Source organism: Pseudoalteromonas sp. OOF1S-7 (assembly GCF_022347765.1).
Lineage (GTDB): Bacteria > Pseudomonadota > Gammaproteobacteria > Enterobacterales > Alteromonadaceae > Pseudoalteromonas.
The window spans coordinates 115,343-161,200 of the sequence record NZ_JAKRFZ010000012.1; the positions used below are offsets into that span (position 1 = coordinate 115,343).

The 45,858-nt window shown below is 48.9% G+C and carries 36 protein-coding genes, 1 tRNA gene and 1 CRISPR repeat array (1 of these 38 running past the window's edge); of the genes, 28 read left to right on the forward strand and 9 right to left on the reverse strand.

Features of this window, described 5'->3' with window-relative positions; translation table 11 throughout:
* Positions 1-581: a CRISPR direct-repeat array (repeat unit 29 nt); it begins 4,097 nt to the left of the window's first position.
* A 529-nt stretch (positions 582-1,110) separates the two neighbouring features.
* Positions 1,111-1,410 carry a hypothetical protein gene (locus tag MHN33_RS16860; RefSeq protein WP_239399576.1) on the reverse strand — a complete coding sequence of 100 codons (300 nt, stop codon included), beginning with the start codon at positions 1,408-1,410 and terminating at the stop codon, positions 1,111-1,113.
* A gap of 275 nt (positions 1,411-1,685) precedes the next feature.
* Between MHN33_RS16860 and MHN33_RS16865 the strand changes: the two genes are divergently transcribed.
* The gene (locus MHN33_RS16865) at positions 1,686-3,746 is read left to right on the forward strand and encodes a M13 family metallopeptidase (protein ID WP_239399578.1); all 2,061 of its coding nucleotides are present in this window, start codon (positions 1,686-1,688) and stop codon (positions 3,744-3,746) included.
* A gap of 74 nt (positions 3,747-3,820) precedes the next feature.
* Here MHN33_RS16865 and MHN33_RS16870 read toward each other — a convergent pair whose 3' ends face one another.
* Positions 3,821-5,284, reverse strand: coding sequence for a collagenase (locus tag MHN33_RS16870; RefSeq protein WP_239399580.1), 1,464 nt, complete (start codon positions 5,282-5,284; stop codon positions 3,821-3,823).
* 407 nt (positions 5,285-5,691) lie between these two features.
* Between MHN33_RS16870 and MHN33_RS16875 the strand changes: the two genes are divergently transcribed.
* From MHN33_RS16875 to MHN33_RS16905, 7 genes are all read left to right on the forward strand, one after another.
* Complete coding sequence (locus tag MHN33_RS16875) at positions 5,692-6,105, forward strand: VOC family protein (protein ID WP_239399582.1); 414 nt, start codon at positions 5,692-5,694, stop codon at positions 6,103-6,105.
* Between the two features lie 84 nt (positions 6,106-6,189).
* Entirely contained in the window at positions 6,190-7,563 is a 1,374-nt protein-coding gene (locus tag MHN33_RS16880) for a winged helix-turn-helix domain-containing protein (protein WP_239399584.1), read from the forward strand.
* A 158-nt stretch (positions 7,564-7,721) separates the two neighbouring features.
* Positions 7,722-9,152, forward strand: a complete 1,431-nt coding sequence (locus MHN33_RS16885) for a S41 family peptidase (RefSeq protein WP_239399586.1) — start codon at positions 7,722-7,724, stop codon at positions 9,150-9,152.
* 217 nt (positions 9,153-9,369) lie between these two features.
* Positions 9,370-10,599: an MFS transporter gene (locus MHN33_RS16890; RefSeq protein ID WP_239399588.1), complete on the forward strand. Its 1,230-nt coding sequence runs from the start codon at positions 9,370-9,372 to the stop codon at positions 10,597-10,599.
* Positions 10,600-11,000: 401 nt separating this feature from the next.
* Entirely contained in the window at positions 11,001-13,805 is a 2,805-nt protein-coding gene (locus MHN33_RS16895) for a TonB-dependent receptor (protein ID WP_239399590.1), read from the forward strand.
* A gap of 67 nt (positions 13,806-13,872) precedes the next feature.
* Positions 13,873-16,158, forward strand: coding sequence for a DPP IV N-terminal domain-containing protein (locus tag MHN33_RS16900; RefSeq protein WP_239399592.1), 2,286 nt, complete (start codon positions 13,873-13,875; stop codon positions 16,156-16,158).
* A gap of 80 nt (positions 16,159-16,238) precedes the next feature.
* Positions 16,239-16,433, forward strand: a complete 195-nt coding sequence (locus MHN33_RS16905) for a hypothetical protein (RefSeq protein WP_239399594.1) — start codon at positions 16,239-16,241, stop codon at positions 16,431-16,433.
* Positions 16,434-16,436: 3 nt separating this feature from the next.
* On the opposite strand, the gene MHN33_RS16910 is transcribed toward MHN33_RS16905, so the two are convergent.
* Positions 16,437-17,621 (reverse strand): cellulase family glycosylhydrolase, encoded by a 1,185-nt coding sequence (locus tag MHN33_RS16910; protein WP_239399596.1) that lies wholly within the window; start codon positions 17,619-17,621, stop codon positions 16,437-16,439.
* Between the two features lie 330 nt (positions 17,622-17,951).
* Here MHN33_RS16910 and MHN33_RS16915 point away from each other — a divergent pair, with 330 nt between their 5' ends.
* From MHN33_RS16915 to MHN33_RS16930, 4 genes are all read left to right on the forward strand, one after another.
* A complete protein-coding gene (locus MHN33_RS16915) occupies positions 17,952-18,593 on the forward strand; it encodes a glutathione S-transferase family protein (RefSeq protein WP_239399598.1) in 642 nt (213 codons plus the stop codon).
* A 39-nt stretch (positions 18,594-18,632) separates the two neighbouring features.
* Positions 18,633-19,034: a DUF2809 domain-containing protein gene (locus tag MHN33_RS16920; RefSeq protein ID WP_239399600.1), complete on the forward strand. Its 402-nt coding sequence runs from the start codon at positions 18,633-18,635 to the stop codon at positions 19,032-19,034.
* 271 nt (positions 19,035-19,305) lie between these two features.
* Positions 19,306-20,424, forward strand: a complete 1,119-nt coding sequence (gene glf, locus MHN33_RS16925; protein WP_239399602.1) for a UDP-galactopyranose mutase — start codon at positions 19,306-19,308, stop codon at positions 20,422-20,424.
* A 4-nt stretch (positions 20,425-20,428) separates the two neighbouring features.
* On the forward strand, positions 20,429-21,451 hold the full coding sequence (locus MHN33_RS16930; RefSeq protein WP_239399604.1) for a hypothetical protein: 1,023 nt from the start codon (positions 20,429-20,431) through the stop codon (positions 21,449-21,451).
* A 324-nt stretch (positions 21,452-21,775) separates the two neighbouring features.
* Here the strand turns inward: MHN33_RS16930 and MHN33_RS16935 are convergent, their stop codons facing one another.
* On the reverse strand, positions 21,776-22,183 hold the full coding sequence (locus MHN33_RS16935) for a hypothetical protein (protein ID WP_239399606.1): 408 nt from the start codon (positions 22,181-22,183) through the stop codon (positions 21,776-21,778).
* Positions 22,184-22,611: 428 nt separating this feature from the next.
* Between MHN33_RS16935 and MHN33_RS16940 the strand changes: the two genes are divergently transcribed.
* The 4 genes from MHN33_RS16940 to MHN33_RS16955 all read left to right on the forward strand — a co-directional run bounded on the left by MHN33_RS16940 (position 22,612) and on the right by MHN33_RS16955 (position 27,878).
* Positions 22,612-23,403 carry a transporter substrate-binding domain-containing protein gene (locus MHN33_RS16940; protein WP_239399608.1) on the forward strand — a complete coding sequence of 264 codons (792 nt, stop codon included), beginning with the start codon at positions 22,612-22,614 and terminating at the stop codon, positions 23,401-23,403.
* Positions 23,404-23,897: 494 nt separating this feature from the next.
* Complete coding sequence (locus tag MHN33_RS16945; protein ID WP_239399610.1) at positions 23,898-25,529, forward strand: trypsin-like serine protease; 1,632 nt, start codon at positions 23,898-23,900, stop codon at positions 25,527-25,529.
* A 58-nt stretch (positions 25,530-25,587) separates the two neighbouring features.
* Positions 25,588-26,802 carry a hypothetical protein gene (locus tag MHN33_RS16950; protein ID WP_239399612.1) on the forward strand — a complete coding sequence of 405 codons (1,215 nt, stop codon included), beginning with the start codon at positions 25,588-25,590 and terminating at the stop codon, positions 26,800-26,802.
* A gap of 65 nt (positions 26,803-26,867) precedes the next feature.
* On the forward strand, positions 26,868-27,878 hold the full coding sequence (locus MHN33_RS16955) for a tetratricopeptide repeat protein (protein WP_239399614.1): 1,011 nt from the start codon (positions 26,868-26,870) through the stop codon (positions 27,876-27,878).
* Between the two features lie 14 nt (positions 27,879-27,892).
* Here MHN33_RS16955 and MHN33_RS16960 read toward each other — a convergent pair whose 3' ends face one another.
* Together MHN33_RS16960 and MHN33_RS16965 are read right to left on the reverse strand one after the other, a co-directional pair.
* Positions 27,893-28,084 (reverse strand): helix-turn-helix domain-containing protein, encoded by a 192-nt coding sequence (locus tag MHN33_RS16960; RefSeq protein WP_239399616.1) that lies wholly within the window; start codon positions 28,082-28,084, stop codon positions 27,893-27,895.
* A gap of 326 nt (positions 28,085-28,410) precedes the next feature.
* Entirely contained in the window at positions 28,411-29,319 is a 909-nt protein-coding gene (locus MHN33_RS16965; protein WP_239399618.1) for a LysR family transcriptional regulator, read from the reverse strand.
* Positions 29,320-29,462: 143 nt separating this feature from the next.
* Between MHN33_RS16965 and MHN33_RS16970 the strand changes: the two genes are divergently transcribed.
* The 3 genes from MHN33_RS16970 to MHN33_RS16980 all read left to right on the forward strand — a co-directional run bounded on the left by MHN33_RS16970 (position 29,463) and on the right by MHN33_RS16980 (position 30,624).
* Positions 29,463-29,987, forward strand: a complete 525-nt coding sequence (locus tag MHN33_RS16970; RefSeq protein ID WP_239399620.1) for an NAD(P)H-dependent oxidoreductase — start codon at positions 29,463-29,465, stop codon at positions 29,985-29,987.
* 160 nt (positions 29,988-30,147) lie between these two features.
* A tRNA-Ala gene (locus MHN33_RS16975) sits at positions 30,148-30,223 on the forward strand.
* Positions 30,224-30,309: 86 nt separating this feature from the next.
* Entirely contained in the window at positions 30,310-30,624 is a 315-nt protein-coding gene (locus MHN33_RS16980; protein ID WP_239399622.1) for a cupin domain-containing protein, read from the forward strand.
* Here the strand turns inward: MHN33_RS16980 and MHN33_RS16985 are convergent.
* Positions 30,604-32,997 carry an ATP-binding protein gene (locus tag MHN33_RS16985; RefSeq protein ID WP_239399624.1) on the reverse strand — a complete coding sequence of 798 codons (2,394 nt, stop codon included), beginning with the start codon at positions 32,995-32,997 and terminating at the stop codon, positions 30,604-30,606. The genes MHN33_RS16980 and MHN33_RS16985 overlap by 21 nt on opposite strands.
* 228 nt (positions 32,998-33,225) lie before the next feature.
* Here MHN33_RS16985 and MHN33_RS16990 point away from each other — a divergent pair, with 228 nt between their 5' ends.
* Together MHN33_RS16990 and MHN33_RS16995 are read left to right on the forward strand one after the other, a co-directional pair.
* A complete protein-coding gene (locus MHN33_RS16990) occupies positions 33,226-34,161 on the forward strand; it encodes a cytochrome c peroxidase (RefSeq protein ID WP_239399626.1) in 936 nt (311 codons plus the stop codon).
* Positions 34,158-36,971 (forward strand): EAL domain-containing protein, encoded by a 2,814-nt coding sequence (locus MHN33_RS16995; protein WP_239399628.1) that lies wholly within the window; start codon positions 34,158-34,160, stop codon positions 36,969-36,971. The genes MHN33_RS16990 and MHN33_RS16995 overlap by 4 nt, the downstream gene beginning before the upstream one ends.
* Positions 36,972-36,979: 8 nt before the next feature.
* Here the strand turns inward: MHN33_RS16995 and MHN33_RS17000 are convergent, their stop codons facing one another.
* A complete protein-coding gene (locus MHN33_RS17000) occupies positions 36,980-37,432 on the reverse strand; it encodes a DUF3293 domain-containing protein (RefSeq protein ID WP_239399630.1) in 453 nt (150 codons plus the stop codon).
* Positions 37,433-37,509: 77 nt separating this feature from the next.
* Between MHN33_RS17000 and MHN33_RS17005 the strand changes: the two genes are divergently transcribed.
* The 7 genes from MHN33_RS17005 to MHN33_RS17035 all read left to right on the forward strand — a co-directional run bounded on the left by MHN33_RS17005 (position 37,510) and on the right by MHN33_RS17035 (position 44,943).
* A complete protein-coding gene (locus MHN33_RS17005; protein WP_239399632.1) occupies positions 37,510-38,631 on the forward strand; it encodes a type 1 glutamine amidotransferase domain-containing protein in 1,122 nt (373 codons plus the stop codon).
* A 470-nt stretch (positions 38,632-39,101) separates the two neighbouring features.
* Positions 39,102-39,410: a winged helix-turn-helix domain-containing protein gene (locus MHN33_RS17010; RefSeq protein WP_239399634.1), complete on the forward strand. Its 309-nt coding sequence runs from the start codon at positions 39,102-39,104 to the stop codon at positions 39,408-39,410.
* Between the two features lie 315 nt (positions 39,411-39,725).
* Entirely contained in the window at positions 39,726-40,202 is a 477-nt protein-coding gene (locus MHN33_RS17015; RefSeq protein ID WP_239399636.1) for a GNAT family N-acetyltransferase, read from the forward strand.
* A 39-nt stretch (positions 40,203-40,241) separates the two neighbouring features.
* A complete protein-coding gene (locus MHN33_RS17020) occupies positions 40,242-40,661 on the forward strand; it encodes a hypothetical protein (protein ID WP_239399638.1) in 420 nt (139 codons plus the stop codon).
* Between the two features lie 72 nt (positions 40,662-40,733).
* Complete coding sequence (locus MHN33_RS17025) at positions 40,734-41,429, forward strand: response regulator transcription factor (protein ID WP_239399640.1); 696 nt, start codon at positions 40,734-40,736, stop codon at positions 41,427-41,429.
* A 7-nt stretch (positions 41,430-41,436) separates the two neighbouring features.
* A complete protein-coding gene (locus MHN33_RS17030; RefSeq protein WP_239399642.1) occupies positions 41,437-42,708 on the forward strand; it encodes a HAMP domain-containing sensor histidine kinase in 1,272 nt (423 codons plus the stop codon).
* Between the two features lie 798 nt (positions 42,709-43,506).
* On the forward strand, positions 43,507-44,943 hold the full coding sequence (locus MHN33_RS17035) for a hypothetical protein (protein WP_239399644.1): 1,437 nt from the start codon (positions 43,507-43,509) through the stop codon (positions 44,941-44,943).
* A gap of 175 nt (positions 44,944-45,118) precedes the next feature.
* On the opposite strand, the gene MHN33_RS17040 is transcribed toward MHN33_RS17035, so the two are convergent.
* Positions 45,119-45,858: IS256 family transposase (locus MHN33_RS17040; protein WP_239399646.1), on the reverse strand; the 740-nt coding region annotated here is incomplete at its 5' end.

A 45,858-nucleotide genomic window follows, 5' to 3' on the forward strand; every position in this document is an offset into this window, starting at 1 on the left:
AGTGTTCCCCGCAGGTGCGGGGCTAAACCGCCCTTCTCCGTGTGTTGGAGCGGGCCAGTTGAGTGTTCCCCGCAGGTGCGGGGCTAAACCGCAGGTATTGAGCGACTGGGACAAGTATGGTCCGTGTTCCCCGCAGGTGCGGGGCTAAACCGACGGCGTGCAAGTATTGTTAGGGGTATTGGCGGTGTTCCCCGCAGGTGCGGGGCTAAACCGGAAATAGCAATGCGCACAAAAACAACTCAACTGTGTTCCCCGCAGGTGCGGGGCTAAACCGCCACGCATATTGACAGTAACGGCGAACGCCACCATGTTCCCCGCAAGTGCGGGGCTAAACCGCTAACTGGGTGAACCAGATAGCAGGGCAGACCGTGTTCCCCGCAGGTGCGGGGCTAAACCGTCAGAGACCTTGAAAACCAGCTGGAGAAAATGCGTGTTCCCCGCAGGTGCGGGGCTAAACCGCCATGCAAGTGGCGTAAAGGATCGATTATGGCGTGTTCCCCGCAGGTGCGGGGCTAAACCGCCATCCCCCGGACGTATGTTTGCGACACTCTCGTGTTCCCCGTATGCACGGGGCTAAACCTAATCGCAAAGGTTAAAAAAGAGCCGTAATTCATCCATGAAGCAGCGTCCTTCGCGCATCCATGCGCTCACCTCAGCAAGCTGAGAAACGATGTTTCGGTCTTGCTTCGCCCCCGTATGCACGGGGCTAAACCTAATCTAAAAGGTTAAAAAAAGCCGTAATTCATCCATGAAGCAGCGTCCTTCGCGCATCCATGCGCTCACCTCAGCAAGTTGTGAAGCGGTGTTTCGGTCTTGCTTCGCCCCCGCAGGCGCGGTGCTAAACCTAATCGCAAAGGTTAAAAAAGAGCCGTAATTCATCCATGAAGCAACGTCTTTCGCGCATTCATGCGCTCACCTCAGCAAGCTGCGAAACGATGTTTCGGTCTTGCTTCGCCCCCGCAGGCGCGGTGCTAAACCTAATCGCAAAGGTTAAAAAAGAGCCGTAATTCATCCATGAAGCAGCGTCCTTCGCGCATCCATGCGCTCACCTTAGCAAACTGCGAAACGATGTTTCGGTCTTGCTTCGCCCCCGCAGGCGCGGTGCTAAACCTAATCTAAAAGGTTAAAAAAGAGCCGTAATTCATCCATGAAGCAGCGTCCTTCGCGCATCCATGCGCTCACCTCAGCAAGCTGCGAAACGATGTTTCGGTCTTGCTTCGCCCCCGTATGCATGGGGTTAAACCTAATCGCAAAGGTTAAAATGAGCCGTAATTCATCCATGAAGCGGCGTCCTTCGCGCATCCATGCGCTCACCTCAGCAAGCTGCGAAACGATGTTTCGGTCTTGCTTCGCCCCCGCAGGTGCGGGGCTAAATCTAATCGCAAAGGTTAAAAATGAGCCGTGATTCATCCATGAAGCAGCGTCCTTCGCGCATCCATGCGCTCACCTCAGCAAGTTGTGAAGCGGTGTTTCGGTCTTGCTTCGCCCCCGCAGATGCGGGGCTGAAGCGATGAAAAGTTAGCAACGTGTGATGTGGTTGATGTTTTTAATGCTTTGATAGGTATAGAAAATTTGATTATAAAGTTGCGCTGCGGTAGGACTAACATCTGCTTGCAATGTTTTTTGCGATGCGACATAGTGCGGCCTTAAAAATATGAATAATAACAATATTAAGGATAGTAGGGATGAAAAAGTGCACGTTGGTGTTGGCTGTGTCGGCGGCGTTGGTTGTGTTGGGGGGTTGTACACAGCATGGGAGCTCAAGTGATAAAAGTGTGTACTCTCAGGCGCAGCAAAGCCTTAAGTCCGGGGTTGAGTTGCAAAACTTTGATATGAATGTCAGACCACAGGATGACTTTTATCAGCACGTCAATGGCAAATGGTTAAGCACAACGGCCATTCCGGCAGAACGCTCGTCGTGGGGCAGTTTTGACAGGCTGCGTTATGAGTCGGATGAAGCGGTAAAAGCCTTGATCCAGCAAGCGCAGCAACAGTCGGGGGCTCACGGCAGTAGTGAGCAAAAAATTGGTGACTTTTATGCCAGCTTTATGAATCAACAGCGCGTGGAGCAACTCGGGCTTAAACCGCTTAACCCCTTGTTGGCTGAAATTGATGCCGTACAGAGCTATGATCAGCTAAGCACGTTAATTGGGAAACTGACCACGCTTAAAGTAACAACGCCGCTGCGGCTGTTTGCGGTGCCGGATGGCAAAAACTCGTCTCTTACTGTGCTGTATCTTATGCAAAATGGCATCGGCATGCCTGCTATAGATTATTACCTTAATGAGGATGAGAAAACGGCCCGGACGCGTCATCAGTATCTGCAACTTGTCACAGCGCTGTTGCATCTCAGTGGAGAGCCTCAGCCGCAAGTGCGTGCTCAGGCGGTACTTGAGTTGGAGACCAAACTGGCCGCTGTGATGTTAAGTCGTTCTCAGTCGCGTCAGCTTAGCCTTGTTTATAATCCACGTACGCCCGATCAGTTACGTACTACGCTCGGAAAATTGAACTGGGAAAAAGCCGCGCAGGCGATGGCGTTACCAGCAATGGATAAGGTGATCCTGATGCAACCCGATTTCTTCGCCGGGCTGGGGAAGTTGTTTACCCAGGTGTCGGTGCAGGATTGGCAGACTTACCTCAGGTTTCACACGCTTAACCACTTTGCACCACAACTGAGTGAGCCATTTGTTGCCGCGCACTTCGATTTTTACAAGCGCACGCTGCGCGGTGTTAAAAAGATGGAGCCTCGCTGGCAGCGAGGGGTGGGTCTGATCAGCGACACTTTGGGTGAAGAGGTGGGCAAGCTGTATGTCGACGCGCATTTCTCACTCCAGGCGAAAGCAAAAATGGAGGAAATGGTCCGTAACCTCATAGCAGCCTATCGTGACAGCATTAATGAGCTGAGCTGGATGAGTGACGCAACCAAGGCCGCCGCGCAGGAAAAGCTGGCCAAGGTTCGCTATAAAATAGGTTACCCGGATGTCTGGCGCAGTTACGACTTTGAGATCCGCCAGGATGATCTGATCGGTAATGTCATGCGGGCTCATCAATACAATTTTAAATACGAAATGGCGCAAATCAATCAGCGAGTTGACGAGCACAAGTGGGAAATGACACCGCAAACGGTCAATGCCTATTACCATCCACTGAAAAATGAGATTGTATTTCCTGCCGCCAGGTTACAGCCTCCGTCGTTCGATTTATCGGCCGATGATGCCGTGAATTATGGGGCAATTGGCGCGGTGATTGGTCATGAGCTGGGTCATGGGTTTGATGATCAGGGGGCGCAGTTTGATGGTGACGGAAATATTCGTAACTGGTGGGCGGAGCCCGACCTGGCAGAATTTAAAGCCCGTGGCGATGCGCTGGTGGCACAGTTTAATCGTTATCGCCCTTTTGAAGATGTGGCTATTGATGGCCGATTGACGCTGGGCGAAAACATCGGAGATCTGGGGGGCGTCACATTGGCATACAAGGCTTATATGTTGTCTCTGGCGGGCAAAGAAAAAACCGTGCTGGATGGGTATACGCCCGAGCAACGCTTTTTTATTGGCTTTGCGCAAAACTGGCGGACTAAAAAGCACGAAGCGGCGTTACGTCAGCGCTTAGTCACGGATGTGCATGCCCCGGAAGCGTTCCGTGCCAATGGTCCGCTGTCTAACTTTACCCCTTTCTATGAGGCGTTTTCTGTAAAAGAGGGCGATAAGCTTTACCGGCCACCCACCGAGCGAGTTAAGATCTGGTAGCGTATGAGCACAATAAGATAGCAGGAAGGCCCTGCTATCTTGCTATCTGCTTACGGGTGTGAGCTGCGTTTAAATTACTTCAGCTCTACCTTCACCTCTATCCACGCATCGGGTGCACCAATCGTCCCGCCTTTGCGGACTGGCGTGATAGTAAACCCACCCCAGTGATCGGTATAGCTCTGGCCAATGACAAGCTCGGAGTCGGTCTGATCATCTCCCCACCAGCCAGGCGTTTTGGAACCGGGGGTCATATCCAGCAGATACGAGGTGGTTTTCCAGAATCGCTCATCGGTTTCATTCTCAAAGTAGCCTTGCAAATTGACCAGCACGCCACTTTGTGTACCGGTGTAGCGATCATGCGACGTGCGATATTCCAGCCAGTAGGTATATTTTCCGTTGCCGGATTTCAAACGCAGGCCTATGTAACCCTGGTTATTGGCACCCTGATCAAAGGCATAAATTCGGTAGGTACCCGAGGCGTTAATCACCGGGACCTCACTGTCGGTCAGCCAGCCAAAATAGCTTTTATACAACAGGTTATAGGCTTGTAAGGAGTGGGCGCCCATCCCCATCATGCTGTACACATTGCCATAGTTCAGACTTTCTTTATCATAGTCCCCGACACCGATGACCTTGCCTGGCCCGGCTTCCAGTGCCTTGGCATGACGCAGCCCCAGCGCGTGCCCGAGTTCATGGGCAACCACACCTGTGGTGTGGTGGTAAAGCGTAATGCTCGGTGGCGCAGCGCTGGAATTGTAGTTCCCTACCTGGGGAGCCACCATCATCACAACCTGGGCGTTACCTGGGGCATCCGGGTCAACACCCAGTGCTTTAATTTTGCTCTTCCACAGTGCCGTCCAGCCGTGAAAGTCGTTGTCGTAGGTACTTTTTGGCTGGTTGATATTAATGATCGGCGTGCGGGTGTCGTAGGTCACGTTAAACCGCCCATAAGACTGCTGATCGTAATAAGTGGTGACGCCTTGTAAGTCACTTTCCATGGTTGGCCATTGCAGTGGCGTATCGCTGAACTGAAAGCGATAGACCTGAATATTGACGTGATCATAGGGGTAACCGTCGTTGCCGCCCGGGGGCTCTGTTGGTGGCTCCGTGGTATCTGTGGTTCGACAAGTGGTGGCGCCGAGATCCACCACAATAGAGCTGCCACTGTGGTTGCCATCCAGCGTGATGTACCCCCAATACGAAGCGGGGCGACTCAGTACTATACACTCGGCATTGCCAGGTCTGCGGGAGCTGGGATCACTGCCATCCAGTTTTGGCCAGCCGCCACTTCGGGCATACAGGCTCAAATCGCCGGTGCCGTAGCCTGTGCTGATGGCAACGTTGTCATAATCGTCGATATTCGCCACGCTTAGATAAGTGCGCGAGCCTGCCGCCAGGCAAACTGTTTCGCCATTTTGCAATGTCCTGCCGGTAAATGGGGCTGAAGTAGCGCATTTATCCTCCAGCTGGGCCGCGAGGGCTGGCCCATTGAGTAAAACAAGCAGTGACATGCACCACGTATGTTTAACCAGATTCATTATTGTTTCCTTTACAGTTGTATGAGCCGCATTTTTTGCGGTGAGTGTTGATCCGGAAGTATTGTTCGCAAGTTAAAAGTGAAATAAAAACAAATGACTACTTCATTCTTGAGCTACGAGGTTAGCATCCGAATCACTGACTTCTGTATATAAAATAAGCAGAAGCAATTTCAATATATTATATTTTATACAATATTCAAGTGGTGGTTGAGAATTTATATGGGCCGGCTTGTTGCTAAAAAAATTAAAAAAACACTTTACCTCAACTTTACTTAAGGTTTTATCTTGGCTGCACATTAAAAAAGGAGTCAGATTATGCAAACGTTCACGCTTACCAGTCGATCTTTTTCCGCGCAGTTGCTGCGTATGTTTAATGCCACAATGCAGAATAAATAAGGAGGTGTTCTATGTATCTGGAACATGTAAATTTAGTCGTTGACGACATCGAACAGGTGCTTAATTTTTACCGCGCTGCTTTTCCACACTGGCGTGTGCGCAGTGAGGGGAGCGGAAGCTGGCACGGCAAGCCCAGAAGCTGGTTACATTTTGGTGATGATTTTCACTATATTGCCTTTAGTGATCATGGCGAGGGCAACAACCGTGAGCTCAAGGGTTTTTCGGTGGGGCTGGCGCACTTTGCCTACGTGGTACAGTCGGTTGATGCGGTCATTACGCGGCTAAATAAGGCTGGATATCCGGTCGATAAAGACGGCTCGCTGCATCCGCACCGGAAGAATGTTTACTTTGTTGACCCTGCCGGATTTGAAGTGGAATTTGTGGAATATCTGAGTGATATACCCGTCGAACGAAATAGCGATTAAATAAACAACAAATCGGTACGAGACTTTACAAAAAATTTACTTTATCATCGGTAGCCAGAAAGGGTTCTAACAGAGGCTGCCGGGATGGCGACGGTCAACATCATTCCCAAACCAGATTGGGTACTTAATCATCAGCATCAGCAGTTGCAAAGCAGTCAGCGGGTGATCTCGCTGGACGATAAACAGTATGCACTGCTGAAGCTGCTCATGACGCATACCAGCCAGGATGTGACAAAAGAACAGATCTTTACGACTTTGTGGCCGGGCAGGGTCGTGAGTGAAGACGCCATTTATGTCACCGTAAACGGCTTGCGCAAGTTATTGGGTGACAGTGTCAAGCAACCCAGATACATCAAAACGGTTTGTGGTGTTGGTTATCGCTGGGTGGGTCCGCATATCGGTGATGATAAGCCGGAGCTCTCGGGTTATTTGGTGTTCCTGGCGGCTGTATTTTTATTGGCAACGGTGCTGCTGGGCAGTCAGCTTAATGTGTCTTCGGCACCCGAACCGATGACGCCCTTGCAGGCCGAAAACTTCAAAAAAGCGCGCTACATACTTAATAACGACCCCAGTGCCATTGACCAGAGTATCACGCTGTTACAACAGCTGACGTTAACCCGCTCAGATCTGACAGAGCCACAAGTCTGGCTGGCTGACGCCTATTTACGTCAGCTACTGGACAATCCTCAGCGTAATGCCCGCAACCGCAACCGTGCTTACGCGCTGCTCACGTCGGTGTTAGCCAGAATACCGCAGCATGCCAAGGCAAATTTGCTGATGGCACACCTGATCATGCTCATCGACTTTGACCCAGTGGCTGCCGGGCGTTTCTTCAGGGCGGCGCTACCGAGTCCGCAGGGACATCATTGGTATGGTCAGTACTTGCTGGCGCGGGGCGATTTTCAGGGGGCGCTGGAACACATTGAGCAGTATCGCCTGTTAGAGCCAAGTGGTTATTCCAGCGAGAGTGTTGCCTGGATATATACCATGAGCCAGCGGCATGAGGCCGCGCTGGATGTTCTGCTCAAATTGCAGCCAGATAGCAGCAGTAACCGCTTTTATCATATTTGTTTGCGCACAGTGTACGAGCAGCTGGGCGAGTATGATAAGGCATTTGCCGAGATGAAGTGGGTAATGCAAGACGCCGGGTACAGTCCACAATTGATGGCGCAGGCTGAGTTTGCTTTTGCCCGTGATGGTTTATCCGGCGTCTATCGCTGGCTGCTGCATGAAGATCCGCTGCGGGCTGAGATTGGCCATTATACGCCGCCTATGTCACTGGCGCGGTATGCAGTGATGGCTGGTGAGCCCGAGGTTGCGGTAACCTATCTGGAGCAGGCCTTTGAGGCACGCCAGCATGCTGTACTGTGGGCAGCGGTGGACCCTGTTTTTACACCTTTGCATGGGTACCCGCCGTATCTGGCCTTGGTACAGAGACTAAATGTGTCCGGTCGGTAATATGCCCGGCTCCCGAGCGTCCGCGGACTGTCCGTTGTCCGTCCGGAATGGACTTGGATTTTGTTATCCTTATGATTTTTAATGGTTTATTTTTTGGCATGTAATCTGCAAATAATAAAGAGTGCAAAACGAAAACCATAAAGCAAAAGGATACCGATATGTTTAATGCCACCAAGATCATGGCTGCTCAGGCACCCAAACAGCAAAGTAAGCGCTTAACCGACTGGTTCAGCCGTCAGCTGCGTTATTCACTGACAGGGGCGTTGCTGCTTCTGACTGGTGCTCAGGCAGTACAGGCCCGGGACACCTTAGGTCACTTCTCTGAGCTGCACAGTGCAGAAGCAATTCAGGCTGACATCAATCAGTGGGTTCACTGGGTGCACGCCACACACCCGGATCTCACTCACAGCATAGAGAATGTCGATGCCTTCTATGCCCGGATTGACGCACTGCGTGACACACTGAATGAAGCGATGACTGGTGAGCAGGTGTGGCGTGAGTTTGCCAGCCTCAACGCCATCATGGCGGACGGACACCTGAGTATTGGCGATGGTACCAATGCGCAATGGCGACAATGGATAGCGCAGGGCGTTGAGCTATTTCCCTTTGAAGTGGCCTTGAGTGAGCAGGGGCTCCAGGTGGTGGGTGAGCTCGGTGGCGGGTCGTCGGAACATGATGGCAAATATATTACTCAGATCAATGGTGTGCCCACAGCAGAGGTTATCGCGGCCTTGTTGCAGCGAATTGAAGGTGATAATGATGCCTTTCGCAGCGCCTTGCTGGCCCGCCGCTTCGCTATGACCTATCGGCTGATGTACGGCGCTACAGACGCATTTACGGTGACGCTCGACAAGGGCCAGACGGTGCAGGTTGCAGCGCTTAACAAGGCACCCAAAAGTATCAAACAACGCACTTTCGATGAAAACTTTAACCTCAAACTGCTCGACAATCAGCAGGCTCTGTTAACTATCAAACAGTTTGGCTGGAATGAACCTGATGCGTATTTTCAGTTTATGGCTGAAACATTTGAGCGACTGAACAAAGCGCGAATTCAGCACCTGATGATAGATATTTCTGACAATACCGGTGGAGATGACGTTTACTGGAAGCGGGGAATCTTGAAATACATTGCGACTAAGCCTTATCGCCATGGCTCGACTTATCAGGTGCGAATTTTGGAAAAATATCGCGATCCAGGTGAGGTGATTGGTTCAGTGCTGTCAGGCGAACTGACCAAAGTAACTCAGCCCGACACTTCGCCTGGCTCGCTGTTTAAAGGCAAAGTGAGTGTCCTGACCGGTCCACTGACTTACTCATCGTCGGTGCTGTTTGCAAACACCATTCAGGACTATGGGCTTGCAACTCTGGTGGGCACGCCAACTGGTGGGCGTAGCTCACAAAGTGGCGGGATCCAGTTTCTCACCCTGAAGCACACTGGCATACGCGCCGTTGCACCCCGTTTTATTCTCGATCGCCCGTCTGGCACGCAGCAAATGACGCCAGTGCAGCCGGATATTGTGATCGCGCCGCAAGGCCTGAGTAAGGAGGCATTTATCGCCAAAGCGATGAGTGCATCCCGCTCGCTTTAAAATAGGGTTATCCCGCCATTAATGACTCCCTGCTTATGCGGCCAAAGCGCCGCATTTTTTGATCTCCGAGTCTGATACTCGATGCTTTAATTATTGATTGCACAATCTTGGCTGATGATATGATGGAAATAGTAAAAACGACTAAATAAAGTTTGACCTAAACTTAACTTGAGGAATTAGTCTGGTCACAATAAAAATAACGATACTAGGGAAAAATATGAATATCAGTAGTTTACCAATGCAGTTGTCGCGATTTACGCCCTTGGTCTGGGTGATGCTGATCGGCAATTTCTTTGTCCGCGCCAGTTACTACATGGTGTGGCCGTTTCTGGCTGTGATGCTGTATGAAAATTATGGTTTGAGTGCCACAGAGGTCGGGCTGTTGTTAACCGGCTCAGCCACACTGGCGGTGTTTCTGGGGTTTTATACTGGTAATCTGGCGGATCGATTCGGTCGTACAAAAATGCTCTATGTTGCAGTGCTGGTTGGAGTGGTGTCCTTTGCTTTGCTGGCGCTGGCCAATTCGTTGTGGCTGTTTGCCGTCGCTGTGTTTCTGGCGTGTATGCCACGTACGTTATGGGAGGCACCCAGTAAAGCTTTGCTGACAGAGGAGCTGGCTAACCCCAAAGACAGAGAGCTGGCGCTGCACCTATTGTATTTTCTGGTCAATGTGGGTGCCGCGTTGGGTCCGCTTTATGGCCTGTGGGCGGGCCTCAATGGCGAGCAATTCAGTTTTATCTACACTGCTGTGTCTTACCTGGGGTTGCTGGTGGCTTTGGTGTATTTCCGGCCTCAGGGTGGGATAGCGGCGCAGACTACTCAGTCTGCTCCTAAATTCTCTCAGTGGCTGAAAATACTCAATAAAGACAATACCTTCTTGGTGGTGTTAGTCGCAACGACGCTGGTGTACTTTGTTTATGCACAGTGTGATACCAGCCTGGTGCAATATCTGACCCGCGCTGACGTCCACGAGCTTGCCTGGTTGATCTCGGCGATGATCATTACCAATTCTTCCGTGATCATTGTCTGCCAGTTTCCGCTGTTGCACCTGATGCGCAACTGGCGCATCGAGCACAGGCTGTATCTGGGTGGCGCGATTCTGGTGGTTTCGCAAGTGATGATGGCCTTGAATGATGTGCACAATACCTGGGGCTGGATAACGGCGATGATTGTGCTGAGCCTGAGCGAAGCCATTATGTTCAGCAATATTAATGTGTATGTTGACCGACTGGCGCCTGATAACCTGAAGGCCAGCTACTTTGGCGCGGCAGGCTTGTGTTCATTAGGCTATGCGTTTGCGCCTATTCTTGGCGGCCTGGTGCTGGATCTGTCGAGCGGGATCATGTTATTTGTGCTGACAACGCTCACCTCCTTTGCGGCCCTGGCGTTTTACAAAGTGGCTGAACTTAAGCTAAAAGATACTCCTCGAACCGTGTCTGAGGTGTAACAGCTCAGAGCGGCTGCAATATGTGGTTGCTCTGTTTATTGCCTGCTGTTTGGTTGTTAACTCATTTATTTCAATATTCCTTTTGTGGCCTGCCTATTTGGTAGCTGCTCCAGGCCTGGCTTGTCTGGTCAAGTGCGTCATGGAACGGCACCAAATTGTTGCCCAAGCGCTCGTTTGCTTTGCTGTTATTAAAGCCTGAGAGAAAATGCGCAAGTACTTTATCGCATAAATACTCCCACTTAGTCCTTACTGAACACCGTTTTGGTGACTCTTTGATCTCTGAAATGAATAAAAATGACATTTTTCATAACGGGATATTAAATATTGTATACAATATTTTGTTGGGTTATAGTCGTACCGATCTTCAATAAAAAGCAATAAATAACAACAGGAAATTCGGTATGTTAAATTTTCGTAAGTCAGCGGTGGCTTTGTGTGTTTCTATGAGTTGTGCTGTTCCGGTGTATGCTGAACAGCAGGTATCTGAAAAACAGGACATGGATGTGGTTGAAGTAACGGGTTCACGGATCAAGCGTGCTGACCTTGAAGGGGCGTCTCCACTGGTAACCATTACGGCCGAAGACATTCAAATGCAGGGGCATGCCAATGTCTTTGATGCACTGAGCGCCATTTCATCAAACAGTGGTATTTTCATTGGTGAAGCAAATTCAAATAACTTCAATGCCAACGCACAGGCGCTCAATCTGCGGGGATTTGGCTCCTCTTACTCTCTGGTGTTAATTAATGGTCGTCGCATTCCGGTATTACCTAAACCCTCAGGCACAGTTAGTGGGAACGTCACCAACCTGGCCACTATCCCAAGCGATGCGGTCAAGCGGATTGAAATTCTCAGTGGTGGTGCCTCGGCCATTTACGGTTCGGATGCGGTGACCGGAGTGGTCAATGTGATTTTAAAAGATGATGTTGATGAGTCCACCTTAACGTATCGCCGTGGTGATACCAAAGATGGGGGAGGCGCTTCAGACAAGCTGAGTTTTACGACTGGCGGATCTTTTGGTGATACCAATTTCACCCTGGGAGTGGAACTTGATCAGCGCAAACCCATTCATGGTGATGACCGGGATTGGTTTGATGAACCGACCGATGGTCCGGATGAAACCCGTCATGGCCTTACTCAGGTCATGTCTTACTGGGCGCGATATCAGCCGGATCCATATATGCTAATTGACATTGAAGATAAGTGCGCAGCAGTTGGGTATGAAGCCGTGTACAACCCCAACCGAACGCCGTTCAAACAAAATGATTCAGACACAGATACGCCTCATTACTGTGGTGACAATACCTATGACACTTACACCGTCAGGAATGACAGGGACCGCAGTTCTTTGTTTTTGCACCTGGATCATGATTTGGATGCCGATACATCGCTGTATGCGGATATCATTGGCATGAAATCCGAGGGAGAGGCCGGGATCTACCGGTATAGCTTCAAAGCGGACTACGACGTACGAGGTGAGTTAGCCGACGGGGACTCCTGGCTGGGCAGCCGTCATTTCTACCGTACTTTCAGAAGCCACGAAGTGCCAACGTCCAACCAGGCCTTTGATGAAACATCACTGACTTTTATCACCGGGATCCGTGGGGTGATTGCGGGTGAGTACGATTACAGCGTGAGTTTTTCGGGTGGCCAGTATGACTATGAAGACCGTGTCGTGCGTTTTGATGATCAGAAGATGCTGGCAAAAATTTTTGGCGAAAAAGGCAAAGACTGGGACCAGCCATGGGACGGCAGCCGTTGGGTGACGGTTAACGCCAGCCAGCTTAATAGCGATTATACCCCTAAAAACTTCGATATTTTGGGTGAGCTGACCCCACAGATGTTTAATGATGTTACGCATACGTCGGTCGGTAAGGGGGACTCTGCAATGTATAACCTGGCATTTGAGTTGTCGGGTACCTTGATGGAGCTGGATTCCGGACCTTTGCAGTTCGCAACCGTGGCCGAAGTCATTCAGGAGAGTTATGAGTTTATCACCGATCAGCCAACGGTAGATGGGGATATTTACGGCTGGAGTGGGATCCGCGGTAAAGGAGATCGTGACCACTACGCCATCGGGTTCGAGCTGGCTATCCCGCTGATGGATGAAAGCAGTGGTGCTGGCAAACTGGATGCAACACTGGCCGCTCGTTATGATCATTATGACGATAAATCCGATGTCAATGGTGCCGCGACCTATCAGCTTGGACTAACCTGGCGACCAATGGAAGAGTTGATGCTACGCACGAACTATGCAACCAGCTTCCGTGCGCCGGATATGCATGTGATGAATGCTGAGCGCAGTTCGTCCTTCGCATCGGGCACCGATTTCTATGAGTGTGCAACCAAAGAAGGGTTGACGGCCGGACAGGGATGGAAATTCTGCTCGGAAGATTACAACTCAGGTAGCGTTCGCCGATACACAGAAGGCGACTTATCGCTCAAAGAAGAAACGGGTTACAGTGCCAGCATAGGCATGGTGGCAGATATCACAGATAACTGGTCGATGACTCTGGATTTTTACAAGCTTCACCTGGAAAACCAAATTGGCGTGATGACGATGGATGGTTTGTTCCGTTATGAGGCGGAGTGTTTGCTGGGCTTTGGGCAGTTTGATAGCAACATAGATAAAAACTCTCCTAAGTGTCAGGATGCCCTGTCCCGTGTTCAACGGGGTGGCCCGAAGGGTGGGGTTACCAGTGTGTCGACCATACCGTATAACATAGGTTTTCGCCAACAAACCGGCGTTGATTTCAGCACCAGTTATAAAATTGACACCCATGAATTTGGTACTTTCAAAGCCAAGCTCGACTACAGCCATATCTTTGAATCGCCGTTCCGTTTCCTGCCTGAAGATGAGGTGGAAGACATTCGTGATTTGCCCTGGAATAACACGTTCCGGACCAAAACCAACCTGACCCTGGGCTGGAATAAAGAAGCGGTGTCAGCCTCTTTATTCATTAATCGCCTGGGCACGTCGCCTGTAGAAGACGCTGAGCAGCCAGAGCGCTACCCGGCCTGGACCACAGTGAACCTGAAAGCGGGCTATGATGTCACTGAGGACATAAGTCTGTCTTTGAGTGTGGTCAATCTGCTCGACAAAAAGCCGCACCAGCATGAATCTGAAAAGTGGTGGCCATTCGCCGATATCAATAAGTATAACCCGGTCGGTATGGAGTATTTCTTACAGGCCAAAGTTCGTTTCTGATCCCTTATTTCCCCCGGCCCACTTGCGCATGGTGCGCAGTGGGTTTTTTGCTTTAGGAGACCGATTTATGTTGCAGCGCACACTGGCATTGTTACTTAGCTCAAGCGTGATACTGACAGCCTGTCATAGTCTTCCCGTGAGGGAATCACAGGCAGAGCAGCAAGGAGATGTTCAGAGGCTCTATCTGCGGGCTGAACAATTCTTGCCGGAAAATCTCGCCCCGTTAGTCAAAAACGACACACTGACTGCGAACTGGATGGATGAGGGGAGTCGTTTCTGGTTTATACAACAGCACGACCATGGCCATCGTTTTGTGCTGGTTGACCCGAGCGAGAACACGCAGTCTGCAGCGTTTGATCATCATAAAATTGCGGATGTATTGCGCGCAGAGGGTTTGACAGAGGTGTCAGCAGCGCGATTACCGTTCAAACAAATCACGCTGAGCGGATCCCGGTTAGAGTTTAATATTGAACAGACTCAATGGGCCTGCACTTTGCCTGAGTATACCTGTGACCATCAGACGCGAGTGCAGACCGAAGCTCCGGAACAAGGTGTCTCACCGAATGGGCGGTGGCAAGTGGTGGTTGAAAACCACAACCTGATACTGGTTAATAAGCACTCGGGAGAGCGCACTGTACTCACCCGGAATGGCACGGAGGAGATCCCCTATGCTGCAACGCACCCGAATCCGGCGCGCAGCTTTAAGGCAGGCACAGACTATCAGCGTGAAGGCGTTTCTCTGGCGTGGTCCAAAGACAGCCGCTATCTAATCACCTATCAGCTGGATCGCAGTGGCACCGACTTATACACCCTGGTTCAGTCTGATCATGAGGCGAGCCTGAGACCGAAAACGGTCCGTTATTACTATCCTTCAGCCGGGCAGGAAACATTACCACAAGCCAGCCTGGTGCTGGTGGACACCGATAAGAAAAAGGCCATCAAGCTGGATGCTCCGCCGGTGATGCAGACTTACTATGGCAGCGCATTGTGGGGCTGGTGGCAGGACAATGGTCGCTATGTGTACCATGATCGACGGCGGGGTAATCGTCAGTACTTTATGCGCGAAGTGGATCCGCACACAGCTCAGGTGCGGGCTTTGGTTGAAGAGCGTGATGATAAATACATCGATCCCTGGGTACAAACGTATTGGGCATTACCGGAGCTGGATGCTTTTCTCTGGAGCTCGCAACGCAGTGGCTACCAGCATCTGTACTTGTACCAGGCCAGCAACGGCGAATTATTGAATCCGATCACGCAAGGTGAGATGACGATAAGGGTGATCCGAGGCGTGGATACACAGCGCAAGCAGCTGTACTTTGAAGCGTCAGGACGAGAGCCAGACCGAGATCCCTATTTTCGACATTTGTACCGGGTTAACCTGGACGGCAGCGATCTGACATTGCTCACCCCCGAACCTGCTGAACATGATACGCGATTATCTCCCGATTTTAAGTATGTGATAGACACCTATTCAACGGCATCACAGGCACCTGTGACTGTACTGCGAGATAGCCGCACGGGGAAATTGGTGAGAGAAATTCAACGGGCCGATATCAGTGCTTTACAGGCGACTGGCTGGCGTCCGCCACAGTCATTTGAGGTGCTGGCTGCGGATGGCAAAACACCTCTGTATGGCTTGATGTACTTACCATCCAACTTCGATCCCAGCAAGCGCTATCCGGTCATTGATGACATTTATACCGGACCGCATAACTTTTTTACGCCCAAATCTTTTAATACCTATTCGCGTCAGGCCAATGCACTGGCTGAGCTGGGTTTTGTGGTGATTAAAATGGATGGGCGGGGGACCAATAAACGCGGCCGGGCATTCCATGAATATTCATTTAAGAACCTCGGCGGGGGCGCGGACGATCATGTGGCGGCCATCCGTCAGTTGGCACAGCGACATGCTTTTATAGACAGTGACCGGGTTGGAATTTTTGGGTTTAGTGCAGGCGGTTATGATACCGCGCATGCGTTGTTTAAATATCCGGATTTTTTTAAGGTCGGTGTAGCTGCCTCGGGAAATCATGATTTCCGGGTTGATAAAGCGGGCTGGAATGAAATCTGGATGGGTTATCCAGTGACGCCGGAGTGGGATGAACAGTCAAATCTGACCTGGGCAAAACACCTGAAAGGGAAGCTGTTATTGGCTCACGGCGAGTTGGACACCAATGTACATCCAGCTGCGACCATGCAGCTGGTCTCTGCGCTTATCAAGGCGGATAAGCAGTTTGACCTGATGATTTATCCCAATATGGGTCATGTACTCGACGAGCATCCGCATTTTGTGCATCTGCGTTGGGAGTATTTTTTACGCCATCTGAAAGGTATTGAGCCAATCAAACACTGATAGGAGCTTGGGCGCAGTACAACCTGGGCTTTGACTCCATTGTCGCCATGATGGGCGAGGAATCGTCTAAGCACCTGCGTGTGCACGCGCAGAATTACTGTTGTGACAAGCTGGCAGCGGATGTATACCTGTTGCGCTATCAGTCCGCACTGGTTGATCAACAGGAAGAAGCCAGCGAGTTTGCAAAGCGCTGCTCCGTTTGGGTGTTGACGCATGGCCGGTGGCAGCTTAAATATCATCAGGGCACGGCCTGCGCGCCCTTTGCGTTGGTCTGATGATTACCTGCCTTCACTGATCCAGCCTTTGACCCAGGTGCCAGCCTCTTTGAGCTGACTGTCGGTAAAGTTCTGAGTGTTACAGGTGCCACGTTGCCAGACTGCCCCGCTACGGAAGTCGTCGGAATAATTCCAGTTGGTCCAGCTGATTTTTTTGCGTTTCATCAGGTCGATATACTTTTGTGAGCTGATTGGATCATTCGGGCCGTCTCCATCGTAGTTTTGGGTGCCCCATTCACTGACAAACACAGGCAATACATCAGAAGCCTGATCGAGTACCGAGCGGTGATAGTCTTTGTGTGATGCTGCGTAAAAGTGGAAGGTGTACATGATGTTGTCGAACGGGACAGGATCGTTCAGTACGTCCTGGACGCTGCCACCCGTCGATGCGCCAAACGTAGACCAGCCATGGGTGCCGATCAGGATCAACGCGTCGGGCTGAATCGCCCGGATAACCGGGATGATCTGCTCGCTGTAGTGACGAACTTCAGGCCAGCTGACATTGTTAGGCTCATTGGCGATGTCGTAAATTACGTTGTTGCGGTTTTTGTTGGCAGTGACTACATCGGTAAAAAACTGCTTAGCCAGATCCAGGTTATAGTTGGGGTCGCCCGGATTAAGCTGGTGCCAGTCCACCAGGACATATAACCCACGCTGACTAGCCATGTCGATCAGCGTGTTCATCTGTTGGGTAAACCCGGCCGGATCGGTTTCATAACCGCCCTCCTGCACATACAGGCTGAGGCGGACAATATTGGCCCGCCAGTCCTGTGCCAGCACATCCAGAGAGGCACCGGTTAAACATTTGTTCAGTCCATACCATTGCAGACCATGACTGCTCATGCCGCGTAGCTGGATTTGTTGTTGTTGCTCACTGCACAATCCGGTGCCGCACACGCTGAGCTTGCCGTACCGTTCAACCGGGGTAATTTGATTGCCGCTATCACAGCGACCAAGATACTGCCAGGCTGAACTGCTACCTGGCTCCGCGCGGGTCCACCAGTTTGCGCGATAAAGCTTACCCTGATGCTGCATTTTGTCATTGGTGTTGGCATGGCTGGGGTTACCCTGCCAGTCTGTTTGTGTCCAGTCAGGGTAACTATTGACGCCCTGACAGCTTGCTGCATGTGCCTGGCTGAGCGCCAGTCCGCCGGTGAGTGAAATTGCAACTAAGTGCTTATAATTCATAATATTGCTCCTTTACATGTGTTGGGTCGGTTGACGTTTTTAATGAGAAATAACTCGCAAAATTGTCAACGGACCTTATCCAACATAATGGAAAAATGGCGGGAGCAGCTTAGACTTTAGTCGAGTTTTGATCGTTAAGTATTGTCATTGGGTGGAATTGTGTCATCAGCTATTTTTGCAGACGTATGCGGGCTGCGAGAAGGAGGCACACCTGACAAGGGCGGCTGTCTTTGTCAGCCAAATGATTTTCTGATATTAATAGATGGCTCCATGGTGGGAACAAACGCGCTTCTTAACCACCTTACTTAATAATAAAAACAAGGAATTGCCGTGAAATTGTATGGCCGTACTACGTCATTTAATGTCCAGAAAGTGCTCTGGTTACTCGAAGAGTTAAAGATAAGCTATACACATACAGAGCTCGGTGGTCGTTTTGGTGGCCTGGACTCTCCTGCTTTTACTCAGTTTAATCCAATGAAAAAGGTACCGGTACTTGTCGATAAAGACCAGGCTGTGTGGGAGTCCCACGTGATTTTACGCTACCTGGCGGCCAGCTATGGTGGCGAGCAGTGGTACCCTGCGTGCCCGTACCAACGTTCATTACATGAGCGCTGGATGGACTGGTCGCAATGTGTGTTGCAACCTGCTTTTATGGCAACGTTCTGGGGGTACTACAGAAAGCCGTGTGAAAAACGCGATATGGTTGCCGTACAGCAGGCGCTGGATACCTGTCTCGAATGTATTCATGTCCTTGAGACACAGCTAAAAGATACCGATTACCTGACAGGCAATACGCTGAGCCTGGCTGATATTGCAGTGGGTTCTGTGCTTTACAGACTGACATCCCAAGGGTTAACCGTAAACTTACCCCGGCGGGTTGGCCTTTGGTACGAGAGAATTAAACTGCGTCCCGGTTATCAGCATTGGATTATGAGTGACTTTAGCGAGTTGAAAGCGCGCGAAGCGTATTAGCAACGGCTGAGCAAGTATTATTGGAAGCGGTCGATATTTATGGTTGTTATCAGACGTAGTCTCATTTTTTATTCAGGTTTAGCCTTAATCACGATATTGTTGGGCCTGCTTAGCAGATCCTCGGTCATTGAGTTACCCTGGCTGCTCTCTCTTTATGCCGGTGATACCTTGTGGGCAATGATGGTCTTTTGGCTATTTTGTTGTATAAGGCCAGCCGCGCGCACCACAGTGATTGCTTCGCTGGCTGTTGGATTTGCCTTTGCGATTGAGTTTTCTCAGCTTTATCAGGCTCAGTGGCTCAACGATATCCGCCATACCCGACTTGGCGCACTGGTGTTGGGCTTTGGCTTCAAAATCAGTGATCTGGTGTGTTATTCGCTGGGGATCCTGATGGCTGCCTGTCTGGATAAACTGATAACAGGTCGTCAGAAAGCGAGGTAAGCGTCGCATTTTCATTCCCGTTGTCGGCGCTCTGGCTTTACGTAACGCAAGCCGGTTTGGGTCAAAACCGGTTATTTATCCAGCGACTTGATAACAAAAAATTACTTGTTTTTTGGGGTTAAATCCGGGTCGTGTCTAAAACGGTCAAATTGCCTAACTTTCTAGGGCAATTTCGTATTTTCGGCCATGAGGCATAATCATTTCTTCACTTTTTCTGATATAGTTTTGCCCTTACGATAGAGCCATGAACGATTCAAAAAGGCAAATTTCAATGAATGAAGCTCAATACGATTATCTGATTGTCGGTGCAGGCCTGTTTGGTGCTGTATTCGCCAGAGAAGCAACCGATCAGGGCAAGAAAGTCCTGGTGATAGATAAGCGCAACCATACTGGTGGTAATATCCACTGTGAACAGGTTGAAGGGATCAACGTGCATAAGTATGGTGCACATATTTTTCATACCAGCAATCAACAGGTGTGGGATTATGTAAATCGTTACGTGTCATTCAATCATTATGTCAACTCGCCGGTTGCCAGACACGAAGACAAGCTTTATAACCTGCCATTCAATATGAATACGTTTTATCAGTTGTGGGGCGTTACAACACCACAGCAAGCGAAAGATAAGATTGCTGAAGCGCGTGCACCGTATGCCGATCTGACACCACAAAACCTGGAAGAGCAGGCATTGTATTTGGGTGGCCGCGATCTGTACGAAAAGCTCATCAAAGGGTATACCGAAAAGCAGTGGGGCCGACCGGCCACTGAGATCCCGGCATTCATTATCAAACGTCTGCCATTTAGGTTCACCTTCGACAATAACTACTTTAACGACCGTTATCAGGGGATCCCGATCGGCGGTTACAACGCCCTGACGGATGCCTTATTTGAAGGGGTGGAAGTCAGAACCGGCGTGAACTACTTTGAGGATGCTGAAAACCTCAACAAGCTGGCGGATAAAGTCCTGTACACAGGTAAGATTGACGAGTTCTTTGACTGTCAATTTGGCAAGCTAGAATATCGCAGCCTGCACTTTGAGACAGAAGTACTGGATGAGGAAAATTATCAGGGCAATGCCGTTGTGAACTACACAGAGCGGGATGTGCCTTACACGCGTATCCTGGAGCACAAGCATTTCGAATTTGGTACGCAGGAAAAAACCGTTGTAACCAAAGAATATCCGCATGAGTTCAGCAAAGACAACGAACCGTATTACCCCATTAATGACGAAACCAATAATGCGCTGTTAGCGCGTTATCAGGAGTTGGCAAAAACCGCACCGTATGCTGATAAGTTTATTTTTGGCGGCCGTCTTGCCGACTACAAATACTATGATATGGACGACACCATAGAAGCGGCACTGGCATTAACCAGTAAGGAATTGGCATAACATCATGAGTCGTAAAGTTTATATCGCAAGAAACTACCGCTCTAAGTTTGATGCGGCCGGTAAAGCCAAGATGGACTGCGAAACCATTTTGCAAAACAATGGTTGGAAAAATATAGGTTTTAAGCAGACCTGGATAGCAAACTCTGTGCTGGGCACGCTGATCAGTGCACTGGGCGTGAGCTGGGCGCTGTTGAGACTGAAGTCGGGCAGCACCGTGTGCCTGCAGTATCCGTTTAATAAGTTTTATGGCTACTGTTTGTGGGGCGCAAAGCTTAAAAACAGTCAAGTGCTGACCCTGGTGCATGATGTACGCAGTCTGAAAGGCAAATACGGTCACTCAGAAAAAGAAATTAGCCTGCTCAATAAATCAGATCAGTTGATAGTGCATAACGACAAAATGCGCGCCTGGTTTGAAGAGCAGAACATCCAGGCTGATATCACCAACATTGAAGTGTTTGATTATCTGCATACCGACAATCCGGATGCCAAACGCACGCCAACTAACTATGAGCAAATACGTGTGGTGTTTGCCGGCAACATGGGCCCGTTTGTCTATGAACTGGATGCGCTGGAGCGTGGCAACTTTAAGTTTGACCTGTATGGTGTTGGTTATGATGAGAAAAAGGTTAAAAACATCAACAATACGATACTCGACTACAAAGGCTGCTTCCCATCAGATCAGGTGATTGACCATATCGACGGAGACTTTGGTCTGGTTTGGTATGGTAACACACTGGACACCTGTGATGGCGTGACCGGTCAGTATCTTAAATATAACAACCCGCATAAGTTATCGTTGTATTTACTGTGTGACATGCCGATCATCATCTGGGACAAAGCGGCAATGGCCGACTTTGTAGAGGAGCAGGGAATTGGTTTTAAGGTCAGCTCGTTGCGCGACATTAAAACCCGGTTGGCGGAGCTGACCCCTGAGCAAATCGATCAGATGAAGCAGAATGTGCAGAGAGTGAAAGCAGATGTGCAGTCAGGTCAGTACCTGAGCCGCGCACTGGATAGATTGGTTTAACGAAACTCTTTGTCCCAACACCTGGCCGGGTGACATGATCCTGCACCTGGCCTGCTCTGCCTGACGATATCGTCTGTGTAACAATAATAAAGCTGCCAATCCGATGTTGCCCTCAGATAAGAGAGCCGACCTGTCATCACTTCATGACCTTCAAACAATTCTGGTTGAAAAATTTCATTGGAGCTGAGCGGTTTGTGGGTATGGTCGGGTCACAGACAGAGGCACAAAAAAGGCCGCACGTCGGCGGCCAGAGGTCAGTATCACAATCCCGCTGTCCTTGCCAGATTGCCAACTGAAAGCGTAACGCTGCTTAGTTTGTTGGTATTAATACACGGTCACATAATTAACGTTGACAGTCCCTTCGTGAAATAACAGATTGAACTGGTGATAATCGACGTCTATTTTGACCATGGCGTAGTCGGTTTCCAGTGAATAGTCACCGCCCACGGATCGTGAAAAAGTGCACTCAGCCTGTGCGTACAAATACACCGGAGAAGCCGGTTGTACAAAATAGTTCAGTACATGCTGATTGCATGACTGTAGTTCATATCCGACCTCCAGTAGCTGAGCTTTGATCTCCTGATACTGACGACCATATTCAATGACTTCATCGACGCTACTGTACCCAGCACGAACAGGCGCTTGAGCAGCTGAGGGGGACACAGGCGCAGTACTTGCAAATGCAGTCATACTGGTTAGTGAGAGTAAAGAAACAAGTAACGCATTTTTCATAATTAAACTTCCTTTTTGCTATAAAACGCTGTGGATGGGTGCCAAAAATCAAGGGTAACCCTTTGCCTGCAGCCACAGCAGACGATTAGGACACGGTGTTCTATATCGTGTCCCTGAATTCATGGTGATACATCATCATGAAACTTATGTTTCGATTAATAGACGAAATAAAGAAAGTTTTATTTACTATATTTTATTTCAGTGCAAATATCATCCAATTTAATGTCGATTGTTGATTTTTATAAATTGTAAGCGTGCACTTACTTTCAGTGGCAATTATTGATATGAATATTTTCATGTGACTGGTTGTTTTTTCTTATTCAGGTAACTTGAATATCCGATGTTCGGGTAACAATTTGTTTATAATCCTTTGCCTAAGCGCATTGCTTAACTAAGCTTAAAATCTGTTCTGTTGCAAAGCGTAAACTATGAACCAAGGTGTCAGGCAAAATGATCAGGCGTTATACCAGACAGTCACCAAGCGTAGTCTGATAAGGTGTTTGCTGTTGCTGTGTGTTTTACAGACCACGGGGGTTCAGGCTGCGCGTTATTCTGTGTTGGTATATCACGGTGCTAACCCACCTTATAATTATCTGAAGGAGGGTGAGCAGGCCGGAATTTTTAAGGATATCTTTGCCCGTCTTGGTGAATTGACAGGACATGAATTTGAGTTCGTACCCTTGTCGGTTGCACGCGGGCATAAATCATTTGAAGCAGGTGAAATTGATATTGAGCCGGGCGTCAATCCCAGTTGGCGACAAAGCTCCAGAGTACCGGGTATTTACAGCATTGATTATGCCTTTTCCCGAGAGGTGGTATTGGGCCGCAAAGAGGCACGTGCTTATGAGCAGCCCGAATCCTTTTATGGCAAAGTGATGGGACGTGTGCGGGGTTATCGGTATGGGCCGTTTGAGCGCCATTTTGGTGCCGGGAAAATCGCCGTATATGATAACATTTCGGAGCGTGAGTTGCTGGTACAGCTGGCGCACACACGGCTGGATTATATTATGATTGGTGACATCACGGCTGCATATTATATTGCAACAAACCCCGCCTACCGTGGCTTTAAAGAAGTATACGAGATCAGTAAGCTGCCGGTGTCTATGCGCATTCAGCCAAAAAATACCATGCTGAAGCAGGAGCTAGATCAAGCACTCAGCCAGATGATGGCGCAAGGCGAAATCACACAAATTTACCTTAAATATGGTATCAAAATGTAGTCCTTCTATGTTGTCTCTATTCGTTTAATAAAGCGGTTAGCCCGGGCGACAAACAGCAGACATGAGTGCTCTTAAATGTTAAGTGTCGGTTCAAAATAGCGTTTTTTGCCCAGTTAATGACGGATTTGCTCCCCATGGCAGACGAATATAGCGATATGGGTCCGCTTTAGGACCAGAGTCGTGGTGTGACTATCGCTACCCTTGTGTTCGTGATTTGTCTGCTTTCTACTTTTACGTAATTTAAGTCTTTGTTATTTAAAACGTTCCAAACGCGCTTAGTCGCCGATACAGAAATTTTTATGAAATAATTTTCACAGATGGCTGTAAAAAAAGTGTTACGTTTAAGTGTTTAAAATACAAACTAATGATGACAGTGAGGCTAAATTTTTATCTGGTCGTGCCAGTTGTTATTTTCATCATGCCCATTGATCTTTGTGTGTATCTCAGATTATTTCTAGATTGCTTTTTGAGCAATAACCATACAAGGATACAACATGAAAATTACACTTTTGGCTGCTGCTGTACTGTCTTTGTCAGCGAGCACCGTCTCTGCGAATACTCAGCAATCGGGCTTGCCTGATATCACACCCAGTGTCGTGGGGGGAGTTGAAACTCCAGCATACTCAAGGCCATACCAAGTGGCGTTATTGATGAATGGCCGCCAGGGTTGTGGCGGTACTTTGTTGAGTGAAAACTGGGTACTGACTGCAGCACACTGCCTGGATAATGCCTCAACAGCGAGTCTGACGGTCCGTGTCGGCGCCCATTCCATTAGCCGTGGTGACGGTGATACCTTGAGGGTATCTCAGATTATTATGCATGAGAACTGGCGTGGCGCCAATGGCATCCGCTCGGGCTATGATATCGCAGTACTGCGCCTGGCCACGCCGGCTGCAAGCAAGTATACCCCGGCAAAGCTCCCAACTCAGGCGATAGCTGATCAGTATGCGGGCATAGGCGACTATCCAACGGTTTCCGGATGGGGTTTAACTTATAACCAGGGCCGCCCGAGCGATGTGCTGCGCGAAGCTCAGTTACCCGTCATTTCAAATGCCAGCTGTAGCAGCCAGCTCAACTTTAATATTCCCGGCTCTGTGATCTGCGGCGGTGGTGAAGGTGGTCGCTCAGCCTGTAATGGCGACAGCGGGGGTCCTTATGCGGTGCGTGTCGGCAACGATTTCTACAGTATCGGTACGGTGAGCTGGGGGATTGCCTGCTCAGGTGCAACGGCGTTCACCCGGACAACCAGTTATCTGGACTGGATCGAGCGCAAAACAGGCCTGACTCCGGACAACCCGACGGACCAAAAACCGGTTGCTGATTTCAGCTCTTCGGTCTCAGGTATGACAGTGAGCTTTGCAAACCGAGCGACGGATGATAACGGTATTACGGCTTACGACTGGAATTTTGGTGACGGTAATCGTTCCAGTGCTGCAAACCCACGTCATACGTATACGGCTGATGGCAGCTACAACGTGACGTTAACGGTGACTGATACTGCGCAACAGACAGCGAGCGTATCCAAAGTGGTGTCTGTGGGTGAGCCGCCTGTGTGTGATGTTCAGGCCTGGAACAGCACTGCCACGTATGCGTTAGGCGATAAAGTGTCGTATCAGGGCAGCATATATGAGGCTATCTGGTGGTCTTCAGGTGCTCAGCCAGATCTTTATCCGAACGTCTGGAAGAAACTAGATAACTGCGATGGTTCAGGCGATCCTGCACCGGTTGCGAATTTCACTGTGACTCAGTCAGGTCTGACCGTGACCCTGACGAATACCAGTACAGACAATGGCCAGATTGTGTCTAGTCAGTGGCAATTTGGTGATGGTCAGAGCGCTTCTCAACCCTCTGTGACGCATACTTACAGTGCAGCGGGTAGCTATACCATTCGCCTGACGGTAACAGATGATCAGGGGCAGAGCAGCACAGTGTCAAAGAACGTGGCCGTGGGCGGTGACGACAACTGTCAGGGTATTCCAAGCTGGAATGCTGGTACGGTTTACAATACGGGCGACCGTGTTGCTAAGGGCGGTGTGGTGTATGAAGCGCAGTGGTGGGTGCAGGGCGAAGATCCCGCTCAATCTGGCCCCTGGGGTCCCTGGAAGTCTGTAGGCGCCTGTAACTAGTCGCTTTTTTGCTCAGTCCCGGGTAATCTATCAGAAATTTGACGGTAAACAGAAGATCATGGGACTGAGTAATCAGGCACACAGTGAACTACGCAGACTGGGTGAGCGTGTCAAGAAAGTGCTCACCGCAATTATGCGGGCAATGCCCGCCCAGGCACAAACCATAGGCGGATTTGCTCGTCATATTGGCTGCCATCGCTCAACCAGTCAGCGTTTATTTAATGCATACAAAGCCAAATCAGGCGAACAGGTACTCTATTATCTACCCGGGCAACAAGCAATGCATGCTCTGGGAGAGCAGCTGGCAGGACATATTCCACAAGATCTGATCACGCAATGGTGTCAGGTGAGTCAACGATTCGCAACAACCATGCCTCAGTACGCCAGAAGTCATGCACAATTAAAACGACTATTAGAATGCCCGGAAGAGGATAAAGTGAAAGTGCAGGACGTCAACCTCTCAGGTCAGGACAAGCGTGCTCAGTTGTATTACGCCGCAAAGTCATTGCTTGGCATGAGTATGGATGAAATCTTTTGTGCCTATGTCCTGACCCGCGAAAGAGGCCGCGAGGGTTTTTTGCAAGAAGTGGCCATGATCAGTAAATCGCAGATCAAGCGTGAAACCGGTGCCGCGCCTTTTGTGCAGTTTTACACTCATCCACATAGTGATGATTTTACCGCGCCGTTGAATATCAACGCGAACAGCCGGGTTGACGCCAAGCGCTTTAGCATCGGCATCGTTGAGGAGTTATCCAGCCCCGGATTGTACGACGCATTTGCCAGCTATTCCCCTGGTAACAGCGGACTGGTGTTCGACCCCGTAGCAGGTCATGAACACTTTGATGCAACCTTTATTTTTAATAACCCGGATGAACTGGTTGATCCGCTCAGTCATACCAGCCAATGCAGCTCGACCAGTATTTCAATAAAAAACCCGGCTAAGAAATTACGCCTGCTGGTATTGATAGAGCAGCAGCTGGATCGCCATAGTTGTGTCAATGTCGGATGTTACCATGGCAATCAAAAAGTCGAGGAAGGCAAGCTTAGCGTGGAAGATATGTGGACTGAGCGTCTGCCTGAGTTTCCCGAACTACGCTTGATTGATTTAAAAGCCGGCGTTCAGGCATTGCAGTGGGATAAAGTCCAGCAACAAAAACTGGACTACTTGTTTTGTTACGCAGATCTGGACCCGGCTAACTACCGCTGTTATTTAATGGAAGTCGACTACCCTATCTGGTCCAGTACTTATCGCATCTACTTCGAGCATCAGTGAGCTACTTTGAACTATTACGGCCTGCATTCTATAGTTTCAGGAGGTCGGTAAAAGCGAGTCAGGTGATGTTACGAGCGATTGTTGGGTTGTGGATGCTGCTAATACCTGTAATCTCATGGGCTGAGATACCGGGGGTAGTGACCGACACCCTTCAGGAAGCTGAAGATTACCTAACGGTCGATCCAGCGACCACACTGAAGCTGCTGGAACAGGTTGAGCAGCTAGACCAGCTGCCCACTCCGTTATTTTTGCGCTGGCATTTTATTCGTTTGCGTGCATCCGTACCAACCCATCAGATGGAAGCGATGGAGCACTCCCTGGAAGCGATATTTTCGCACCATACTCACCCCTATTTTATCGAAAAAATCCCCACGGCCATGAGTGCGCTGGGGATCTGGCTGCGTCGTCACGACTACCTGAATGATGCCAGACTCAGCCTGGAGTGTGCCTACAAGTATGCACAGTCTGATCAGCAAAGGCTGACCCTGACCAATAGCCTGGCGCTGGTATCGCGTCAACTCGGCGACTATGAACAAGCACGCGCTTTGTATGACAGAGCGATTAGCATCGCCGATAAAGCCGGGATCACCTCTAAAAATGGCATTATCGCTAATAATTTGGGGATCATTGCACTGGAGCTTGGCAAAGTAACAGAGGCGGAAGCGCAGTTTCGCAAGGCACTGGCGAACTACCAGGAAATAGACAAACGCTCCGGACAGATCTCAGCGGGCGTGAATCTACTGTTTGCTTTTATTATTCAGGAGCAGTTGCTGAACTATCAGCGTTTATACGGACCAACTGCCAGGCTGACCGCGTCATTTCCCAACGAGACCAAGCAGGCCATGTTATTGTGGGTGAATGCCCGCTTTATGCAGCTTGAGGGACACTCGGTGAGCCAGCAAAGTCAAAGTGCGCTGAAACTGGCCTACACAAAGTTGCAGGATGACAATGTTCGCCGACTGGTGTTTAGGCACCTGGCGACGCCCCTTGGCGTGGATGTTCAGTTGCCAAAGCCTGTGGTGGTCAGGCCGTTCGAGCGAAGCTGGTATAAAACCGTCAAAGCCTGTGACTGGTAACTATATAACGAGTACTACCCAGAAAACTTGTATCCCACACCGTAAACGGATGAGATTGGGGTCTGATCGGGCGCGATGGCACTGAGCTTTTTACGAATATTTTTGACATGGGTATCTATGTTACGGTCGACGATGTCATCATTATTCGGGTAAAGCTGTTCAATTAGCTGGGCACGGGAAAACACTTGTTGTGGGTGACTAAGCAATAAAGCCAGTGATTCGATATAGCAATTGGTTGGGTTGCAGCGGCTGTACTGCCTGAGTTTGAATCACTTGAACCGCAGGCACTCAGCACGATACTGAGCGTGAATAAGAAGAGTTGTTTCATGAAAACCTCGAGCGTGGCTGGTGTCTTATTCTCAGTCTAGATAGCAAATGTGGGGATAAAATAGCCTCGTTAAAAAACTTTTAACGTTTATAAATTAATAAGTTATGCGATTAGGAGGGCGAGGCTTGGGCAAATGTGTGGAAACTGTGTGGTTATCATCCCTGAATAACAGTGAACCAAGGTACTGGTGGCTCGAAGTACATGTTACGGCTTGATACTTTTCTCAAAATGCTCCGTCAACAGGTCGATAAAATGCCGTACTTTGGGTGAGAGGTGACGGCGACTGGGATAAACCACATACACGTTCACATCTGGCTGCGGATAATCGGGAAACAAAGTGACCAGTTGCTGCTGTGCGATAATGCTGTCTACATAAAACGCTGGCAAACGTGCAATGCCTATTCCGTCGCGCGCCATGGCGGTTTGCATATGACCGTTGTTACATAAGATCCTTTGTCGTACATCCACATGAAACGCGTTGCCTTGCTTATCTTTGAATTCCCAGCGGTCGGGTGTTTTAAGGTTGCTGTAGCAAATGCTGTGGTGTTTTTGTAACTCCTTCGGGTGATGAGGTTGCCCAAACCGGCTGAGATAATCCGGGCTGGCAACAATATAAGTCTTACATCGATAGACCCGCTTACAGATCAGGCTTGACTCCTCCAGCTGGGGGGTTGCCCGCACCGCCAGATCATAGCCATCGCCAATGAGGTCAACTGCTTTATCTTCAAGATCCCATTCCAGTGAGACATTAGGGTAACGGTTCAGGTACTCGGCCAGAACAGGTTGCAGATAATCTGTACTAAATGCCACCGGACAGGTGATTTTCAGGGTACCCCGTGGAATGTCATCGGCAACATTCAGTTGCTGTGCGGCTGCCAGTGCATCTTCGATAAGTTGGGTACAGTTTTGGTAATAAGCTTCCCCCTCGGGCGTCAGAGCCAGTGTGCGCGTGGTCCGGTTTAACAGTCTCACACCCAACCTTTCCTCAAGCCTGGCAACGACTTTACTGACATGTGAGGGTGAGTGGCCCAGCTTCTGTGCTGCGGCAATAAAGCTCTTGCTCGTGACAACTTCGGTGAAGATCTCTATACCTTCAAAAAGATTGTTATTCATATGGAAATAGTAACTTTACTTTTACCCTATTAATCATTATTAAAACCTAATATACACTGGTTGTCATCAGCTTGAGGCAAACACAAATCAAAGTGTGGCTCCAGGTGAATCTAAATTCAGACTTATTTTGAGAGGGTAACACCATGAAAGTTCTAGTATTTGCAGCCAGTAATAGCCGTCAGTCAATTAACCAGCAGTTGGCAAGTTATGCAGGATCGCTGATCCCCAATGCCGAGCTTGAAGTGCTCGACCTGAATGACTACGAAATGCCTATTTACAGCATTGAGCGTGAGACAGAGGGCGGCATTCCGGATGAAGCGCAACGTTTTTACGCCAAAATAGGTGCCGCAGATGCAATCATTGTGTCTTTTGCTGAGCACAACGGCAGCTATTCAGCGGCTTATAAAAACCTGTTTGACTGGACATCACGTTTAGATATGAAAGTATATCAGAATACACCTATGCTGATGATGGCAACGTCGCCGGGTCCGGGTGGTGCACAGAGTGTGCTTGCATCGGCGGTCGGATCTGCGCCTTATTTTGCTGCGGATGTCAAAGCAAGCTTGTCGGTGCCAAGTTTCTTTGATAATTTCGACTCTGAAACAGGTGAACTGACGAATGATGAGATTAAACAACAACTTGAAGCTGCATTGAAACTGCTGCACTAAGTTAGTTTTAGCGCGTAAAGCTGCACTATCACAGGCAGGGTGATATCAAATATTGCCCTGTTTGGTTGATTTTTATTCTAACAGTCTAATTACTTTAAAAAAGTTAAATTTTGGGCTTTTCAAAAGCATCAAAATCTTCTAGTATCTTTGTCGTCGATTTGGGGCTATAGCTCAGCTGGGAGAGCGCTTGCATGGCATGCAAGAGGTCGGCGGTTCGATCCCGCCTAGCTCCACCAAATCTCCTTTTCTTCTATTTTCATTTTTATTCACCTTAGCTACGATACCTACTTTCGTCATTAACTTTTAGTTTATCTGGTGAGCAATGAACAATCTATTTTCTAATTTGCCTGCAGACCTCAGCGAAGAAGTCTTTCAGACATTATTGTCCCATGAGCAGCTCAAAATAGAGCGCATCGTATCAAAAGGACACACCTCGCCGCCTCAGGATTGGTACGACCAGGATGAGCATGAGTGGGTACTGGTGCTGCAAGGGGCAGGTGAGCTGACATTTGAAGATGGCCGGATTGAACGTCTGTCTGTGGGGGACTACATCAACATCCCTGCACACTGCAAGCATAAAGTCAGCTGGACCGATCCTGAGCAGGAAACCGTCTGGTTAGCCATCTTTTACCGCTAGCCATTTGTCGAGCACGGTTTTGAGTTGTTCCAGTGCAATAGGCTTACTGACGTAATCATCCATACCTGCGGCAAAACAGGCCTCAATGTCTCTGATCAGTACATTCGCAGTCAAAGCGATAATGGTCAGCTGCATATGCTGGGGCAGTTTGCGGATTGCTTTGGTCGCTTCTATGCCATCCATATTGGGCATGTGCATGTCCATCAGGACCAGATCATAATGCTCTTTCTCCAGTTGTTGCAGCGCCTGCTGGCCATCGGTAACTATGGTGACACTCAGGCCCAGCTTTTCCAGAATAGCTTTAGTGACCACCTGATTAACTGCATTGTCTTCTGCCAGCAAAACATGCCCATGTAGTTCGCCTAATGTCACCTGATCACTGTCTTCAGAGTAAATCAGGCAGCAAGGAGTCACAGGCCAGTTAAAGTCAAACTGAGCCCCTTCCCCTTGTTGTGACTGACAATTGAGGTGGCCACCGCACAGCTCAATGATCTGCTGGCAAATGCTCAGACCCAGCCCGGAGCCTCCATAGCGCCGGGTAGTGCTCTCATCTTCCTGATAAAACGGGTTAAAAATGTGAGGGAGTTTATCCTTAGCAATACCAATGCCGCTGTCAGAAACGGTAAACTTAAGCATCACTTCTTCCATATTACCAATATTTTCAACTTCCAGCCGGATAAAGCCCTCATGGGTGAACTTAATAGCGTTATTAAGGAGGTTTAGCAGTACCTGTTGTAAACGGTGCTTATCACTCACCACCTCTTTGGGCACAGTATCGCCGATCACCAGTTGGAAACGCAGCCGTTTTTCTATGACCTTTTCGCTAAATAGCTGTTCCAAATGATGTAAAACAGCGTACAAATCAAACGGTTCAAAATATAGCGATACTTCACCCTGATCTAATTTAGAGATATCTAGTATGTCATTGATAAGGGTTAGCAGACTCTGCCCCGACTCGTTGGCAACCCTGATTAGGGTTGTCTGCTCTTCGTTGAAGCTGTTCTGTTGATTGAGCAACTGCAGGGTGCCCAAAATGCCATTCATTGGAGTGCGGATCTCATGGCTCATGTTGGCCAGAAAGCGGCTTTTGGCATTGGCGGCTTCTTCCGCGGCTAGTTTGGCTAACTCCAGTGCCTGAGTACGTTCCTCCACCCGCTGCTCCAGATCAGATTCTCGTTGGAACACTTTGTCACGCATTTGGGCAAAAGCGCGGCCGAGATTGGCCAGTTCATCTTTACCCCGAGTCGACAAAGACACATTAAAGTTGCCCTGGGTTAGTGCCTGCGCGGCTTTGGTGAGCTTAGCAATGGGCTGGTAAATACTGTTCGAGAACCGCCAGGCAACCAGCAATGAAATGGTGATGGCAAACCCCAGGATGATCAGCAGCTGCTGACGCAACGCGTACACCGGGGCGAACACCACATGCTCAGGCAAAGTTAAGGCAATACTGTAGCCGGCGGATTTTACCGGGGCATAAAAAATAAACGATTTTGGCTGAACGGGGGTTTGTGCTAACTGGGCATAGCCATTAAAACCGGCAATCATTTTCAGGCCGATTTCTCGAAGCATAGGATCGGCTTCTTCGGTCACTTTTAAGCGTACGGCAATTTTCTCACCAATATCATTCACGACAAACTTCCCCTGTTCGCGTTTGAGCTGGACTATTTTGTCTGGCTGCCAGTGGTACATATAAATACCCTCCTGGGAAACCAGCATAAACCGGGCATTGTCGTAAAATTGATGCACAACCTGCTTAGACACAGCCTGCACCAGACGGTCTATCTCACGCCAGGGAATGCTGCCACCAAGCAAACCGGCGACCTTACCATCATTTGCCAATATGGTGGCGGCCACAACGATCTGTTTGACGCCTGTAGTGTAGGAGATCATAGGCTCAGAGACATAAACTTCAGCTTTCTGATTAACGTTGCGGCCAATGGTCTGCTGCCAGTAATCGCGGCGGGCAATGGTCCGCTTGCGGGCCTCTGGAGCCTTATCATCGAAGGTTCTGAGCATATTCTGAAAAGGATTACCGCCTTCTGTGTTGTGAAAGCTGCCATCGGGCCGGCCAAGAATGAACTTTTCGTAGATCTGCTGATGCGCGTCTTTTTCGGTTTGTAAAATGGGGGCGATCTGTTCAAAGTCCATAGTTTTTAGCGTCGGCTGGCGTGCCAGGGTGGCGACTTCGCTTTTACGCTTGGCAAAGTAGCGGTCGAAAATGGCTGCGGCGTTATATACTTTGGCCTGGGCGGCCGAGATACTCAGGCGTTTTGCCTGCTCGGTACTGTGCAACATTGCGAGCGAGAAAATCACCAGCATGGGAGCCAGCGCTGTTAAACCCAGAATCACCATCAGGCGCGTTTTTAATTGCATAAATCAAAGTAAAAAAGCTTCTTATCTCACAAGTTTAGACAAAATTTTAATTTGCACCTCTCGTTATAAAAATTTATTGCCCGGTGGGTTTAAATAATACGTGATTATCCGGCCTAAGCTGATCCGGGACCGTTTGAGATCGCGGTTTCTTTATTCCATATCAAACCAGCTGGCATTAGAAATTGCTACATTAGTAAGGTGTTTAGCCCCTATGGTTGGTACTAAAGCGTGATACTGATATTTCTAATTTGGGCATTACTAAGCTGTTCAGTGTGTCTGGCAGTTGAACCCATCTTACCCCTGCACAGTGTCGCCACGGATGAGCGCAAAGTCGCACTGGGTCGGCAGTTGTTTTTTGACACCCGGCTGTCGCGTTCTAACGAAGTGAGCTGCGCATCCTGTCATCAGCTGGCAACCCATGGTGCCGATAAGGTACCGCGATCAAAGGGTGTAGAAGAGCGGCTTGGCGATGTCAGGGCTCCCTCTGTGTATAACTCAGTATTCAATATTCGTCAGGCCTGGGATGGTAAAGCCATGGATTTAAAAGCCCAGGTAACACTGCCCGTAGAAAATCCGAAAGAATTTGCTACGACCTGGCCTGAGCTAATTGACACACTCAGCGCGGATAAGTCATTCGTTAGCGCTTTCAAGCAGGTCTATCAGGATGGCTTGTCGCGTGATGCAATCAGTGACGCTATTGCCCAGTATGAGCGCAGTCTGGTCACTCTCAACGCGCCGTTTGATCTGTGGTTGCAAGGAAAAGGACCTTTGTCTGAGCAGGCTCAGGAAGGCTATCGCTTGTTCAAGTATTATGGTTGTATTAATTGCCATCAGGGCAAGAATGTGGGTGGCAATATGTTTGCAAAAATGGGCACTTTTGGTGACTATTTTGGCGATCGCGGGACCCCAATCGAGCCTGCAGATTACGGTCGCTATAACGTTACTGGGCGAGAAGCGGATAAGTTTACCTTTAAGGTGCCGGGTTTACGCCTCGCTGCCAGGCAGGCTTACTTTTTTCATGATGGCAGTGAGCAAAGCCTGAAAGGAGCGATCAATACGATGGCCCGATATCAGCTTGGTCGCTCGCTCAGTGAAGCGCAGCTCACAGCCATAGTAGCCTTTCTTGAAAGCCTGGTTGGACATCATCAGGAAATGGCGCCATGACGCGTACTGTAAAAATCAATTTCCCCGTTATTGGCCAGTGTTTGTTGGTGATGGTATTGACGGCCTTAATGGTGTACTTCTTCCGTGCTCATATTGCCACCGGTGAGCGCCAGCACGAGCAGGTATCGCATTTGTTTGATGCCAAATCAATCGACGCCAAATTAGACAAATTTGCACTTGAGCTCAGCGTGGGCAGTTTGCGCCATTTTGATGATTTGCAGCAATTAGACAGGACGTTGCAGCAGCTGACAGACAGGCAGCAGGCACGCCAGGCAGGCATTGAATACCTGGCGTATCTCAGGCTGCTCAGGCACAAAATGGCCCTTATGGAGCAATTAAAAACTCAAGCGGTGGGGATGCGTAATGGTCTGACTTACCTGCCAGTGGTGCTTGATGAAATGACTGCGTCAAACCACCCACAGGCCCTGCTTGGTAGCACGATACTCGCCAGCCTGGTGACCTCTGGCCAGTCGCTGGATGAGCTGTTACTGGATACCCGTATTCGGACTTTAGCACAGGCAACGGTAACAAGCTCCGATCATGCATCGCTCAGCCGTCGCTTCGTCAATCATATTCAGGTTGCGGTCGATTACTATCGTCAGGTGCATGCAACCCGCCAGGAGTATCTTTCCATTAACAGCAAAGAAGCCTTTGCCCGGCTGTATCGGGCACAAATGGACTTGCATGGCTCACAATTGCGCCAAACCCGCACGCTGAGTGAGCAGTTATTTGGCCTGGCGGTGGTTTTATTGCTGATGCTGTTGTTTATTTTGCAGCGTTTAAACAAGGCGAAAAACCATGCACTGCAGGCCAGCCAGTTGCTGCATGACGCCATTGAGCGGCTGCAGGAAGGGTTTGCACTTTACGACAGTGAAGGCACCCTGATGCTGACTAACCAATGCTGGTTACGCCACTACGGCGTGGCGTGTCGTGCTCAGTTTCCACAAACGCTGAACGAATGGCAGTTGCGTCAGTCCGAGTTTGTGCATGAACACAGTGAAACACCACAAGCGCTACAAAAAACGGCGCACGGACGCTGGCTACAGATCCGCCATGCCCGCACTGAAGACGGCGGGTATGTTTACATCAGTGTGGATGTGACTGAGTTCAAAGAAGTGGAAGCGGAGCTTAAGACGGCAGCTGCGGTGTATCAGGCAACCCAAGAGGGGATCATGACCACTAATGCCGACCTTGAGATAACGGCAGTTAACCCGGCCTTTACGCGTATCACTGGTTATCAGGAGCAGGAAGTGCTGGGCAAAAAACCGAACCTGCTCAGTTCGGGACGTCACGACAAACGTTTTTACGAGCATATGTGGCATACGCTAAAAACTAAGGGAGAGTGGGCTGCAGAAATCTGGAACCGTCGCAAAAATGGCACGATTTATCCCGAATGGCTGGCCATCAGTGCGGTTGAAGATGAACAGGGACAGGTACAGCAATACATTGCTGTGCTGTCTGATATGACGGAACGCAAGGAACAGGAAGCCAAAATTGCCTATCAGGCGATGTATGACGCGTTAACCGGGCTGCCGAACCGACGCCTGTTACTGGATAGGATCTGTCAGGATCTGAAACAAATAGAACGCCAGCCACACCTGAGTGCTCTGCTGTTTATCGATCTTGATCGGTTTAAACGTATTAACGATACGATGGGACATGACGCTGGTGACAATCTGCTGTTAGAAGTTGCGAACCGGCTTAACCATCTGGTACGACGTACCGACACCCTGGCCCGCTTCGGTGGTGATGAATTTGTGCTGTTGTTGAGTCAGATAAGTGACGTGGAAGACGCCGCAAAAGTGGCAGAAAAAATTCTTCTATCCCTGGCTCAGCCTTTTACCATCAATGGTTTTGAGGTGATCAGTGGTGCCAGTATTGGCATTGCCATCATGCCTGATGATGCCCACGAACAACAGGAGATCCTGCGCCGGGCAGACCTCGCAATGTACAAAGCGAAAGAAAGTGGCCGCAATCAGTATCACTATTTTGCACCATCGATGCAGCAACAGGTCAACCGTCGCGTGGAACTTGAGCAACTGCTGCGCAGAGCCATTGCAAACAATGAACTGGCGGTTTTCTATCAGCCCATTATTGAGCTTGAATCGGGCCAGCTGCATGGCTTTGAGGCCCTGACCCGCTGGCCACATCATGGCCAGTATATTGCCCCGGATGAATTTATTCCGGTTGCTGAAGAAAGCGGATTGATCTCTGAGCTGGGTGAGTGGATGCTGATGCGCTCAACGTCAGATATTGCTGCCTTGAATCACACGCTCGGTCTGAACTGTTGCTTGTCGGCGAATATTTCCAGTCAGCAATATAGGCTTGGGTTTAATGCTACGACCTTGCGTCATATCCTGCGTCAGACCGGGTTTAAACCGGCCAATCTGGCACTTGAAATAACGGAGAGTATTTTATTGGATGACGATGAGGCTATTCTGGCCTGGCTTGAAGGACTCAGAGCAACGGGGGCGCATCTGTCAATCGACGACTTTGGGACTGGCTACTCCTCGTTAAGCTATTTGCGCCGTTTCCCCATCAACACGATTAAGATTGATAAAAGCTTTATCCATGAGTTTGCGCATGCCCCGGACTCACAAAATCTGGTGCGAGCCATATTATCCATGGCTGCCAGCCTGGGGCTTTCTGTTATCGCTGAAGGGGTTGAACACGTCGCACAGCTCGAAGGTCTGAAAGCAATGGATTGCGATTTAGTACAGGGTTATGTATATGCCAAACCTATGTCGCTGGATGAGCTGGAGATCTGGTGCCGCGAGTTTTGTCAAAACCAAACCCAGAGCCTGGTCTAGTTGCTACGCTATCCGGGGGACTGGATAGCGTCGTTGTGCCTGGGGAGTGCTGCGTAGGTCAGCCGGGATCTGAAGGAGGCATCAAGCTGAACACGCTGCTGTGGGCAATGTGTATTACACAGTCTGACTTGTTCATTATCTACAAAATAGTAGGCTTTCTGAGCACACAAAGCTGCCAGCCGCGCAGCGGTTTTCTCTGAACATGTGATCAGCATGCTGAATTCACGATAGCTAAGGTCGGCACTGGCTCCCCAAATAGGAAGCATTTTATAGCCCTTACGCTCCAGTGCCGGGGACAGCAAGTGCTGATACTGGCGGTTTTTGGCCAGTGTTTGCTTTACGCCATTGGGGTTCCACAAGCTGATGATAGCCCCGCTGGGGGCTGGAGGTAGTGCACCCCATGGCCGAAACCAAACCTGCTGATACGCTTGCCAAAGCTCGTTATCAATGAGATCCTGCATACCTGTTGACTGAATAATTTCACAGTGGCTTCACAGTAGCAGGGCTACGCTGAGTCTGTCCAAACAAAGGAGACTCAATGATGAAAAGAACTCTGACAGTTGCATCTTTATGGTCGCTGGTAAGTGCCGGCACGATCAACTCGGCCATTGCCGCAGACGAGCCACATGTGCTAATGGTGTTAAGTAGTTATGGTAAGCAGATTGATGGTAAAACCACACAGCCTGGTTTTGAATTTGATGAACTGAGTAAAGCCTATCAGGTGTTCAGTAACAATGGCATTCAGGTTACACTGGCCTCACCAGCAGGTGGACAGCCACTGGCTGATGAGTACAACAAGGATAAGTCCTATAACAAGGCATTTTTAGACGACCCGCGGGCGATGAGCGCCTTGTCTGATACCGCCACGCTTACCAGTCTGAATGGGCAATCATTTGACGGGATATTCATTGTTGGTGGCAAAGGCCCTATGTTTGACTTGCATCAGGATAGGGAATTACAGCGCCTGATCCGGGAAGTTTATGAGCAGCAGGGCGTCGTTGGCGCTGTGTGCCATGGCCCGGCAGCACTGGTTGATGTGAAACTGAGCAATGGCGCATACCTGGTCGATGGTAAAAGAGTGAATGGTTTCACTAATCTGGAAGAAACTGCGTTTGGCAAAAAGTGGCGCCCACAGTTTGAGTTTCTGCTGGAGGATAAGCTAAAGGAGCGTGGGGGGCTGTTTGAGCAAGATGGTCTGATGCTCAACCAGGTCACCATAGACGGTCGCCTGATCACCGGTCAGAACCCTTTTTCAACTGCAGATACGGCGGTTGCAATGGTCCGTGCTATGGGGATCGAGGAGATCAGTGAGCCAGTTTATAAAGATGATCAGAGCGTAAAGCTGGCTGAGCTGCTATTCAGAGACAAAGCGGCTGCCGTGGCACAATTCAAAAAGTCGCCAGACACATACGATGTCCAGATGCTAGCCATGCTGGGGGTCTATCAGGCTAAATTTGCTACCACTCAATTGCAGCTGCACCATGCCATAGAGCTGATGACCTTTGCACAGTCGCAATTTAATCATCCTATGATTGAGCTGACCATTGCCCAGGCTCATGTTCGGCAAAATAATCAGGCGGAAGCAAAATCCAGCCTGTTGCGTGCACAAAAAACCTATCCCGATAATGCCAAAATTAAGGCCATGCTGGCGACGCTGTAGCGCGTTACCCGACTCAACAATAGCGGTGAAGGGGATGTGTTTGACCCCTGCCGCATTAACTATGAAATTTACTAATAGCCGAACGGGTGGCTGTTTAACACTCATTGTAACTAATAACGGTATAAAAGGTGGGGAAAAATTTGCCCAGAGCAATCTGAAACCCCCAGATGTATCATTTTTGTTTTATATTTGTGTTCTACTTGTGCAATGTGAATAATTCCTTTCACATTAGACTGGACAATTCAATATTTTTTCTATTAACAAAAGTCATGTGCTTTCATCGCAAATCGGATTTTAAAAAGCCCTTTCAGACGCTACACTAAGCTTGCTTGATAACTCAAAACGTCAAAGGAAGTGTGTCTATCATCATGAAGTTAAATGATAAATATGATACTGACTTTAGCCGTGCAGTATTTGGGCCCTATGAGCTTCACAAAAGGAAAAGGTTGTTAACATATTGTGGTGAAAGCGTGCGCCTCGAACCTCTTATCTATGACTTATTAGAATATTTTATCTGTCATAGAGACAGGGTAATTGGCCGAGATGAATTGTGCCGGGAGATCTGGCAACAAGAGTATGTCGACAACAATGCCATAAATCGGGCTGTGTCCGAATTACGGCGCTGTGTTTCCAAACATAAACTTGGGGTTGACGTGATCAGAACGCATTATCGCAAGGGCTACAGCTTCAATCTGGTGGTTGAACTGGATCCCAGACCAAACCCATTCCGTTGGATAGCTAAGTGGTTTCATCAGGCTGTACCATGCAAAGAACAGTGATCAGTAAAACAACTGGCTTTTCTGTTAAAGCCCGCTGGGCAGGCGTCGCTCAGCCGGTCGTGCTTAATCTCTTTGTATTGGTTTAGTGGTTGAAGTGCGCTAAACCTGTGTCTTTTATTATCTCTGTGCTGGTGGCGGGCTGATTTTTGCGAATAGCCTGCCTTCATCAAAAAGTCGGCTTACTGCATTATCGCAATGAAATGCTCCGCTGATGCTTGATTCGATTCTATCTTTCTCTGTCTGCCTTTAGCCAGGGCGCTTGCCAAGTCTTCCCAAATCCTTTAAAAGGTAGAAGATAATTTAATGGAGCAGACAATGTTAGATAAGTCGCATGGCGCAGCCAAATTCACCTGTCGGGTTGCATTGTCGGAGGATATCGTCAGAATGAGCGAGATCCGTTTGCAGGTTACAGAGAATAGACTGAGTGATCCCGGTAAAGTTACACCTCAGATGTATCAGGCGCATATAGCAGGGCAGGGCAAGAGCTGGGTGTGTGAACTGAATGGCCTGATTGTTGGATTTGCCTCTGCGGCCCGTCAGGATGGGTCTATCTGGGCGTTGTTTATTCTGCCTGAATATGAAGGGCTGGGAATGGGTAAGGCTTTACTTGACCTGGCTTGTGAGTGGCTGTTTAGTGAAGGGCATAAAGTACTCTCACTGTATACCGAGATCAATACGCGTGCTGATGGGTTTTATGGTGCGCAAGGCTGGTCGAGAGGTCAGGAGGATGAGCATGGTGATGTTTCTTATACGCTGTGCAAGCGCACTTTTTACGAACACAACGGGGTGTGATAAACTTAATTTAAATCAAAGGATTAATATGGAAATATAATGGCTCCGCCACTGCAACAACTCGCTCATTGGTTTTGTACGCTGCCACAGGGCCAAAAGCAGGTGCTGGCTGATACTCTCAGCACAGTATTTGTTGAGCTAAACAAAGTGCCAGCCACACACAAGGAACAAACTTTGCTGACGTTACTTGCCAGCCAGGCAACAAACGCCAGTCTGATAGCGCTCATTCTTAATCTGCGCACACAGATCGAACATACCGTGTCCGTACAGGCGGACGCGCTGCCAAAGTTAGCAACAGCCGGCGATTTGTTATTTTACAGTCGGGCACAGGGTAGCGACTCACTCAGGAAGATTGCTGATGAACATTGGCACTGGCAGCAAACACGTGACTCCTGGCAGCAGCTGAAGCAAGCCTACTTATCGTTAAATTACATACGCCGCTGGCTACACTCCTGTTGAGATGCATTTCACATTGCTTTCACGAACCTTGCGTTAGTTTGTATTCACTTGTTGATTAAATTGGTGACCGGGATGGTGCAAATAAAAGTACTGCTCATTGAAGATAACCAGGATCTAAGCCGCAACATTGGCGAGTATTTTGAATCACAGGGTGCTGTGGTGGACTTTGCACACACCGGAGAACTGGGAGCGAAACTGGCACTGGAACAATTTTACGATTGTGTGGTCCTGGATGTGATGCTACCCAAAATGGATGGATTGGCTGTCTGTCAGCAGTTGCGCACAGAAGCTAATCGCCATATTCCCGTTATCATGCTAACTGCGCGCGATACGCTGGATGACAAGCTAAGTGGTTTTTCTCTTGGCGCGGACGATTACCTGACTAAGCCATTTGCGCTCGAAGAGTTGTGGGTACGCTGTAACGCCCTGGCCAGACGGCATTTACTCAACAGCGAGCACACACTGCGCCTGGGGAAGGGTGAGCAAGCCTTGTCGCTGAATAGTCAGACCCAGGTGGTTGAGCGTGCCGAAACGCTCGTAACGCTACAGCCAATTCCGTTTAAAATTCTGCGCTTATTGATGGAACATCACCCGAGAGCGCTGAGTCGCAGTGAGTTATGTGACAGGATCTGGGGTGATGAGCCAACCGATTCAGATGCGCTGCGCTCCCATATTTATCAATTGCGTAAGGCCATCGACAAGCCATTTACCAGTCCGATCATCAAAACCATTCATGGCATTGGTTTTGCGCTTGATATAGAAGGATAAGCTTTCTGTGAAAGCCACTCAGTTACGTAATCGGATCCTGCTTTTTTTTATTGGTATTGCGCTGTTTATTAGCGCGCTATTTAGTGCTGCGAGCTTTTTATTTGCTTATAGTATTGAAGACCGCTTTTTTATCGCTTTGCTGAATGATGAAGCCCGGACTATTGCGACTCAACTTGAAGGTGGTCAGGAAGTCAGGCCCCGGCTGGCGTTCATTCAGTATTACCCTGAACTTACGGATCTGCCACAAGTCGTACAAGAAATGCTTGCGCAAGAGCCAAACCGGATCGAATTTAGCGGAGAGGGTGAGGCGCATTATCACCTTAAAAAGCTGCCATCAGGCTACTTAGTGGCTGAGGTGAGCGAGCAGCTGGTGGTGCGCAAGATCAAAGGCGGTATGCTGAAATTTATACTCGTCTTGTCTGGTGGGGTGCTGGGGGTGGCACTGGTGCTGGCTTTTGTCTCTTTGATGATGGCAAAACGCCTGGTTAAGCCTTTGGATACTTTAGTTAAAATAGTAGAAGATGCTCCGGTTGAGCGTTTGCCACAGAATTTTTCGGGGCAGTTTGTCAATGATGAAATTGGCGCATTTGCTAAAACGCTGGAACAGGCACTGGCAAGAATACGACGCTTTATCAGCCGAGAGCAGGCGTTTACGCGAGATGTCTCCCATGAATTAAGAACACCCGTTGCGGTAACGCAAAGCTCGCTCACCTTGCTTAAACAAACACCGCTGAATGACAAACAGACCGAGCTGGTGGGGCGGATTGCAGATGCCCAGCATCAAATCACACAAAGCCTGGAGGTGCTGCTGGCGTTAGCCAGGGAAGAAACCTTAACCACTGCGCAGACCCGTGTGCTGCCAGTGGTGGAGCAGGTGATTTTAAATCAGGCTGAGAAAATCGCCGGCAAAGATATTGAGGTGGAGGTTGAAGTATCGTCGCAACTAACATTACCCATTGCACCGAGTGCCCTGCAATTGCTTCTGAGTAACCTGGTCGGCAACGCATTTACCCATATTCACTGTGGTGTGGTGACCATCAGCGCCAGCACGCACGGCATCACAGTTTTGGATACAGGCCACGGGATTGCGCCACAGCAGTTAAAGACCCTGTTTGAGCCAGGTGTTAAAGGCCCTCAAAGTAAAGGAATGGGCATGGGGTTGTCTATGGTTAAGCGCTTGTGTGAAAAACTGGATATTGAACTGAGTGTTTCCAGCTCAGAAGCGGGTAGTGTGTTTTGTTTGAAGTTTCCTGGCGGGGATAGCCAGGTTAATCAGTAGCTGAGTTACTACTTACTCATAAGGTTGGAGTGGTTCGAAATGTAAGGCTGGTAGCCTCAATCGTCTTCCCGGACGCGTGCGAACCGGGCTCTAGTTAAACACCACACAGAAGTGCTTTGTTACGAGCAAATCTGACGAACAACTCCGCCACCGCCAATCAACCCGGTCATCCCGGACGCGTGCGAGCCGGGATCTACTTAAACATCACTCAGAAATGCTTGGTTACGAGCAAACCTGACGAACAACTCCGCTACCGCCAAACAACCTGGTCATCCCGGACGCGTGCGAGCCGGGATCTACCTAAGGACCACACTACAGCATGTCGTATAGGAAAATCACACAAACCACTCTGTCATCCGGGAAGTGTAGTCATAAGGTATTTACCCTGCGTTATCTTTCACATGCACTACCTAGAGAGTTTATGAGACTACGCCACTATGGTTGCCTGATAAATGAATATAGCGGTGCGGTTACTCTGCCAATGCGACATGCAAGGAAGAGTAACTCATGCTGTAACGAAATCACGGGATCTTGCCAAATAGGAAAAATGGGTCTAATACTACGCATAAGTAACGTTGTTCAGGCAGGGAATGAGTCACGTTGTAACGGGTTAAGTCACAAACGGTTCAACACAAAAGTCACTCATTAATAGCAAATCCCCCTAGCATAAACCACACCAGCCGGATACGGCGTGCAGGTAGCGGCCCCGTTCAACAAGCGATTATGCGTACTGTGAATGCATAAATACTAGAGCGTTAGCGTTCTTAGCGGAGAAAAATTTATTGCTCGGGAGAGAATATGGATTTTAATAAGATAAACTTTGAATATACAGATGCTCAGGAAGAGAGAATCCATGCACCTGAGCTAATTGACACCGCATACGTTGATATCAATTGCATTACAGAGGAAATATTCAAGCCAAACAAGTATTTGGTATATGGACCAAAGGGAGCGGGAAAATCAGCGTTAGCTTCAAAATTAAAGTTTATGGCCAAGTCGAGGTGGGATTTATTTTGTGAAACGGATGACTTGGAAGAGTTTGAATTTAATCTATTGAAAAAGACTGGGGGTTCTGCCGGAGAAAAAATAGGGGGAAGTGTAACCGTATGGAAGCTGCTACTCTATATAAGAATATTATCTCTTTATAAAGACAATCGTTTTTTGTCGGATTCAGGTACTTCAGCTGTTGCACTATTTGACGATTTGAAGAGGTATGGCCTGCTCGAATCAAATAGTCTTGTCCAAGTTGTTCAGGAAACTTCGAGAAAAGGATTATACTCAAAATTCTCATCGATGTTCCTTTCCCTGCAAGGGAAGTACGATAAGACAGTAGATCTAAAAGTAAAAGACCCAGCAGAGCTTGTTGAAACAATAGAATTTTCGCTAGATGAGCTACCAGAGATTGAATCAAGTCACTATTTGGTTCTGGATGGTTTGGATTATTTGCTAAGAAACGGACGTAACTTTGCAGGATACTTGGCTGATTTAGTTGCGGCTATAAGGCAAGTAAATAACTTCTTTTCTGAAAGAAAAAATAATAGCAAGGTAATCGTTTTGTTTAGGGATGAAATATTGGAGTTAGTTCCTGACCCTAATCTTACAAAAAGAGCTTCAGATAACGGAATATCGCTTGATTGGTTTGATAAAGAAGGAAGGCCTTTTGACAGTCACTTATTGCAAGTTATAGAAAATAGAGCGCATATGGCCGGTTTTAATAAAGATATAAAATATCTTTGGAAAGAATGGTTTCCTGTTGAAATTATGGGTAGAGAGAGTATTACATTTGTACTGGATAGTACGAGATACCTTCCAAGAGATTTGATTAGATTTTTTAGGTCTATGCAGTCCTTAAATAAAACTCCACCGTTTTCTGAGTCAGATGTATTTACTGCACTAAATAATTATTCCGAATGGCTAGCTTCAGAGCTTAGTGATGCATTAGTGGGATTGCTAGATGATGATGTTAGGGGGAATGTGGAAGGTATTTTATCTGAAATAGGGCCTAGGTTTTGCACTCAAGACTTCGAAAGCTGCCTGGATGATTACGGACTAGACGATGAACACGCGGAAAGAATATTACATGTTTTGTTTAATACGTCGTGGATAGGTAATGTATGGCAAAAGTATGATAAGCCTAGATATGCGTGGAAGCATCGTAGGAAAAAGGCAGTTTTTTCCCCAAGAAAAACATCAGTCGTTCACAACGGGTTACTAAAGGCTCTGAATCTTAGGTAAATAAAAAATACGCAGACATATAGGGACGCTCCAGCGATGTCAAGCCGAGTAGGCCTGCGGGATAGCGAGTTTTCGTTATCCCGTACGTTATTTTACCCGTGTTGCCAAAACGCACAAACGCAGACACCCGGCGTTATTTGGAGGGTGTTCATAATTCTGTGTCAGCCTACTGAGCTCAAAGCTCGATGTAGTCATCCAAGCGCCCTGGAAAGTGGATGGCCATCTGTGATAGCGTGAGATTCCAGTTCTGGATAGGATGCGTCCACCGCTCTTGAGCTTTAAGTATACCGGCATAGAGTAGCTTTAGTAAGCTGTTTTCATTGGCAAAACCGCCCTTGGTTTTGGTCAGCTTCCGGAACTGGCGATGTACAGCCTCCACGGCATTTGTCGTGTAAATAGGCGTTCTTACGTAATCTGGGTACTTGAAATAAGCGCTGAGTGTCGGCCATTTACAGCGCCATGATTTGATGACCAAAGGGTATTTTTCACCCCACTTGGCTTCCAGTTCGTCCAGCGCGATTTCAGCAGCATTCAGGGTTGCAGCCTTATAAACGCATTTGAGATCCGCCATGAAAGCCTTTTGGTTTTTGGATGCCACGTATTTGAGTGAGTTACGGATCTGGTGAATGATACAGTGCTGGATCTCTGTGTTCGGATAGATGGTTTCAATGGCTTCAGGGAAGCCTTTGAGGCCATCCACGCAGGCAATCAGGATATCTTTAACGCCTCGATTATTAAGGTCGGTCAACACGCTTAGCCAGTGATGGGCACCTTCCTGGTCTGAAAGGTAGAGGCCCAAAAGCTCCTTTTTGCCTTCGATGTTGAGAGCCAAAATGGTGTAGATGGCTTTACTGACATAACGTCCGTTTTCTTTGATCTTATAGTGAATAGCGTCAAGCCAAACAATGGGATATA

What these genes read in the sequence shown, in the direction of transcription:
- MHN33_RS16860 (WP_239399576.1), bottom strand. Translation starts at nt 1,410, where the DNA reads ATGAATCACGGCTCATTTTTAACCTTTGCGATTAGATTTAGCCCCGCA.
- MHN33_RS16865 (WP_239399578.1), top strand. Translation starts at nt 1,686, where the DNA reads ATGAAAAAGTGCACGTTGGTGTTGGCTGTGTCGGCGGCGTTGGTTGTG.
- MHN33_RS16870 (WP_239399580.1), bottom strand. Translation starts at nt 5,284, where the DNA reads ATGAATCTGGTTAAACATACGTGGTGCATGTCACTGCTTGTTTTACTC.
- MHN33_RS16875 (WP_239399582.1), top strand. Translation starts at nt 5,692, where the DNA reads ATGTATCTGGAACATGTAAATTTAGTCGTTGACGACATCGAACAGGTG.
- MHN33_RS16880 (WP_239399584.1), top strand. Translation starts at nt 6,190, where the DNA reads ATGGCGACGGTCAACATCATTCCCAAACCAGATTGGGTACTTAATCAT.
- MHN33_RS16885 (WP_239399586.1), top strand. Translation starts at nt 7,722, where the DNA reads ATGTTTAATGCCACCAAGATCATGGCTGCTCAGGCACCCAAACAGCAA.
- MHN33_RS16890 (WP_239399588.1), top strand. Translation starts at nt 9,370, where the DNA reads ATGAATATCAGTAGTTTACCAATGCAGTTGTCGCGATTTACGCCCTTG.
- MHN33_RS16895 (WP_239399590.1), top strand. Translation starts at nt 11,001, where the DNA reads ATGTTAAATTTTCGTAAGTCAGCGGTGGCTTTGTGTGTTTCTATGAGT.
- MHN33_RS16900 (WP_239399592.1), top strand. Translation starts at nt 13,873, where the DNA reads ATGTTGCAGCGCACACTGGCATTGTTACTTAGCTCAAGCGTGATACTG.
- MHN33_RS16910 (WP_239399596.1), bottom strand. Translation starts at nt 17,621, where the DNA reads ATGAATTATAAGCACTTAGTTGCAATTTCACTCACCGGCGGACTGGCG.
- MHN33_RS16920 (WP_239399600.1), top strand. Translation starts at nt 18,633, where the DNA reads ATGGTTGTTATCAGACGTAGTCTCATTTTTTATTCAGGTTTAGCCTTA.
- glf (WP_239399602.1), top strand. Translation starts at nt 19,306, where the DNA reads ATGAATGAAGCTCAATACGATTATCTGATTGTCGGTGCAGGCCTGTTT.
- MHN33_RS16930 (WP_239399604.1), top strand. Translation starts at nt 20,429, where the DNA reads ATGAGTCGTAAAGTTTATATCGCAAGAAACTACCGCTCTAAGTTTGAT.
- MHN33_RS16935 (WP_239399606.1), bottom strand. Translation starts at nt 22,183, where the DNA reads ATGAAAAATGCGTTACTTGTTTCTTTACTCTCACTAACCAGTATGACT.
- MHN33_RS16940 (WP_239399608.1), top strand. Translation starts at nt 22,612, where the DNA reads ATGAACCAAGGTGTCAGGCAAAATGATCAGGCGTTATACCAGACAGTC.
- MHN33_RS16945 (WP_239399610.1), top strand. Translation starts at nt 23,898, where the DNA reads ATGAAAATTACACTTTTGGCTGCTGCTGTACTGTCTTTGTCAGCGAGC.
- MHN33_RS16950 (WP_239399612.1), top strand. Translation starts at nt 25,588, where the DNA reads ATGGGACTGAGTAATCAGGCACACAGTGAACTACGCAGACTGGGTGAG.
- MHN33_RS16955 (WP_239399614.1), top strand. Translation starts at nt 26,868, where the DNA reads ATGTTACGAGCGATTGTTGGGTTGTGGATGCTGCTAATACCTGTAATC.
- MHN33_RS16965 (WP_239399618.1), bottom strand. Translation starts at nt 29,319, where the DNA reads ATGAATAACAATCTTTTTGAAGGTATAGAGATCTTCACCGAAGTTGTC.
- MHN33_RS16970 (WP_239399620.1), top strand. Translation starts at nt 29,463, where the DNA reads ATGAAAGTTCTAGTATTTGCAGCCAGTAATAGCCGTCAGTCAATTAAC.
- MHN33_RS16980 (WP_239399622.1), top strand. Translation starts at nt 30,310, where the DNA reads ATGAACAATCTATTTTCTAATTTGCCTGCAGACCTCAGCGAAGAAGTC.
- MHN33_RS16985 (WP_239399624.1), bottom strand. Translation starts at nt 32,997, where the DNA reads ATGCAATTAAAAACGCGCCTGATGGTGATTCTGGGTTTAACAGCGCTG.
- MHN33_RS16995 (WP_239399628.1), top strand. Translation starts at nt 34,158, where the DNA reads ATGACGCGTACTGTAAAAATCAATTTCCCCGTTATTGGCCAGTGTTTG.
- MHN33_RS17000 (WP_239399630.1), bottom strand. Translation starts at nt 37,432, where the DNA reads ATGCAGGATCTCATTGATAACGAGCTTTGGCAAGCGTATCAGCAGGTT.
- MHN33_RS17005 (WP_239399632.1), top strand. Translation starts at nt 37,510, where the DNA reads ATGATGAAAAGAACTCTGACAGTTGCATCTTTATGGTCGCTGGTAAGT.
- MHN33_RS17015 (WP_239399636.1), top strand. Translation starts at nt 39,726, where the DNA reads ATGTTAGATAAGTCGCATGGCGCAGCCAAATTCACCTGTCGGGTTGCA.
- MHN33_RS17020 (WP_239399638.1), top strand. Translation starts at nt 40,242, where the DNA reads ATGGCTCCGCCACTGCAACAACTCGCTCATTGGTTTTGTACGCTGCCA.
- MHN33_RS17025 (WP_239399640.1), top strand. Translation starts at nt 40,734, where the DNA reads ATGGTGCAAATAAAAGTACTGCTCATTGAAGATAACCAGGATCTAAGC.
- MHN33_RS17035 (WP_239399644.1), top strand. Translation starts at nt 43,507, where the DNA reads ATGGATTTTAATAAGATAAACTTTGAATATACAGATGCTCAGGAAGAG.